We start from the raw sequence: 55,596 nt of genomic DNA on the forward strand, positions 1-55,596 counted from the left end.
GTTCCTTTTTCGAACAGGTAACAGGTATAAGACCCCTCCTGAGGATTTTCCTTGCGGTTTTCGATGACCTCGTAAAGGCCCTTTATCACGTCGCTCATCGTTTGTTCCTCCTACTATGTATTCCAAGCTGCTCCGGCAAAACACCCGGCGCTTTTATTCTGCAAAGTCCTTGATCTTCTTAAAGAAGCAGGAATGGGAACCGGTATGGCAGGCGGGACCCGTCTGCTCCACGATCACAAGCAGGGTGTCGTCGTCGCAGTCCCCGGAAATGGAAACCACCTTTTGCAGATGGCCGGAGGTGGCGCCCTTGTTCCAAAGCTCCTGCCTCGAGCGGCTGTAAAACCAGGTATACCCAGTTTCCAGCGTCTTTTGCAGGGATTCCCGGTTCATATACGCGAGCATCAGAACCTCTTTTGTCCCCTTTTCCTGGACGATTGCCGGGATCAGCTCCCCTTTTACGAAATACTTCTCCAATTGCATCATGCTTTCTCCTTTTACCGGCTCGCCTCAAGAATGGCTTCCTTCAAAGAAAGAGTGCCCTGGTAGATCGACTTGCCGCAAATGGCGCCGTATAGCCCCAGCTCTTTGAGCGCCTTGATGTCGGACAGGTTCGTTACCCCGCCGCTTGCAATCACATCGCAGGACACCGCTTCATTGATGGCAGCGAGCTGCTCGAGATTCGGGCCGGACAGGGTTCCGTCCTTGGAAATATCGGTAAAGATCAGGCAGGTAACGCCGATGGCCTCCATCTGCTTGGCGAGATCCAAAAAGTGCACGTCCGAAGTGGAAAGCCATCCTTCCGCCGCCACCATGCCGTTCTTCGCGTCGATTCCCACCGCGACGCGTTCCCCGTATTCCTTCACTGCTTCCTTGACAAAGGAAGGATTTTTGACCGCAGCCGAACCTAAGATGATCCGGGAAACACCCTGTTCCAAGTAATAAGAAACCGTCTGCATGTCCCGGATGCCGCCGCCCAGCTCCAGTTTAAGGCCGCTTTTCTTGGCTACGGTGACGAAAATCTCCCGGTTTTGGGGGCTGCCGTTCTTCGCCCCATCCAGATCCACCATATGAAGCCACTGGGCACCCGCCTCCCGGAAGGAATTTGCCGTTTCGAGCGGATCCTCCGCCACCTTCTGGGCAGTGGCGAAATCGCCTTTATAAAGCCGCACGCAGGTTTGGTTGTGGATATCAATCGCCGGAAAAATCAGCATCTTGCCGCCTCCTTATCAGTCAAGCGAGCCCTTGGTGGACAGGGCGGTTTTTCCGTCTGTCACCGCACAGGCTACTTTCAGGGCATGGGCGGCCGCTTTAAACGCCGCCTCGATCATATGATGGGAATTTTCTCCGTAGAGCACCTTTACATGCAGGGTAAGCCCGGCGGCAAAGGCGAAAGCGCGGAAAAATTCTTTGCACATGCAGGTGTCGAACCCGCCCACCTGTTCTTCCGGAAAGTTCCCGTCAAACACCAAAAAGGGCCGGCCGCTCACATCCACCGACGCAAAGGCCAACGCCTCGTCCATGGGCACAAAGAAGCTTCCATACCGGGCGATGCCGGACTTGTCCCCCAAAGCTTTGGCAAACGCCTGGCCCAGCACAATGCCGGTATCCTCCACCGTGTGGTGGCAGTCCACCTCCAGGTCGCCCACTGCGTTGACCTTAAGGCCAAAGCTGCCGTGGGTGGCAAGGGCGTTTAACATATGGTCAAAAAATCCGATGCCGGTGACAATAGAGGAATTTCCGCCGTCCAGATTCACCTCCACCGAGATCTGGGTTTCCCTGGTGCGGCGTTTTACTTCTCCGGTTCTCATATAGTTTTGTCCCCTTCCTTTAAGCAGTCGGAAAGTGCCGTGAGCACCGCTTCATTCTCCGCTTCGCTGCCGGCGGAAATCCGCAGGCAGCCGTTTAGCTCCCGAACGGCCACGCCCTTTTTCCCAAGCGCTTCAAAGAGCAAACGGGAGAGCGGCGTTTTTATCAGCACAAAATTCGTGCAGGTGGGGTAAACCCGGGTGTCCGGCTTTCCTGCAAAGAGTTCGGTGAGCTTTTCCTGAAGCCGGTCGCGGGACTGCAGAATCTGGCGGATGCATGCGCGGATATAGTCCGGATATTTGAGGACCGCCGCCGCGATTTCCTGGGTTAAGGCATTGACGTTATAGGGGGACTTGACTGCCCGCAGAGCGTTGGTAATCACGGGATTTGCCACGGCAAAGCCCAGGCGCAGGGCGGCCATGCCAAAAGCCTTCGAGCAGGTGCGCAGGATGATCAGGTTCTCATAATCGCAGACCTCAGACAAAAGGGATTGATCCCAAAAGTCCATATAAGCTTCGTCCAACACCACAAGTGCTTCCACCGAGCGGATAAGCCGGCGAACATCCTCTCGTTTAAGCCCTTGGCCGGTCGGGTTGCAGGGGTTCGAGAAGAAAACGGCCCGCACCCTTTCTTCCTTCGCCTTTCGGATCACCTCGTCCACATCGATGGTCAGGTCCTCTCCCTTCGGCAGGACCAGCACTGGATTTTCACAAATGCGGCTGTAAAAGCCGTACATGGAAAAGTCAGGTGCGATCACCATGACCCGCTCTCCCTTGCCCAAGAGGGCGGACACGATGAGCATAATCAGTTCATCCGAACCGTTGCCCGCGGTCAGAAGGTCCGGATCAATTCCGTAATAGGAGGCGTACCGTTCCCGCACCGTTTTGGCGGTCACATCCGGGTATCGGTGAAAATCAAAGGTACTGATGATCTCATAAAGCTCCATACGAAGCCAGTCGGGAAAGTTCAGATAGGATTCGTTGGCGTCCAGGCGGACCGAAAAGGTCCCGGCCACCGGCTCATAGGGGGTCAGCCCTTTGAGCTTTTCATGCAAGGAATAGGACAACGGACACACCGCCCCTTCTTTTCAGATTTAAAACCGCACCTCAATGGAATTGGCGTGGGCGGTCAGCCCCTCGGCCTGTGCGATGGCGGTAATGTTGTCCTTCGCGTCCCGAAGCGCCTTTTCCGTATAATAGATGAAGCTGGATTTTTTCACAAAGCTGTCCACCGACAAGGGGGAAAAGAACCGGGCCGTACCGGAAGTGGGCAGCACATGGTTGGGACCGGCGTAATAATCGCCCAGCGGCTCAGGGCTGTAATTTCCGAGGAAGACCGAGCCCGCGTTATCCAAACGCCCGATGTACTCCATAGGGTTCTCCACGCAGAATTCCAGATGCTCGGGGGCCAGGTCGTTGGCGAAGTCCACCGCTTCGTCCAAATCGTGGCACACCAAAATAGCGCCGTAGTCGGTCAGGGACTTTTCGATGATTTCTTTCCGCGACAGGGTTTGGATCTGCTTCTCGATTTCCTTCACCGTCTCTTCGGCAATCCGTTTTGAGGTGGTCAGCAGAATGGCCGACGCCATCACGTCGTGTTCCGCCTGGCTCATCAGGTCGGCCGCTACAAATTGGGGATTGGCGGAATCGTCCGCTACCACCAGAATTTCGCTGGGCCCGGCCACCATGTCGATATCCACCACGCCGTATAACAGACGCTTTGCGGTGGCCACAAAGATGTTCCCCGGACCGACGATTTTGTCCACCTTCGGGATTTTCTCGGTTCCATAGGCCAGGGCTGCTACCGCCTGGGCGCCGCCCACCAGGAATACCCGGTCCACCCCCGCGATGGCCGCGGCAGCCAGAATGTCGGGGTTTGGGCGGCCGTCCTTGCCGGGCGGGGTGACCATGATGATCTCCTCCACCCCGGCGATGCGGGCGGGAATGGCGTTCATCAGCACCGAGGAAGGATATGCAGCCGTCCCACCGGGCACATAGATGCCCACTCGGGAAAGGCCGCGGATGCGCTGGCCCAAAATCACGCCGTCCGGCTTTGTCTCTAGCCAGCTTTGCTGCTTTTGACGGGTATGGAAATCCTCGATGTTCTCCGCCGCCCGGTACAAGGCTTCCACAAACTCCCCGTCGCACTCGCCCACCGCGTCCTCCAGGACGGAGTTGGGGATTTCCAGGTGTTCGGGTGCCCGGCCGTCAAACTTGACGGTATATTCCTTCACGGCTTCGTCACCGCGTTCTTTGACTTCCTTGAGGATTTCGTTGACGGTCTCCATGATTTCGGGAACCGTCTCTCGGCTGCGGGTTTTCAGGTCGTCGATGAGCTGCTGCTCCACAACCCCGTCCGCCATGGTAATCTTCAGCATGGGATTCACCGTCCTTTTTCAGAAAGCGCCGCTTCCATCTGGGAAAGAAGCGCCTCGATTTCTTCCTTGCGCAGCTTCATGCTGGCGGTGTTGACAATCAGTCGGGCAGAAATAGGGGTGATCTCTTCGATCACTTGAAGCCCGTTTTCCTTTAAGGTGGACCCGGTCTCCACAATGTCCACAATGGCGTCCGAGAGCCCCAACAGCGGGGCCAGCTCCACCGAACCTTCGATTTTGATCACGTTTACGTCCATCGCCTTGCTTTCAAAGAAGGCGCGGGCCACATTGGGGTATTTGGTAGCGATGGTCTTTTCCCGGTAGCCGGAATAAAAGTCCTTGTCTTTCGGGCCCGCCAGAGCAAACCGGCACCGGCCGAACCCTAAGTCCATCACCTCGTAAAAGCTGCCGGGGTATTCGAGAATGGTGTCCCGGCCGACTACCCCTAGGTCGCACACGCCGTGTTCCACATAGGTAATCACGTCTGCCGCCTTGCAAAGGACGGCCTCCAGGTTCCCATCCCCCACCGGCAGAATCAGACGGCGCCCTTTGTTATGCAGGGCCTCGCAGTCTTTTCCCATCTGCTCAAAAAGCCCAACCGTGTCCTTTTCCAGCCGGCCCTTGGTCAGAGCGATACGAAGCGGTCTCATTTTGCGTCCCCCTCTCCGGTTTTGATGGTGCGGCAGTTCTCTCTAACCACGTCTACCCTTTGGATGCCGTGGGCTTTCGCATACGTGAGCGTATCGGAAAGGGTATCGAACACGCTGCTTTCACAGCGAACGCCCTGTTCCATTAAGCCCCGCATGTGGCACAAGGCTTTCATCTCAAACCCGTCCTCCCCAAAGACCAGCACCTGGGCCGCTTCAGGAGGGGTGACCTCGCCACGCTCGAGCATTGCCCGCACCAGGGAATCCACGTTGACGCCGAAGCCGGTAGCCGGCTGAGGACAGCCGAACTCCGACAGCAACCGGTCATACCGTCCGCCGGAGAGCACCGTGTCCCCATACCCGCGCATGTAGCCGCGGAAGATGACGCCAGTGTAGTAGTTATTTTGATGCACAAGGCCCAAATCAATGCGGATTCTGCCGTTTAAGCCCAGTTTGCATAAATCCCGGTAGACTTTCTTTAAATAGGTAAGCGGCGCTTCCACTTCCTTGCCGCAAAGCTCGGCCGCTTTTTCGAATACCTCTTCCCCGCCGAAAAGCCTCGGGAGCGCTTTGATGGCCCGCACCGCCGGAGAATCCTCCATGGTGTCCAGCAAATCATTTAATGCCGCATAGTTCTTCGCTTCAATGAGGCTTCGCACCTGCTCAACCCCGTCCTCGTCCACCGGAAGGCCCAAAGCAAGGCTTTTGAAAAATCCCGCGTGCCCCAGCTCTACAATGTACTCAGGCGCGCCGCAGGCTTCCAGCGCGTCGATGGCGGTGACGATGACCTCCAGGTCCGCCCGGCGCCCGCAAGCACCGATCAATTCAATCCCCGCCTGGGAGAACTGATCGTTTCTCCCCTTTAAGCTGGGATTGACCCGGTACACGTTTTGCTGATAAAAAAGCCGAAGGGGCAGCGTTTCATCTTTAAGGCGGGTCGCCGCCAGGCGGGCGATAGGCATGGTGCAGTCAGGCCGCAGTACCATCAGCCGTCCCTTCTGATCCGAGAGCTTATACATCCATTCCAGCGGCATGGAAACCGAGTCACAATCGAACACGTCGGAAAACTCCAGGCTGGGGGTTTCCACCTCATTGTATCCCCGCTCCTCGAAGAGCTTTGTCAGCAGCGTCCCCACCCGGCGGTGGGCTTTGCACTCTTCAAACAGCAGGTCCCGGGTTCCTTCCGGGGTAATTTTGGCATAGTTGCGCATGTGGTTCTCTCCATTCACTTTAACATGCTAATATGATAGCATAGCAGCAAATTGCTGTCAAGGGATTTTTTCCATTAAAACAAGGTCATCTGGCTGGTGGCGGGCAGGCCGTCGAGCACGTGCAACGCCGCCAGCGATTCGATCACCGATTTGGACACGCCCGCTCGATTCTGCAGGTCGTCCACCGAGATGTATTTCCCGCCCGAGTCCTTGGCCGCCGCCAACGATTCCGCCGCCGAGCCGCCGATGCCCTTGACCGCGCCGAAGGGAAGCCGGATTTTCCCGTCCTCGATCAGGTACTTATGCGAGTCGGACTTGTATAAATCCACCGGTAGGAAGGTGATGCCCCTGGCCAGCATTTCCATGATGATCTGCAAATTGGAGAACAGGTCCTGGTCTTTGGCAGTAGCTTCCTTGCCCTTTGCTTTAATGGCGTCCATCCGCCGGCGGACCATGGCCGGACCGCTGACCGCCGCCTCGGCGTCAAAATCCCCGCCACGCACGGTAAAGTAAGCCGCGTAATAAGCCACCGGCTTATGTACCTTGTACCAGCCCAGGCGCAGCGCTGCAATGACGTAGGCCGCCGCATGGGCTTTCGGGAACATGTACTTAATCTTCATACAGGAATCAATGTACCATTGGGGGACGTTGTGCTCGCGCATGGCGGCAAAATGCTCCTCGGTGAGAAGCTTTGTGGCCTTGCCCTTTCGCACGATTTCCATGATCTTAAAGGCCATGCTGGGATCGAGCCCCTTGTGCATCAAGTAGGTCATGATGCTGTCGCGGGTACCGATGACTTCGGAAATGGTACAGGTGCCGTTTTTGATAAGCTCCTGGGCGTTTCCCAGCCACACGTCGGTACCGTGGGACAAACCGGAAATCTGCAAAAGGTCCGCAAAGCTTTTGGGCTGAGAGTCAATGAGCATCTGGCGCACGAAATTGGTGCCCATCTCCGGCAAAGAGAGGGTGCCGGTGTTGCAGTCGATTTCCTCCGCCGTCACCCCCAAGGGCTCCGGAGACGTAAAGAGCTTGATGACCTCTTCGTCGCTGGTGGAAACCTCCATAACCGGGATACCGGTGAATTCCTCCAGGTATTTATAGATGGTCGGAACATCGTGCCCGAGAATATCCAGCTTTAAAATGGTATCGTGGATGGCATGGAAGTCGAAGTGGGTGGTGACGATGTCCGAGTCTGCCGCGTCCGCCGGGTGCTGGACCGGAGTAAAGTCCTCCACCACCTTGTTGCGCGGCACGACCACCATGCCGCCGGGGTGCTGGCCAGTGGTGCGCTTGACACCGGTACAGCCGTTGGTAAGCCGGGCGATTTCCGCCTTGTGTACCGTCATTTCCCGTTCATCCAGGTATTTGCGCACATAACCGAAGGCCGTCTTTTCCGCCACTGTGGAGATGGTACCGGCCTTGAACACGTTTTCACTGCCGAACAGCTCTTCGGTATATTTATGGGCATAGGGCTGGTATTCACCGGAGAAGTTCAAGTCGATATCGGGGGATTTATCCCCCTTAAACCCCAGAAAGGTCTCGAAGGGGATTTCGTGCCCGTCCCGATTATACGGCGTGCCGCACTTGGGGCAGGTTTTCGGCGGCAAGTCAAACCCGGAGCCGATGGAGCCGTCGGTGATGAACTCGCTGTGTTTGCAGTTCGGGCAGACATAGTGGGGCGACAGAGGATTTACCTCCGAAATGCCCGCCATGGTGGCGGCAAAGGAAGAGCCCACCGAACCACGGGACCCCACCAAATACCCATGGGCCTCCGAGTCGGCCACCAGCTTTTGGGCGGTGATGTACATCACCGAGAATCCGTGCTTGATGATGGAGTCCAGCTCTCGTTTGAGCCGGTCCTCCACAAGACTTGGCAGCGGGTCTCCGTAGACCTCCTTGGCCTTCGCCCAGCAGATGCGCTGCAGCTCCTCGTCCGATCCTTCGATGGACGGCGGGAAGGTGCCTTCCGGGATGGGGCGCATGGGTTCGCACAGGTCGGCGATCTTGTTTGTATTCTCTACCACGACTTCATAGGCTTTTTTCTCGCCCAGATACTGGAACTCCTTGAGCATCTCATCAGTGGTGCGGAAGTAAAGCGGCGGCTGGTTGTCCGCATCCTGGAAGCCCTGCCCTGCCATCAGAATCCGGCGGAACACCTCGTCCTCCTTGTTTTGAAAATGCACGTCGCAGGTGGCAACCACCGGGATGTGCAGCTTTTCGCCTAAGGAGACGATGGTGCGGTTGTGCTTTCTCAGCTCTTCCTCGTCCGCAGCCTTACCGGTGCGGATCATGAATTCGTTGTTGGCGATGGGCTGGATTTCCAGATAGTCGTAAAACCGGGCAATGTCACAAAGCTCACCCCACTGCCGCCCCAGGCTCACCGCTTCGTACAGCTCGCCCGCCTCGCAGGCGCTGCCGATGATGAGCCCTTCCCGGTACCGGGTCAGCTCGCTTCTGGGAATGCGGGGCTTTTTATAGTAATACTTGAGGTTGGATAACGAGATGAGCTTATAAAGGTTTTTAAGCCCCACGTAATTCTTCGCCAAAATAATCATGTGGTAGGGGCGCAGCTTCTTAATGTCCCCGCCCGCCAGAGCAGAGTTAATCTGGGAAACCGAATGGACCTTCGACTCCTGCTCCATCATCAAAAGGAGCTTTTGAAAGATGGCGGCCAGCATCGCCGCATCGTCGCAGGCACGGTGATGGTTGAACTTTCCCAGCTTCAAATGATCGGCTACCGTGTTGAGCTTATGGTTACGAAGATTCGGCAGCAGCTTGCGGCAGATGGGAACCGTATCGATGGAGGTATTGGCAAAGGAAAGCTTGCACCGCTTGGCTGCCGCTTTGACAAAGGACGTGTCAAAGGGTGCATTGTGGGCCACCAAGGGTGCATCGCCGCAAAAGTCCAGAAACTGCTTTAATGCCTCTTCTTCCAGCGGCGCGTCCTTGACCATGTCGTTGGTGATGCCGGTAAGCTCGGTAATCTTCTGGGGAATGGGAATCTGGGGATTAACGAAGGTGTTAAACTCCGCTGTCTTTTCCCCCTTCCCCATCTTTACCGCGCCGATTTCCGTAATCCGTTCATTCTGGGCGTTGAGGCCGGTGGTCTCCAAGTCAAACACGATGAATTCCCCGTCAAAAGGCGTATCCGCGCTGCCGGACACGGCGGGAACCTCGTCGTTGACGTAGTAAGCTTCCACTCCGTAGAGAACCTTGAAATCATTCCCCACCGCGGCGGCCGCGTTCATTGCCTCCGGAAACGCCTGGGCCACCCCGTGGTCGGTCACCGCCACCGCTTTGTGCCCCAGACTGGCGGCGAACTTGATGAGCTTTTCCGCCGGAGTCATGCCGTCCATGGCGGACATGTTGGTATGCATATGCAGCTCGACCCGCTTTTTCTCCGCCTTGTCCTCTTTTTTGCGCCGCTTGACAATGGAAATGTGTTTCGCGTCAAAGGTATATTCGTGCATGTAAGTGTCATAAGTGTACTGCCCCTTGAGCAGCACGCAGACCCCGTTTTTCAGGTCCTCGAACTCCTGGAACTTCTTCACCCTTCCGATAAACTGCACGATCTTCACGGACGTGGAGGAAGTCAGGTCGGTAATGTTAAAAGACGTGATGCGGGCTTTGCCAGATTTGGTATCCCGCGATTCAAAATCGAAGATTTCACCCCAGACGGTGTATTCCCCCGGTTCAGGCGGCAGGTCTTTGAGGGAGATGGGCGGGTCGTTGATGAGCTTGCCGTATACCACCTGAGCGGTTTCCATGAGAATAGGAAGGTTTTTAGGTAGATTGCTTGACACACGCCGCACGGGTGCCCGGCGCTTTGGCGCTTGCCTCTCAGCAGGAGACGACATATTGGACGGCGCGGCAAAGGGTGCCTCTTTTTCCGGCGGCACGTCCGTGTCCATGGGGAACGGGACCCGTTCCTCCACCCGCGGCGGCGCAGGGATGACCTCGTCGGTCTCGGTCACGCCGGCAAAAGCCACCTTTACCCGTTTGCCGTACTGCTCAAAGAGCAAGGAAGCCAGCGCCTTGTCGCATCCGGTGGACTCCAGGATATTGAGCCCCCCGTGGGTGAGAGTGATGGTGACCGTTTCACCGTCCACCTCCATGGCGGCCCCCTCGAAGGTACCGTTGACCGCGGCGTTCTTGCGCTTTAGGTAGAATACCACACTGTCGAGCGCTTCCGGGCACAAGGCTTCCCCTGGAAAACGAGGCGCAATCTGCACCGCCGCGTCCAATGCTTTTGCAATGTCCGTCTCCGCTTCACGGAGAACGGAATGCGCAACAAAGCATGGAAACGCCGTTTGGATTTCCATGCTTTTGTTCTTTTCCCGGTATTTGATTTTCAGGACCTCTCCAAAACCAAGCAGTTCCCTGCTCTCGTCCTTCGTTATGTAACCGCCGAACACCTCGGCAAACGTATTGCTCAATGTATACCACCCAAATTCTCTTACATCCGTTCGATTTCCTTGACCAGTTCCTCCAAAAGCGCCTCCTCGGGCACCTTGCGGATGATTTCGCCCTTCTGAAAGAGCAGGCCGCACCCGTCTCCGCCGGCAATGCCGATATCCGCGTCCTTGGCTTCTCCCGGCCCGTTGACGGCGCAGCCCATAATGGCCACCTTGATATCCTTATCGCAGCCGCGCAGCCGTTCCTCCGCGGCGCCGGCCAGCGCGATCAAATCGATCTTTGTCCGCCCGCAGGTGGGGCAGGACACAAACCGGATTCCGCCCTTGCGGATTCCAAGACCCTTGAGCAGATCCTTTGCGGCGTATACCTCCCGAACCGGGTCCGCCGTCAAAGACACCCGGATCGTGTCCCCAATCCCGTGAAGCAGCAGAGAACCGATTCCAGCGGAGGACTTGATGAGCCCCATGCGTTCGGTCCCCGCTTCCGTTACCCCTAGGTGAAGGGGATAAGCGCAGGCCTCGGCCGTCAGCTCATAGGCGTCCACCATGGTGGCCACGTCGGAAGACTTGATGGACAAGACGATATCGGTAAAGTCGTTCTTTTCCAGCAAGGAGACGTGGTAAAGGGCGCTGTCGCGCATGCCTTCGGCGGTCACTCCGCCGTACCGGGCCAAAATATCCTTTTCCAGCGACCCGGAATTAACCCCGATGCGGATGGGAACCGACGCGTTCGCGCAGGCCTTCGCCACCGCCCTGACCCGGTCTTTCCCGCCGATGTTGCCGGGATTTAACCGGATTTTGTCCACCCCGGCCGCCACCGCTTCCAGGGCCAGCCGGTAGTCAAAATGAATGTCCGCTACGATCGGGGTGGAAACCGCTTCCTTCAACGCGGCAATCAGCCGGACCGCCTCTTTGTCCGGCACCGCCGCCCGGATGATCTCGCATCCGGCCGCCTCCAGCTCCTTCGCCTGACGCACGCTTCCTTCGATGTCATGGGCGGGCGTATTGAGCATGGACTGGATGGATACCGGCGCGTCGCCGCCAATCGCCAGGTTTCCTACCCGGACTTGTTTCGAATTCCTTCGTTTCATGCTATCCTCCGGTTGCAATGCGCACAATGTCGTTGAAGGTGACCGCCACCATCAGCAAAATCAAAAGCAGGAAGCTGGCCGCGTTGACATAGCCCTCGTACTTGGGGTTTAACGGCTTGCGGCGGATCGCCTCGATGATTAAGAACACCAGCCGTCCCCCGTCCAGAGCCGGGATCGGCAAAAGATTAAATACGCCTAAGTTTACCGTAATAAGCGCCACGACGAACAAAAACTGGTCCCAACCCATGAAGGCCGCCTGGCTGATGACGCCCGCCGTACCCACCGGGCCGGACAACTGCTCGAGCCCCACGTTGCCGGTAATCAAGTCGATAAGGCTGGCCCATACCAGCCGGGCCACCGACAGGGTCTGCAGCGCCCCGTGCTTTAAGACGGAAAAGAAATTCTTCTCTTCCGGATAGACCTTGAAGCTCTCCCCGATGTTTTGAATATAGAGCTTTCCATCCTCTCCCAGCGTAGTGGGAAATTCCACGCCGGTCAGGGTCATAGCCTGGCCGTTTCGGTTGACGCCGATGTCCACCACGCCGTCGTTATCCCGCAAAAGGTTAAAAGAAATGTCGTAATCTACATAAACGGGCGCGCCGTTAATGGAAGTGATTTCATCCCCCACCTCCAGCTTATTTTCCGACGCAAAGGTCACGTCCACCCGTGCGACGGTGGTGGAGGCCAAATACTGCCCGCCGAAACACCCGTTCATTATGCACAGGAGGATGACGCCCAGCAATATATTCATAAACGCGCCGGCAATGCAGATGAGGACCCGGCGCCAAACCGGCTTGCGGTTAAATGCCCGGTCGTCGTCACTTTCCTCGTTCTCCCCTTCCATGGCCACAAAGCCGCCGATGGGGAACGCACGCAGCGCATAGGTGGTTTCTCCGTGCTTTTTTTTGAGCAAAGTCGGTCCCATACCGATGGCAAATTCGTTGACCTTTACCTTCATGGCCTTGGCCACGAGAAAATGCCCCAGCTCATGAAAGAAAATCAGAAAACCGAATACCAAAATAGCGATGACAATGGTGAGTACAACGTTGATAGCAATCCCTCCGTTTGAGTCAGATAGATGAGCGTACCTGTGCGCGGGCAGCCTGGTCGGCGGCGAGAATTTCCTCGAGCGTCGGCTCCTTGACCCAAGACTGGGCTTCCATCGCCTTTTCCACCAGGTCCGCAATCTTTAAAAATCCGATTTTTCCTTCCAAGAAAAGCGCCACCGCCTGTTCGTTAGCACCGTTGGCCGCCGCCGGATACAATCCCCCCCGGCGGATGGCCTCCCGGCAAAGAGGCAGACAGCGAAAGGTATCTTCATCCGGCTTTGAAAAAGTCAAAGCCGGGTAGTAGTCAAAATTCAGTTCCTTTACCGGGCTTTTTACTCGGTCCGGATAGGTCAGCGCGTACTGAATGGGAATGCGCATATCCGGCACCCCCATTTGGGCGATGACCGAATGGTCGTCGTATTCCACCATGGAATGGACCACGCTTTCCCGATGCACCACAATGTGCACCTGTTCAGGTTTGACTCCAAAGAGCCAAACCGCTTCAATTAGCTCGAGTCCTTTGTTCATCAGGGTGGCCGAGTCAATGGTGATCTTCGCGCCCATGTCCCAGTTGGGATGTTTGAGGGCCTGGGCAGGCGTGATGGATTCGAGTTCTTCCCTGGTCTTGCCGAAAAACGGACCGCCCGAGGCGGTTAGCAGAATGCGTTTGAGAGCGCCGTTTGGCGCCTTTCCCTGCAAACACTGGAAAATGGCCGAATGCTCGCTGTCCACCGGTAGAATATCCACCCCGGCCTGTTTCGCGGCGTCCATCACGATGCGCCCGCCCGCCACCAGCGTTTCCTTGTTCGCCAGCGCAAGTCTCCGGTTTCCCGCCTCAATGGCGGCCATGGTGGGCAAAAGCCCCGCGATGCCCACGACGGAATTGAGCACGGTATCCACATCCGCAAGCCTTGCCGCTTCACAGACTCCTTCCTGTCCCGCGCCGATGCGGCAGCCGGTGTCGGCTACCCGCACCTTTAAGTCCCGGGCCGCTTCCTCGTCTGAGAGGGCCGCGTACCGGGGCCGGTACCGGCGAATCTGCTCTTCCAGGCGTCTCACGCTGCGGTTTGCCGTCAACGCAGCTACCTGCGCTCCCGTGCAGTCGGCCACGTCGAGGGCCTGGGTGCCGATGGAGCCGGTCGAACCTAATATGGAAATCCGTCGCATAGCTTCCTCCGATAGTTTAGCATTTCCGGAAAGTCAGGAGATAAACGGGATAAAATACACCGCACAATAAATCAGCGGCGTGACGAACACAAAGCTGTCAAACCGGTCGAGCATGCCGCCGTGTCCCGGCAGGATGTTGCCGTAGTCTTTCACGTGACAGTTGCGCTTGACCAAGGATGCAGCCAGGTCGCCCACCATGCCCACCAAAGAGCAGGGAATGGACAATAGCACCAGCATCCAGATGGAGACGGTAGCCGTGTCGCCTAAAAAGAAATGCTGATAAATCCAGGCGGCCAGCGCAAAACACACAATGCAGCTGACAAAGCCGCCGATGGCTCCCTCCACCGTCTTTTTCGGGCTGATGCGTTCGATGAGCTTGTGCTTTCCCCAGAAGCTGCCGATGAAATAGGCGCCGATGTCGGTGACCCAGGAGCCGATCATGGCCAAAAACAGATAAAAAAGCCCATGCTCGTTAAAATCCCGCAGATATACGGTCGCCGCCATGCCGAAGGGCACGAACACAAGCATAGGAAATACCGTGCCTACCTTCTCGAAATTCAGACTGTTTTTGGTAAAAATCAACACCACAAAAATGAGGGCCATAAAGAAAAAGCTCAAGAAGGAGAAGTAGGTAAAGCTGACAAAGGGAACGCCGGCGGCAAAAAGAATGCATACCGCCAGAAACGCCGGGTTTTTATGAAGCCCCGCCGCCTGCAGCACCTCGAACACCGAGACGGCTGAAATAATGGCGATGACCAAATTGAAAATCAGCGTATTGTAAAAAAACAACACCGGCAAAAGTAGAACCGCGCACAGCGCTCCTGTAATGATACGTTGTTTCATATGACTCTCTCCAACCCAAGGTTGCCCCGTTTATTTTGCAGTCTCTTCTTCCACCACACCGCCGAACCGGCGGTTCCGCCCGGCGAATGCCGCGATCGCCTGGTCGATGTGCTCCGGCTTAAAGTCCGGCCATAATATGTTATCGAACAAAAACTCGGAATATGCCGACTGCCAAAGCAAAAAGTTCGAAATGCGCTGCTCGCCGCTGGGACGGATGATCAAATCCGGGTCCGGCTGGCCGGCAGTGTACAACTGGCGCTCCAAATCCGCTTCAGTGAGAGCCTGCGGGTCCAGGGTTCCGTCGGCGCACTTCCTGGCAAGCTCCTTGGCGGCATGAAGGATTTCCATCCGGCCGCCGTAGTTGATGGCGATGTTGAGCACCATGCCGGGCTTATTTTTGGTCGCTTCCTCCGCTCGGGCCATGAGCTGCTGCAAATCCTGCGAGAGCACCGACCGGTCCCCGATGAAGCGGGTCACGATGGTTTCATCCGCGAAATCCCGCAGCGCTTCCTCCAGATAATCGTGAAACAGCTTCATCAGCGCGTCGATCTCGTCCTGGGGCCGCTTCCAGTTCTCCGTGGAAAAGGCGTATACCGTCAGATAGCCGATGCCGATCTGATTGCAGTACCGGGCAATCTTCCGGAAGGTCTGCCCGCCCGCCTTATGTCCGGCCTTCCTTGGCAGAAACCGCTTCTTTGCCCACCGGCCGTTGCCGTCCATAATGATGGCGATGTGCCTGGGAAGCGGCGTATTCTGCGGCAATCCGCTTTTCTTTTCAAACATGTTTCGACCTCCGTATCCATCGGGTTCGCCGGTATGCGGTATACGATGTGCAAATGCCCCGGAGTTCCGGGGCACCGCGCGCATTTTGTTCTATCTGAGGTTAGATTTCCATGATCTCCTTGTCCTTATCCTGGGCAATCTGATCAATTTCCTTGCAGAATTTGTCCGTCAGATCCTGAATTTTCTTTTCCCCCTGCTTAAGGTCGTCCTCGGTAATTTCCGAAGACTTCTTAAGAGCCTTCAGCTTTTCAATGGCGTCCCGGCGTACCGAACGGATGGCGATCTTCGCGTCTTCGCCCATCTTGCTGATCTCCCTGACGATTTCCTTGCGGCGCTCCTCGGTCAGCGGCGGGAAAATAAGCCGGATGATCTTGCCGTCAGACTGGGGATTGATGCCGATGTCAGAAGCCTGGATGGCCTTTTCAATGGAACGAACCGTCGAAACATCCCAGGGCTGGATGGTCAGGGTACGCGCTTCGGTCACCGATACCGCCGCCATCTGATTGATGGGAGTGGGGGTGCCGTAATAGTCCACCCGCACCTTATCCAGCACAGCAGGATTGGCGCGGCCAGCGCGGATTTCCGCATATTCCTCTTTAAGCACATGGATGGTTTTTTTCATGTGTACTTCTGTTTTCTCGAATACTTCTTTCACAGCTTAGTCCTCCTTCACGATGGTACCGATATTCTCGCCCAGAAGAGCGGATACAATGTTGTCGGGGTTGTCCAGGTTAAAGACCAGGATCGGAATCTTGTTGTCCTTACAAAGGGAAGCGGCGGTGGAATCCATCACCTGCAGCTCTTTGCTGAGTACCTCCAAGAAAGTCAGGGAATCTAGCTTGTTGGCGTCGGGGTTCTTGTTGGGGTCTGCGTCGTACACGCCGTCCACATTGGTAGCTTTCATGATGATATCCGCGTCGATTTCCGCCGCGCGCAGAGCCGCCGCCGTATCCGTGGAAAAGAAGGGATTTCCCGTACCGCAGCCGAAAATGACCACCCGGCCCTTTTCCAGATGCCGCACCGCCCGGTTACGGATATAGGGCTCAGCCACCTGCTGCATGGAAATGGCAGTCTGCACCCGTACCGGCACGCCGAGCTGTTCGAGGGCGTCGGCCAGCGCCAAGGCGTTGATGGCCGTGGCGAGCATTCCCATATGGTCGGCCCGGGTGCGGTCCATCTTGCCGCTGGACCGGCCCCTCCAGAAGTTGCCGCCGCCCACGACGATTCCGATTTCCACCCCCATATCCGCACATTTCTTGATGGAACGGCAGATATTGAGCACTACGTCATAATCCAGGCCGAACTTTTGCTGGCCCGCCAGCGCCTCGCCGCTGAGTTTCAAAAGCATCCGCTTATAAATTGGCTGCATGGAAAACATCCTTTACTTTGTTCTTTTGTTTTGTTTATTTTACTATATTTAACCTTCGGTGTAAAGTCAAAACCGCGTTTTCTCTGCCGGGAAAATCGCAGGCCGCCCATCCATGTAAAACAAAAGGGGCATTTTATGCCCAAAGCACAAAACACCCCTAAAATGATTCGAATTAAGACTTGGACGGATCCGGTTTGCCAATAGGCTCGGATGGGGCCGTCTGCACTTCTTCATCCGTCTCTTCCTCGTCCTCCTCTTCCTCTTCTTCCTGTTCAAGATACCCCCAGGTACGCATGGTATCCGAGATTTGGTCCGGATGCTCGCGGTAATAGGGATCAATGACGTTCTTCTGGAAAAACGGATAGGCAACGAAGTTGATGAAGAAGCTGCCGAAGGCAAAGGTGAAGATCAGCGAAATCGGAAACGCAAAGAACAAAAGCGGCTGATAGTCCACTGCCAGCAGCGCCAGAACGATCACACACGGCACCACAATAATGGAAATCAGGAGATTGCGCGGCACGCCGGCCAGTGCCAAGCGGAACGCGTTTTGGTAGGTTTTCTTGATCGTCAGCTTACAGGATACGATGGACAGGTAAATATAATACTGCATGAAAGTGAAAATCAACAGCGCGATGATGGAGACCACAATAGCAAGATAGAAAATCGCCTGGAAATTGGTATTGTCCTTATTCAGAACATAAAAATACGCCGCGAAGCCGAGAATTCCATAGACCAGGCCGTTGATCACCGAAGCGGCCAGTCCCTGCTTCCAGTTGGCCTTAGTGGCGCCGATGAAATCATGCCAGACGAAAGCATGCTCTTGCCGGGCAAAGTTGCGGGTAACATAGGTAAGGCCGCAGGTAATGGGGCCAGAAATCAGCAGGGTCAGCGCAAGAGAACCAAGGAAAAAAAGCGGCTGCGGCTGCGGAAAAGCATAGAGGGTAAGCAGCAGACCGACGATTGGAATGGGCATCCAGAACAGACAGTATATTAAGTTGAGCAAAACAAGCTTCCAGAACTTACGGAACAAAACCTCAAAGAATACGAAAAACGGTTGTTTCTGGGGTCCCCCCTTCTCCACTCCTTTTCCAGGCTTGTTGTAGTCGAGCAAACCAAAAAATCCTGCCAATGCGTTACAACTCCTTTGTCATTCAAACGTCCGGGTTCGGTATATCCCCTGTCCCTTGCTATGCGTGCTTTGCACGGGGATGGCAGTTTTTGTACACTTCTTTAAACCGCTCCTGCAAAACCTGCGCGTAGATCTGGGTGGAGGAAATATCCGCGTGTCCCAGCATTTCCTGTATATCCTTCAGCTGCGCCCCGTTTTCCAGCAGATGTGCGGCAAACGAATGGCGAAGCGTGTGCGGCGTGATGTCCTTTTCGATATGGGCCTGCGCGGTATACCCCTTGACAATCTTCCAGAAACCCTGGCGGGTCATACGCTGGCCGTTCAAATTGGTAAAAAGCGCCCGTCCGCATTCGTTCGAAGCGATCACCCCGCGAAACCGGCACAAATAGTCGGACACCGCCGTAATCGCCGTGGGGTAGATGGGGATAATCCGGTCGCTTTTTTCGTTGTGGCAGTGCAGCACCCCCACCTGGAGGTTTACGTCCTCCACGTTGAGGCTGATGAGCTCGGATACCCGGATTCCGGTGGCATACAAAAGCTCCAGCATCGCCTTGTCCCGGCAGCCCTTCGCGTCGGAGGGGTCCGGCTGGGACAAAAACAGCTCGATTTCCTTGCCGGTTAGAATCTGCGGAAGCTTTTTTTCCACCTTTTTGAGCTTAATGTCCCGGGCGGGATTGGTATGGGAGTAGCCTGCCGCCGCCAGAAACTGATAAAAGCAGCGCAGGGACGCCACACACCGGGTCACCGTAGCAGCGCTCTTTCCCGACAGTTCAAGAAAACTGACAAACCGCTTCATCACCGGCTCCTCCACGTCGCAGGGCGAAGAAAGCCCCTGCTTTTGCAGAAAGGCCAGATATCGCTGCACATCCCGTTTGTAGGACGACAGGGTATTGGCGGAAACCGATTTGTTGTCTGTCAAGTATCTCTCAAACAGTGCGAGATAGTCCATCTTCTTGTCCCCTCATCTTGCCGGAATTTAAGTCACAAAAAACTGGGAAAAAGCCGCCGAACACACCGTGTCCACAAATGCCGCAAGGAACAACAGGATCAGCAGCGCCAGAAAGCGAACCAGATAAATTTTCAGCTGAGGCCACAGCCCCTCCTGCCCGTCCGCCTTTGGTAAAAACCGGCGGCACAGCAGCATAGAAAAACGGAACGCTTCCTTACAGGATAGAATAATCAGAATGGAAGATACAATGGCGGGCGGGATAATCAGCAGCACCGAAAAGGCGATGCCCTTGAGGCCGTTTACCCCGTACAGATACCCAAGCGCCGTGCCGAGCCCCAGCCCGCGAAACACCAGCACGCAGGGAATCAGCGGTATCCCTACTGCACTCACTCCCAGGAAAAACGGCACCAGCACAAAGGGAAGCACCGACATCAGCGAATTGAGAAATGTGGTCAGCACCGGCTGTGCCGTCCGGTTGAGGGTAAAGCCCCCCAGCAGGCTTACCAGCGTCTGGGCGTTTTCCTCCGAGATGTTTTTGGAAATGAGCACCCCGAAAAAGAGGCCGCACACCAAAAGCGAGGTGAAAAAAAGCAGCATCCGATTCTGAGACAGGGCTTCCCACGCCCGTTTGGGAAAGGTATGTATATTGGTTGTCCAGTTCATATGCAGTCCTCCAGCCGAAAATTCTCCGTCTGAAGGATAGGTATGCTTTTATAAGCGGCAATATTCCTATTTTGCCAGTTCCCCGGCCCTGGTAGTACAGGCCATCATGGCGTTGTCGATTACCTTTTCAAAATCGTCGTCGGAGAAGGAATTGAGCGCTGCCAGGGTGGTACCTCCCGGAGAAGCTACCATCTTAATCAGCTCGTCGGGCTCCATGCCGCTTTCGTCGAGCATTTTCGCGCTCCCCTTGAGGGTCTGGATGATCAGGCGCTTGGCTGCCTTGCGTTCAATCCCTTGGGCTACCGCCGAATCGATCACCGCCTTGGCAAACAGATAAACATAGGCCGGGCTGCTGCCGTTGACCGAGATCACCGCGTTCATAGACTCCTCCGGGAGATTTTCCACAATTCCGGAAGCGGAAAAGAGGCGGGAAACCTCTTCGAATTCACTGTCCGTCACCGAAGGACACCTGGAAAGAGCGGTAGCGCCGCATCCCAGCAGCAGCGGGGTATTGGGCATGGCACGCACCACCTTACAGGGAAAACCGATGGCTTTCTTGACATAATCGGTGGAAATGCCAGCCGCGATGCTCACGAGAATCTTTGTTTCGTCAACCGCGTCCTTAATTCCTTCCAACACCGAGCCGTAAACCTGGGGCTTGACCGCCAGCACCACCACGTCGCAGCGGCGCACCAGCTCCGCCGCGTCTTTGGCGACAAAAACGCCTTTTTGCCGAAAGGTTTCGCATTTTTCCGCCGAAACATCATAAACCATCAGCTGCTCTGGAGCGCAAACGCCGCCCGCCAGCATCCCGCCAAGAATGGCACTGGCCATATTTCCACAGCCGATAAAACCGTACATTCGATCCATTTTTATAACACCGTCCTCATGAATGTTCATTATAGTATATTCGGCGGATTTTATCAAGGAAAATGTCATGGAAGGCAATTTTCGTTCCACTTTCACAATTTATGTGTTCGTTGTTATGGAAACTGCATAAATATTATGGTAACTATATTATGTTAACGAATACAAAATGATGTCAAGCTGGTTATGGAAACTGCCCGGTAAGCCTTTTGCACAGCAAAAAAAGAGGCAAAGCCTCCGCTTCGCCTCTTTTTTATCGTTGCTTATTCGTCCTGGGCCAACGCCGCCTTCATCATGATGGCGCATTCCAGACGCTTCTTTTCCAATTCGCAGGAAAGGGCGTGGGGTTTTAAGATGTCGCCCGCGTACTGCTGGTTGTTGGCGTTGCAGCCGCCTGAACAGTAAAACTTGGCCCAGCAGTCCCGACAGCCTTCCTTGCCGTAGATGTTTGCCTTGGCAAAACGCGCCTTCTCTTCCCGGTCGAAGGTCCCCTCCAGCACGTTTCCCATCTTCCAGCCATCCATCCCCACAAACTGGTGGCAGGGATAGATGTCCCCCTCCGGGGTTACGGCCACGTATTCGTTGCCGCAGCCGCAGCCGCGCAGCCGCTTGATGGCGCAGGGGCCCTGGTCCAGGTCGATCATAAAGTGGAAGAAGTTGAATCCCTCCCCTTTGCGCTTGCTTTCGAGCAGCCGCTTGGCCAGGCGCTCGTATTCCTCAAACACCCGGGGCAGATCCTCTTCTTTGATGGAATAGGGCAGGTTCGGGTCGGACACCACCGGCTCCACCGAAATCTGGTCGAACCCTTCCCCGGCCAGGTGATACACGTCCTCGGAAAAGTCCAGGTTAAACTTTGTAAATGTCCCGCGGACATAATAGTCCTTCCCGCCCCGGGTTTTTACCAGCTTTTGATACCTGGGCAGAATCACATCGTAGCTGCCCTTGCCGTTTGGCGTGACCCGCAGCCGGTCGTTGACCTCTTTGCGCCCGTCAATGGAAAGGACCACGTTGGACATTTCCTTGTTAATGAACGCGATTTTATCGTCGTCGAGCAAAAGACCGTTGGTGGTGATGGTAAAGCGGAAGTTTTTGTTGTACGCTTTCTCCTTGCTTCTGGCGTATTCCACCACCTGCTTGACCACATTGAAGTTCATCAGCGGCTCGCCGCCGAAAAAGTCGAGCTCCAGGTTGCGCCGGGAGCCGGAGTTTTCCAGCAGAAAATCAATGGCCGCCTTCCCCACTTCCAGCGGCATCAGCTTGCGGCCGTGGCCGAAGTCCCCTTTGGCCGCAAAGCAGTATTCGCAGCGCAGGTTGCAGTCGTGGGCAATGTGCAGGCACATGGCCTTAACTGGGGACGACACCATCTTTCCAGAAAACTGCTCATAGTCGTCCTCGGAAAAGAGGGTTCCTTCTTTATAAAGGGTATACAGCTCCCCGTAGGCTTCCCTGAGCTTGTCCGCCCCGTACTTGGGTGCCAGTGCGTCGAGCAGGGCTTTCGGACACTCCTTTGGCATCGGGGCTTTCAAGAGCCCGGTCATTTCATAGGTCATCTCATCGAGTACGTGCACCGCGCCGCTGTGCACGTCGAGTACGATGAAAAAGCCGTTTTGTTCGTATCGGTGAATCATAAGTACCTCCTCCTAGGCCGCCTATGCAGCCGTGCGGACAACGGGATTTTCTCAAAAAGGACATAATTTAAGGGACAGAAACTCTGTCCCTTAAACGGCAAACCCTGATTTTGTCCGGGTTCTTACTTCTCGCACTTCTGGTTGGCAACCGTGCAGGAAGTCTTGCAGGCGGACTGGCAGGAAGCCTGGCATTCGCCGCAACCGCCCTTCGCCGCGCTCTCCTTGAGATTGGCCTTGTTGATGGTCTTGATATGGCTCATTCGTTTGTACCTCCCTTGCCCGTTCATTGGTCGTCCATTTGCCACAAGCAAAGCGGCTGTGCTGCTTTGCTGCGGTACAATGGTTTTCACGGATGAAAGCCCACGGACTCCCATCCGAAGCGGTATGACACCGCTTCGACGGCTTTCAAAAGCCGCCGCTGTAGGGATATTATAGCACAAAAGAAACCCGGTTTCAAATAAAACCTATCTTTTTCGCAGATTGACCCCTAAAATTCCGCCCAGAGCGCCCGCCACCGGCATGGAGATGAGCTTAATGAGCGTAGCCATTCCCAGCGTCTCCCCGGCGGCGGACACGCTGATGATAAACAAAACCGCAAACAGCACAAAACCAGTGATGGCGCCGAACAGCGCCCCTTTTGACCGGATCATCCGCGCCGTCATAAGCCCGCCGAAAAAGGCGCCCACCGAAGCTGCCGTGGTGGCCAGCGGCGTCACCGCCGACTGGGGAATATTGTTCATCGAAATGATTAACGAAAACAAAAGCAGCGCCAGCGCGCAGATCAGCGCACCGCCGGAAATTCCAATCATGATCGGCTTGACTTTCACCGTCATACTGCTGTTCTCCGGACTGACACGATCGGTTCTCATGGAAAAGCCCTCCCCTTATTCGGCCTAGCATTTCGTACCCGGCATTCCACCCGTTTGGATGCCGCCTACCAAATGATATTCCCAGGGGAAGGCAATTATGCGTTGCTTATTTGTCGTGAACGGTGTTGTTGGTCTGGACCGCCCATTTCATAATGCGGACCTTGTCCCGGTCGGCACCCGTCTCGATCAAAAGCGAATCCTCTTTCATGCTGACAACCTTGCCAACAATTCCGCCGATGGTCACGATCTCGTCGCCCACCTGCAAATTGTCGCGCATCTTGGCCTCTTCCTTCTGCTTCTTGCGCTGGGGACGAATCAAAATAAAGTACATGACCACGATCATCAAAGCGATCAGGCCAAACTGCAAAATCATCGTCATCGTGCCGTTGGCGCCGGCCGCCGCGTTTGCGTCTAGGAGCTGAAGTCCTTGTTCTACCATTACACAAAACACCTCCAAAAGTATTCCCGATCATTATAGCGGGTAAATAAGGCACTTGCAAGCTTTTTTAAATGCGTTTGTCCAGCACCGGGGCAAATTTTACATATAGTTCATCAAATTGGGCGTTCTCAATAGCGAACCGGATCTTTTCCAGTAAAGTATTGTAGAAATAGAGATTGTGCATGACGCAAAGCCGCATGGCCAGCATCTCCCCGCATTTGAACAAATGCCGGATATAGGCTCTGGAATGCCGGCGGCAGGCAGGGCAGTCACATTCTTCGTCAATGGGCTTATGGTCGAGCTTATACTTCTCATTGTTTAAATTACGGATTCCTTCCCAAGTAAACACATGGGCATGGCGACCGTTTCGGCTGGGCATGACGCAGTCGAAAAGATCCACTCCGCGGCGCACCGCTTCCAGAATGTTCACCGGCGTACCCACCCCCATGAGATACCGGGGCTTGTCCTTTGGCATAAAGGGAGTGACCGTGTCGATGATGCGGTACATGTCCTCAGCGGGCTCCCCCACCGCCAGACCTCCGATAGCATAGCCGTCTAAGTTTAATTCTGCGATTTCCTGCATGTGCTGCGCCCGCAGGTCATCAAAAGTGCAGCCCTGGTTGATGCCGAAGAGCATCTGCTTTTTATTTAAGGTATCCGGCAAGTGATTCAGCCGCTGCATCTCCGCCTGGCAGCGCTTGAGCCAGCGCACCGTCCTGCGGCAGGAAGCGGCGGCATAGTCGTAGGCCGCAGGGTTTTCCACGCATTCGTCGAAGGCCATGGCGATGGTAGAGCCCAAGTTCGACTGGATGCGCATGCTTTCCTCCGGGCCCATGAAAATTTTCCGCCCGTCCACATGGGAGGAAAAGTGTACCCCCTCCTCCTTGATTTTGCGCAGGGAGGCCAGGGAAAAAACCTGAAATCCGCCCGAATCGGTCAGAATCGGCCCGTCCCAGCCGGTAAAGGCGTGCAGCCCCCCGTATTCCCGGATCAGATCGTCTCCGGGGCGGACATGCAAATGATAGGTATTGCACAGCTGCACCTGGCATTTCAGGTCCTTGAGGTCATAGGCGGACACGGCGCCGCGGATAGCGCCCGCCGTGGCTACATTCATAAAGGCAGGCGTCTGCACCGTGCCGTGAGGGGTGACGAACTCGCCCCGCCGGGCCCGTCCTTGGGTATGGGTAATGGTAAGCATGGGTTTCCTCGTTTCTTTGTGGCATTTTTCGCAATTCCTTGCGTCTAAATTCTTATTATACCAGCCTAAAAGACCGGAAGCAAGCGCCCCGCCTCATCCTACGCTACTTCCTCTTTCAGCCAAATTAGGTCCTTTGCCTTTCTTCCATGTTATTTACAGGCGCTTTTGAGCATCCCTTTCCTTTGGCGGTAAACATCCTTCCGCCACTGTCAGTAAAACGGCACGCCATAGGATATAATATAGATATTTCATTCTATAATTTATCGAATAAAGATGTAAAGGCGATTATCTTGTCAGATAATCGCCTTTCTTATTAGCGAATTTATTTTCTAAAAGGATGAGATGCGAAAAAGAGGAATATGGATAAATATTCTATAGTTTTATAGCATAAATCCGCTTTTCCTCAGAATATTTCCCAATAAAAGGCGCTGTAAGGAGGCAGCTCGCTGCCGCCCCCGAAGTCGTGTACCTTTCCGGTGAGCAAATCCCTGGCCCGGCCGGCACCTGCATCAAAGTGAGCGGTGTAGGGATTGGAATCGGCATTGATGGCCGTAAGCACCCTGTGCCCTTCGAAAGCGCGCTCAAAGATCACCTGCTTATTTTGCAGCAAAACCGAGCGGAAGTCTCCATAGCAGAGGGCTTTGCTTTTCTTATGGGCGGCAGCGCACCTGGCAATCCATTCGGTCAGCTCTGTTTTCTCAGGCGCGTCAAAGCATGGGCGAAGGGCATGATCCCCCTGGGCCTTCTCCCCTCTCGCTCCCCATTCGCTGCCGTAGTACACACAGGGAATCCCCGGCATGGCGAACAAAAGAGCGTAAATAAGCGGAAGATGCGCCGGGTCATGCAGGATGGAAGCCACCCGGGTCACGTCGTGGTTGTCCACGAAGTTAAATAGGTGCTTGCCCTTATACAAGGTCCAGTTCTCCGGGCCGAACTGGCGCAGGAGGGAATGGGTGATCTCAAAGAGGTTGAGGCTGTTAAAGCTGGAGTAAAGTCCCTTGTAGCACTCATAGTTGGTGGCAGAATGAAGCATCGAGCCGCCGAGAATGCGGTTGTAGTCCCCGCCTAAGATTTCGCCTACCAAGAAAAAGTCCGGCTTTAAGGTGTCGGTAAAGAAACGCAGCCGGTGCAAAAACTCCGGGTCCAGGCAATAAGCCACATCCAGACGCAGGCCGTCGATGTCGAACTGCTCCACCCAGCCCCGGATGCATTCGAATAGATGATGGATCACCGCCTCGTTTCGCAGGTTGAGCTTGACAAGCTCATAATGGCCTTCCCAGCCCTCGTACCACAGCCCGTCGTGATAGCCGTTGTCGCCGCCGAAGTGGATCAAAAACCAGTCCTTATAAGGGGAAGCCTCCCGGTTTTTGAGCACGTCCTGAAAGGCCCAGAAGCCCCGGCCCACATGGTTGAACACCCCGTCGAGCACCACCCGGATACCATTTTGGTGCAGGGTATCGCAGACTGCGGCAAAGTCCTCATTGGTGCCCAGGCGGCCGTCTATTTTCCGGTAGTCCCGGGTGTCGTACCCGTGCGCGTCCGACTCGAAGACAGGAGAAAAATAGACGGCGTCTGCGCCCACGCTTTTGATATGCTCCACCCAATCGACCACCTTGCCGATGCGGTTGACGGTCACCCCGTCGTTCTCCCAAGGCGCTCCGCAAAATCCAAGCGGATAGATTTGATAGAATACGCTTTCATATGCCCACATTCGGTACCAGCCCCTTCTTTTTTCAGTGAAAACGGCATTTCTGCCCCATGCCTTATTATAGTCCAAACGCCCCCGATTGTAACCGCGAAAAGAGAAAAAAACAAGCGCCCCGCAAAAAAGGCGAAAAAAACAGGCTTGACAAGGGAATTTTGGCGGATTATACTAGAAAAAACAAAAGAATAAGACGCAAGAACTGGGGAGCCAATGAAATTGGCTGAGAGTGAGGTGTGGTCCTCTTACTCATGGAACCTGTGCGGTTAGTACCGGCGGAGGGAGTTTCGAGCTTAAAAACGGATTTTTGTTCCGAATTGAGTAAGGCCAAACGTACCGAGCGCGGTGCGTTTGGCCTTTTTCTTTTGCAAAAAGGAGGAAATCAAATGAAGCTTAACGGTCAAGCATGTCCCTTGGAGGAACCGGTATCCTTGCTTTCCTATCTAACGGCATTGGGCTGCGATCCTGCTAAGGTGGCGGTAGAGCGAAACGGCCAGATTGTGCCCAAAGCCCAGTTTGCCTGCGTTATTCTAACGGACACCGACGAGCTGGAAGTGGTCAGCTTTGTGGGAGGCGGCTGAGAGATGCTGCGGGTCACGGTAAACGGGAAAGAGGAAAAAGCTTTGGAAGGGGAAACCGTTTCTTCCCTGGCAAAGCGGCTCTCTATTGCCGCGGATGTCTATATCCGCAACGGATTCGCCGTGGAAGGAACGCTTCCTCTTAGAAACGGGGACCAAATTACCCTCATTGAGAAGGGAAAAATGCCGGACAAAGCCCAGCTTGAACGCATGATGGCCGCCCGGCATACCCCATATGTTCATGAACGGGTGAAAAAGGCCACGGTAGGAATCGCGGGCCTGGGAGGCTTGGGGTCGAACATTGCGGTGATGCTGGCCCGCACCGGCGTGGGCCGACTTATCCTCGCGGACTTTGATCTGGTAGAGCCCAGCAACTTAAACCGGCAGAGCTACCTGATGCGTCATCTGGGCAGGCCCAAAACCGAGGCGCTCAAAGAGCAGATTGGGGAAATCAATCCTTATGTCTCGGTAGATACCCATACTGTGCGGGTGGAGGAAGCCAATGCCGCCGCCCTTTTCGGGGACTGCGACGTGGTGTGCGAAGCGTTTGACGACCCTGCATCCAAGGCGGCGCTGGTGAGCGCTTTGCTGGAAGGACGGCCCAAAATCAAACTGGTGGCCGCCTCCGGTATGGCCGGGTTTGAAAGCGCCAATTCGATTAAGACCGTGCGCCGGTTTGAAAACCTTTACCTGTGCGGCGACGGTACGAATGAGGCAAGGGAAGGGAATGGCCTGATGGCACCGCGGGTGACGGTCTGCGCCGCTCATCAGGCTAACATGGCCCTGCGCCTCTTGCTGGGAATCACAGAGGTTTAACCTCGATAAAAGGAGACGACACAAATGCAAAAAGATACGCTCCTCATCGGAGGAAAGGAATTTACCTCCCGGTTCTTTCTGGGGACGGGAAAATTTTCTCTGGAGAAAACGAAAGAAACCATCGAAAGTGGCGGAGTGGAAATGGTAACGCTGGCCCTGCGCCGGGCGAATTTGGGCGGCGGGGGCAATATTCTCGACTATATCCCGAAAACTGTCACCCTCCTGCCCAACACCTCCGGGGCCCGGGATGCAAAGGAAGCGGTGCGCATCGCCCGGCTCGCCCGGGAGCTTGGCTGCGGGGACTTTGTGAAAATCGAGGTCATCAATGACACGAAATACCTGATGCCGGACAATATGGAGACCATCAAGGCCACCGAAATCCTCGCCAAGGAAGGGTTCGTGGTCCTGCCCTACATCAGCCCCGACCTGATCGCGGCCCGAGCCCTCCAAGATGCGGGCGCCGCCGCCATCATGCCTCTGGGCGCCCCCATCGGCAGCAACAAAGGCCTTTTGACCCGTGATTTTGTCCGCATGCTCATTGAGGAAATCGACCTGCCCATCGTGGTGGACGCGGGAATCGGCCGCCCCTCCCAGGCCTGCGAGGCTATGGAGATGGGCGCGGCGGCGGTGCTGGCGAACACGGCGGTGGCTACCGCCAAAGACGTGGTAGCCATGGCCCGCGCTTTTAAGCTGGCGGTAGAGGCGGGCCGGGCCGCTTATCTGGCGGGGCTTGGACGGGTGCTCGAATACACCGGCGAGGCTTCCTCTCCCCTGACCGGCTTTTTGCAGGACTAAACACGCAACTTTGGAAAGGAAGCGAAGACGAAAATGACGGATCTTTTAGACGCGGTGATGGACCGGTATGACCGATATAACTTTGACGCCTTCACCGCCAGAGACGTGGCCGAGGCTCTCGAAAGCGAGAGCTTGAGCGAAGAGCAGTACGCAGCGCTCCTGTCCCCGGCGGCGGCCCCGTTTCTCGAGCAGATGGCCCGCAAGGCACAGCATCTGACCACCCGCCAGTTCGGCAACAGCGTGGGCCTCTACACCCCTCTTTATATCGCGAACTACTGTGTCAACCACTGCGTTTACTGCGGCTTTAATTGCCAAAATCACATCAACCGCGGCAAGCTGACCTTTGAGGAAATTGACCACGAGCTTGCCGCCATTGCGAAAACCGGCCTGCGGGAAATTCTCCTGCTGACCGGGGAATCCCGATACCATTCCGACGTGGAGTACATCGGCAAAGCGGTGGAGATTGCCAAGCAGTATTTTACCACCATCGGCATTGAGGTGTATCCCATGGAAGTGGAGGAATACGCCCATCTGCAGCGGTGCGGGGCGGACTTTGTGAGCGTCTATCAAGAAACCTACGACCGGGAAAAATACGCCCAGGTACATTTAAGCGGCCCCAAACGGGACTTTGCCTACCGCTTCAACGCCCAGGAACGGGCGTTGATGGGCGGCATGCGCGGAGTGGGCGTGGGTGCCCTTTTAGGACTTGGTGATTTCAGGAAGGATGCCTTCGCCGCAGGGCTGCACGCAAGCTACCTGCAGAAGAAGTACCCCAAGGCGGAGGTCAGCTTTTCAGTTCCCCGGCTGCGCCCTTATAAGAACAACGCAGAGAACAGCTCCAATGACGTCCACGAGCCTCAGCTTCTCCAAGTGATGCTCGCCTACCGCCTGCTCCTCCCCTTTGCCGGGATCAACATTTCCACCCGGGAGCGGGCGGGATTCCGGGACCATGTGGTGGGTTTGGCCGCCACCAAGATTTCCGCCGGGGTTAAAACCGGCGTGGGCGGTCATGAGGAAGAGGAAAAGGGAGACGCCCAGTTTCAGATTTCCGACCCGAGAAGCGTCACCGAAATCGAGCAGATGCTTGTCGCCCGCGGAATGCAGCCGGTCTACCGGGACTACATCCGTATGTAAGGAGAAAAGAATGATCGTATCGGTGACCAACCGCCTGCTCTGTTCCGATTCCTTGGAAGACCGGGTTCGGGCGCTGGCCGAGGGCGGGATTGACTGCATCCTTCTGCGGGAAAAGGACCTGCGGGAGGAAGCGTACGAGGACCTGGCCCTTCGCTGCCGAGACATCTGTGACGCTTTCGGAACGAAGCTCATCGTCAACAGCCGGGTCGGCGTCGCCAAGCGGCTGGGGATTAACACGGTTCAGGTACCCTTTCCCATGCTTCTCGAAAACGAAGGGATCTGCCGGGACTTCCCAAAAGCAGGCGTATCGGTGCACAGCGTTTTCGAGGCAAGGAAGGCCCAAGCCCTGGGCGCCGCCTTTCTCATTGCCGGACACATTTTCGAGACTGCCTGCAAGCAGGGCCTGCCCCCAAGAGGGCTTTCCTTTTTAAATGAGGTCTGCAGTGCGGTTTCCATCCCGGTTCTGGCCATCGGCGGCATCCGTCCTAAAAACCTCTCTGCCGTGAAAACGGCGGGGGCGGCCGGCGTGTGCGTCATGTCAGAGCTGATGGCCTGCAGTGAACCCAATGCCAGGATACAGGAATATAAAGCGGCCTTTTCGGCGAATGGATAAAAAGCCCGGCTGGGACTCCCAGCCGGGCTTTTTATTATACCCTTTTATGAATACGAATGAAAGCCGGCCGATGCAGGCAAACGAGTTCCTGGCGTCGGCATAATCCGGTGATCCTTTGCTTGTGCCTCTCTCCAGATTTCCTGTATGATCAAAGTCATTTTACCGAAGCAATTGCCACTTTCTCGGCGATTCGCTTGTGCATTTGGACGATTTGCTTGAAATTTCGACAAAATCATGTATCATTTAAGACAATATCAAATAGGAGGGAACTTTATGGAAGTGGTTGCGGCGCGAGTGCTCAATGAACTCTATATCTATCTGGATATTGGGTTTCTTCTCATTCTGCTTGGAATTTTGCTCTATACCAAACGGTATGCAGCCGCGATTTTCGGCATTCTGGGCGGCCTTCTCTATTTTCTTGTGGACTACGGCGGCTTTTACCTTTTGCTTGGCACCCGGGTGGTCAGCGGCGCGGATCCTTTCTGGTTCTTATTGTGGCTGAGTATGAGCTACGGGTTTACGAATTTCGTGTGGATCTGGCTGTGGCTTGACCGGGATCATCACAGCCTGGAATGGTCGATTCTCATCATTGCCGGGTGGCTTACCTCGGCGCTTTTGAGCCAGAATTTCGGAGGCGAATTCGCAGAGGTCTCCATCTCCCGGGGCACCGGCAGCTATCATGGGATTATGGCTATCCTGCTCTTTGTGGGCTATGCGGCCTTGTGCCTGAAAAACATCCAGACCAAGGAGGAAAAAGACCGGGTGAATCTGAAATGGATTCTTGCCATTGGAATTCTGGTCCAGTTCTCCTGGGAATTTGTTCTGCTCATTACCGGTATCCGTCCCCAGGGCATTTTGCCGCTGGTGGTCAACTCCCTTCTGGAAACCAATCTGGGACTTCCTTATATTTATTTCATACACAAAGCGGTTACCAAGCGGCGGCGGGAGGATTTGACCCGAGTATCCCGTTTATGACCTTTTAAATACAATCAAAATCAATGTCATTTGTTTCGCACCTGTCAAATATCGCCGTACGGTATATTCCTTTTGGGAGACGACACAATAGAATTTACGTATCAAATGGGAAAAGTGTCTTTTTATTCGCCCATTTACCCATATGCTTGGAGGAAATCCCGCCTATGATTGATGATAGGATTCAAAACGAAAACCGAATCAAAAAGCCGGCAGCCATGCCCAAGGCGACCGTTCCTTCCTTCGCCAGGGGGCTTAACTTCTATAAGCTGTTCTGGGTCTTTTTCATCGGCTGTTTTCTGGGCGTAGTGGTGGAGACAGTCTTTTACCTGGTAACTGAGCTTCGCTTTACCAACCGTACGGGGCTTCTTTACGGCCCTTTCAACCTGGTCTATGGGTTCGGCGCTCTTTTGATGACCATCGGCCTTCACTGGCTGACGAAAAAACATGCCGTCTGGATTTTTCTCGGCGGCTCCGTCCTGGGCGGCGGGTTTGAATATCTGTGCAGCTGGGTGCAGGAGACGCTATTCGGTACCGTTTCCTGGCAGTACCGTCATCTGCCTTTTAACCTGAACGGACGGGTCAGCCTGCTGTTTTGTATGTTCTGGGGAGCCCTTGCCCTTTTGTGGCTTCGTTGGTTTTATCCGAAGCTATCGAACTTCATTGAAAAGATCCCCAACAAAGCTGGGATTCCCCTGACCTGGGTGCTGGTGGCGTTTATGCTCTTTAACATCACCGTCTCCGCCCTGGCAGTATCGCGCCAGTCCCAACGGCATAACGGCATTGCGGCTTCCAACGCCGTGGACGAATATTTCGACGAGCACTATCCGGACGATTATCTCAAACGGGTATATCCCAGCATGCAGTTTGTAAATTGATACACCAAAAGTTTCCTTCTTTCATAAACTGGGAAGAGTACCGTGAAAGCGAGGGATACCCGATGCAACCATCCTCTTCTTCACCCATCTCTCCGGAGGCATCAAAGGCGTTGGCCGAATTCATTCAAACGGTTGCCGCGGACGAAGCCGCTCTGACCCAGACCCTCAGCCAGGAAAGCGAAAAGCTGCAAGGCGCGCTTTCTATCGGCGGTCTTACGGAAGAAAAGGCCGACCAGCTGAGCAATTCTCTGAAATCGGTAGCGGCTACGGCTCAAAAGCTGCAGCTGGATTTGCAGGAAGCTTTCCGGCTTTTGTCCAGTGTAACCGAGACACGTTCTCCCAAGGCATAGCAAAAAAAGAAAAGGGTAGGCGGCGTGACTTCGCACCGCCTGCCCTTTTCTTTTTTTGATGCCTGTTCAATGGAAGCATACCCTCAAAAATGAAATCCTATGCCAATGAAGCTGCGTCCCACGCTTTCAGAAGAGTAATTCCTGCAGCAAGCTTAATCAGCCGGAAGAGACGCTTCTTCCTGTTCGGAGGCGGACTCCTGCGGCTTGCCCGCGTTCTGCCATCCCCAGGGCTGGCTGGGCTGAATCAAAAAGAAATTGGAAAGGAACCGCTTGCGCCAAGTCCCCGTCTGGTACAGGCCGCTTGGAACCACCTCCAGCGCCAGCTCCCCCTTTCCCATGCTGCCGTATACCTGAAGCTGGGCCTTTTCCGAAGAAAAGCCCTCGCTGGAATACACCCAGTCATCCACCATATCCAGTCCCAGATAGGAGATAAAGCTGCGCATTATTCCCATTTTCTGCGACTCGGTGTGTCCCGTTAGCCTTTCGTCCCGCAGATAAATGGACAGCAGTTTGTTCGTCTTCCCCTCCATCTGGTAATAAAACTGAAAGGTATCGGCAATCTGCACCGTATACTTGGCGAGTTTCACCGTTTCGTCCCCATCCCGCCAGGTGATTCCAATCTGGGAAAAGGACTGGGTCTTCGCAATGTCCTCCGCTATGGTTTCAGACAGCAAACCCGCTGCAATCACGTCTCCAAGCTGTGCATTGAGGTACATCCGCATCATGGAATCGTCCACATTGGTAAAGGACACCAAATTCGAAGCAGCTTCGTCGTAAATGCGATGGATGGCACGCACCAGATAAATCTCCTTCGCCTCCGGGTCGATGGTAGCCGTTACCTGCTGCCGGGGGTGGGCGGTATGCAGCAGCTCGTTGTCCTGCTGGCGGAAATATTCCAGCGGCGCAAAGGCAGCCAGGCAAACCAAAACCAACGTCAGCAGCACCGCTGCAACACTTTTAAGCCTGCGTCGCATCTCCCTCTTCCTCTCCTTTCCAGCATCTGAGCAGGAATCGCACCGAAGTCCCCTCTCCCAGTACGCTTTCAAATTCCAGCTTGGTGCCGTGCAGCTCGGCGATTTTCTGGCAGATGGCGAGGCCCAGCCCCGCGCCGCCGCAGGCTCTGGCTCTGGACTTGTCCACCATATAGAAGGGTTCCACGATACGTGACAGCTTCTCCTTTGGAATACCGCACCCTTTGTCGGTGACGCAGACGCCGTAGCGGCTGCCTTCGATCGTTCCCTTGATGTGCACTTGTCCATCCTTGGGGTCCGCTTTTTTCGCGTTGACTACCAGATTTCGGATGAGGCAGTTTAAAAGCGTCTCTTCCGCTAAAACAGTCGCGTCCTCCGCCTCAATTTCCAGCGTAATTTCGCCCAGGGCCGGTTCCAGCTGCTTTTTGAGCCGATAAAAAAGCATCCCGGTATCCACTGGTTCCAGCACCGCCGGCTCCTCCGACAGGGCCATCAGGTCCATCAGCTTTCTGGACAGCTCCTCAAGCCGTTTGCTCTCGGAATAGATATAATTGGCATATTTGAGCTGGGTGTCTTTTTCACAGGGGGTCAGGCGCATCATGTCCGCATAGCCGATGATGGCGGTCATAGGCGTTTTAATTTCATGGGAAAAGCTGGAAATAAAATCTTCCCTTTGTTTCAACGCGGCGTTTAAGGCCTCGATCTTGTCCTCCACCGCCTGGGCCATCTGGTCAAAACTGCGGCTGAGTTCGCCGATTTCGTCTTGCGAATGGATATGGGTACGTTCGCTGTACGCGCCCTTGGCAATTTTTCGGCTGGCTGTATTGAGCTTTTTGATGGGCGCGGTTAGCAGCATGGAAAGAAGGAAAATGGCGAACAGGGAGATGGCGATGATGATGCCGTTTAAGATTAAAAACGTACGCAACTGCCGGTCCCGTTCGGTAAAAACGCTGGTCATGTCGTAGGCGCTGGCTACGTAAACGGGATGGTTTTCAATATTCAAATAAGAAGCCAAAAGCATGTAGATTTCCTGCCCGGCCTTTTCCAGCTGATAATCGTCTCCATTGGTACCCAGAACTCCGGCCACCGCTTCTCTGGTTAAGCCCTCGGGAAGGTTCGAAAAAATTTCCTGCCGGTCTTCGGTATAGATGGCGATGCGCTGGGACTTGGTTCCGGCGTAGCCGGACAGACGGTACCCATATTCGGCCAGCTTTTCATCGGTGAATTCTTCACCGCTGAGTATGTACCCGAGCATGTTTGACTCCAGCGCATACCGCTCCAGTGTATGCTGGTTGACGTTCTGCTTAACCGCCAGCTCCAGAGAACGGTCAAAGTTTTCCTTGACCATCAGGGTTCCGCAGACGGAAAAAAGCAGCGCGGTAATGACGGTAGTGCACAGCACCAGCTTGAGTGAAAACCTCATGACTCGACCTCAAGCTTATAGCCGATGCGGTAAACGGTCTTGATTTTGTCCTGCCAGGAAAGCTTTTTGCGCAGCCGTTGAATGTGCAGATCCAGCGTCCTGGTGTTGCCCATAAACTCTTCGCCCCATACCCGTTCAAAGAGCGTTTCCCGGTACAGAGCGGTGTTTTTATTGCGGGCGAGCATCAAAAGCAGGTCAAATTCCTTGGGGGTCAACTCTATGACTGCCCCGTTCTTGACTACGCTTCTCGCCTCAATGTCGATGGTGACATCCTCGAGCACAATCTGCGTCTGGCTCTTGTTATAGCGGCGCAGCACCGTCTCGATCCGGGCAAGCAGCTCGTCTACCTCAAAGGGCTTGACGATGTAGTCGTCCGCCCCCATGCGAAGGCCTTTGACCTTATCGCTGGTGGCGGCGCGGGCGGTGATGAAAATGACGGGGATACGCTGCGGCTCAATGTATTCCATCAATTCATATCCGTCCAGCTTTGGGAGCATAATGTCCAGCAAAATGAGGTCGTACTCCCTGTGCTCGATTAAGTCCGCCGCTGCCGCTCCGTCCAGCGCATATTCACAGGCATAGCCAGCCTTTGCAAGACCGGCCTGAATCAGTTCCACTATGGCGATTTCGTCTTCTACAATTAATATCCGGTTCATTTGTGCAATCCCTCGCGCAATCGAAAATTTGAGATGAATCCCTTTTTTTATTATACCGAATTTGTTGACATAAATCTACTATCCTTTTTCATTTTCATAATTTTGAAATATCTTATTGCTCTTTTCCGTGGCCCGGCCGTTCTTTACGGGACGGACAATCCTCTGACGATTTGCGGCCGCTTTTCAAAATCCAGCGGATTTCTTCGTCAAAATTTGCGGTATGGGGATGTATATTGCCAGGTAAATCAAACAAAATAAAAAGGAAACCAAAACACAGGAGGCATGATATCCATGACGACAAAAGAACTTTTGTATGTGGAAGACGCACTGGGCCACGAGAAATATTTCCAGACCAAGTGCAACGAGACGGCAAACCAGATTCAGGACGCAGACTTGAAAGCCTGTGTCCAGCAAATGGCGCAGAAGCATCAGCAGATCTTCCAGAGTTTTTACGGCTTGCTTTGATGACGAAAGGAGAAAAGAAACATGGATGACAAAAACCTGATGGAAAACCTTCTCCATTTAGAGAAAGGGGTCTGCGACCTCTTTATGCACGGAACCATCGAATCTCCCACAGCAAACGTGCATCAGGCGTTCAGTACCGCCCTCAACGACGCGCTGTGCATGCAAGATACCATTTATGACAAGATGGCGGCAAAGGGCTGGTATCCCACCGAGCAGGCGGAGCAGAACAAAGTGGATTCCGTTAAGCAGAAGTTCAGCGCCCAGTAAACAAAACGGTTAAAAAAGCACATGCCCGAAGATATTTGGGCCTGTGCTTTTTATTGTTATGCATGCTCAGACGCAGCAAAGCAGCCGTTTGTATCGGAGCATCCATACGCTTTTTTAAATGGGAATGAGTGTAACTATGCTTCACTCCCCAAGCAGATTGGTTAAACACGGGTAGCAAGGTTCGGTTTAATAAGGCAGAAGAATACGAAAATGACGGTACATTACGCACGTTTCCCCTTCTGTTCTGACGGATGACCGCATTAATTAAATGCCTCTCAAACACGATGGATAAATCAGAAGAAATACAAAAGAACCGCTTAAACATTGGGTTTTCCTGCATTTAAGCGGTTCTTTCTTGCCTTTATGGTGTAAAAAAGATTTCTCTATACTTGTTCCCATTTTGAATGCGTATATCGTATTTTGCAGCTGTTTATCTTCTTTAGACTATTCTGTTTTCTGACAGCTTCGATTGGTTACTCTGTTTCATTTAAGGAATGGTCGTAAGCACTGTAACGGCCACGCCTCTGGTTAGAACCCTACACCCTGACTTGTCGTCAACCGCACGGATAACAGAGAGTCTTGTGTTACCCCAACACTTCCGGTTCCGATTGCAAGGTAATTTGGCGTTTCAGCATTACTTGATCCTGTGATTGTAGCCGTTATACCTGTGCCGACAGGATCAGTGAAGCCGCATGGACTTGTAAAAATCTCTGCGGTCAAGTTTGTTTCGGCCGGAAGCGTATTATCTCTGACGTTTAATATAAGACCGACAATTGTAACATGGGCCGATAGCGTCACTGTACTGGACGTAAATAGAGAAGGGGATGAAGATGTTCCCAATCCACCCCATCCTCCGTCACTAACAAGCTGGTCAGTTGCTAAATATATAGGCTGTACTGCCCGGTCCACCAGTAGGTCCCGTCGGTCCTATAACAGGGCAGAGACAGGGCGGACACGGTGGTGGACAAGGAAAGGGTGGGCACGGACGGCAGCATTCAAAATCGCCGCGGCCGTCGTGGTGATAAACGTGCATCAAAAGACCTCCATATCGTGATGAGGCGCAGAATTTTCCTCAAAGGATACAACCCATTCTATATTGGAGTATCCTTTGAGCTTCTGAGCGCAAGAGAGGACGTCCATATAGATCTTTTACCGTGCTCCTCGCACTCCGCGAAAACTAAAAGGTTTTCCCAAACACTGCTATAGAATAACAACAGACCTGCCCTTTATCTTTCAATAAAAGGCAGGTCTGTATTGTTGGTCCGAGTGACAGGAGTCGAACCTGCGGCCTCTTGAACCCCATTCAAGCGCGCTACCAATCTGCGCTACACCCGGATACTTGCTTTACCAAAGCAACAGTAGCTATTATAGCGTATCCATCTATATTTTGTCAAGAGGCTTTCTGCATTATTTTACTTTTCCCGATTGGACGCTTCCTGTGCAAGCCGCAGCATCTCACTGGCATTTTGCAGCGTCAGCTGTGTAATCGTCTCGCCGCCGATGATGCGGGCAATTTCTCGTTTCTGTCCATCCTCATTGAGCGCACGCACATCCGTAAAGGTACGCTCCCCCCGCACATGCTTTTCAATAAGCAGATGCAGGTCGGCAAAGGCGGCAATTTGAGCGGAATGGGTAACACAGAGAATCTGCCGGCCCTTGGAAACTTGTTTAAGCTTAAGCCCCACCTTCTGAGAGGCCCGGCCGCTGATGCCGGTATCCACCTCGTCGAAGATCAAAGTTCCGATCTCATCCTGGTCGGCCAGAACGTTCTGAATGGAGAGCATAATGCGCGAGAGTTCGCCCCCTGACGCAATTTTCGAAATAGGCTTGGGCGGCTCACCGGGATTCACCGACAGCAGAAACTCCACCGTCTGTGCGCCGTTTGCATAAAGCGGGCAGGGCGTAAAGGCCGTTTGCAGCCGTACACCCGGCATATCAAGGAAGGCAAGCTCGCGCCGTACCCGTTCCTCGAACTTTTTCGCCGCCTCCATCCGCTTAACCGTCAGTTCCCCCGCAAGCTCCACCGCCTGCGCCTGTACCTGTTCGAATTCCTTCGAGAGTTTGGCCGCACGCTCGTCGGACAGCTCAATTTGTGAAAGCTCCCGGCTGGCGTTATCCAAAAACCGGAGCATTTCTTCCTCGGTATCTCCATATTTTCGGGCAAGGCGGTGCAGGCAGTCAATCCTGCTTTCGATGGCGTCAAGCTGCCTGGGGTCGTACTCCAGCTGCTCCCCTACCTCGCGCAGCTCTTCGTTTGCGTCGTCCAGGTCATACACCATTGCCTGCATCCGTTCCGCCAGAGGATGCAGATGAGGATAATACCGGGCGGCATCCTGCAAAGCAGCGGCGGCGTCCGAAATGCGCTGGGAAGCCCCTTCATTTTCTTCGTCTCCGCCGATTGCCGCGCGGGCAGACAAAACCGAGGTAGCGATGCGTTCGGAATTGAGGTACACAGTTCGCTGCTCTTCCAGCTCTTTGAGCTCGCCGGGGCGCAAACCGGCTTCCTCGAGCTCCTGAATCTGATACCGAAGCAGGTCAATCCGGCGGGCTTTAAGCGCCTCATCCATATCGGTGGCGGCAAGCTCTTTTTTGATCCGGCAAAGCCGGTCATAGACAGAATGGTACTTGGCAAGCAGGTCCGGATAACCTCCGAGACTGTCCAGGTAATAAATATGCTTTTGAGGGGAAAGAAGAGCCTGGTTTTCATGCTGGCCGTGAATGTTCAACAGAGTACGGCCCACCTCCCGCAGAATGGACACCGTGGTAAGGCGGCCTCCAATGCGGCAGACCGTTTTTCCCTCAGCGCTGATTTCCCGTTGCAAGAGAAGCGTACCGTCCTCTTCACAGGAAAAACCGTTTTCCTCCAGGATCCGGGCGGCAGCGGGGCCGACCGAATCGAACAGTGCACTGACCCGAGCGGTCTTCGCCCCGGTGCGCACCACGTCCCGCGACACCCTTTCCCCCATCACGGCGTTGATGGAGTCGATCACGATGGATTTTCCCGCGCCGGTTTCGCCGGTCAGGATGTTAAGCCCCGGACCAAAGGAAATGTCCGCATATTCGATGACTGCAATGTTTTCGATATGAAGCGTTACCAGCATCGTTCTATCCCCTAGCGGTGAAAGGATTTTAAATCCTGCATCAGTGTCTGGGCGTTTTCACTCGTACGGCAGACTACCAGAATGGTATCGTCTCCCGCCAGAGTCCCGGCCACTCCTTCCCAATGCATGGAATCAAGCGCCGCGCAGGCGGCATTGGCCATGCCTGAATAGCATTTGATGATGATGAGGTTCTGGGCGGAATCCATGGAAAGGACAGCGTCGGCAAAAATAGTGCGAAACTTTGATGAAATCCCGGCATGCTCGGTTTTTGCGGCTACATAGCGGTATTTTCCATCGCTGTCAAGCGACTTTACCAAACGCAGCTCCTTGATATCCCGGGACACGGTAGCCTGGGTAATGTTATAGCCGTGCTCCTTGAGGCACCGCAGCAACTCCTCCTGGGTATCAATGGAGTATTGCTCGATCAGCTCGAGAATTTTCGCATGGCGTTTTGTTTTCATGTTGTTCCTCCAAAGTTGACAAGGTAAAATCAGCCCAAGCAGGGCTTTATCCTCTGCGGTGCATGAGTTTCTGAGTTAAGGTTTCGTAAAACGTGCCTTCCTTGAGACGGATCAGCTTGGCGGAAATGGCCGCCTTTCGTATGGTAACGGTATCCTTGGGTTTAAGCGCCCGGCCCAGACGGCCGTCCACCGTCAGGTAAGCCCCTTCTCCGTAGCGGGTACTGGCGGTAATGGATACCACCGAATCGTCCTTAAACAGAATGCTGCGGTCAAAAAGAGAGTGCGGGCAGATGGGCGTGACCAGCATACCGTCCATCTCCGGGTCCAGAACTGGGCCTCCGGCCGACAGCGAATAGGCCGTCGAGCCGGTTGGGGTGGACAGGATCACTCCATCCGCCCGGTAAGAAGCGATCTCACGGCTGTTTAAGGTCACGGTCAAATCGAGAATCCGAGAAACGGTGCCTTTGGAGATGACCGCATCGTTTAAGGCGTAATAAACCGCGTCTTCCCCTTCAATGCGTACGTTCAGAAGCATGCGCCGGTCCAGGGTGTATTCCCCGGTAAAGAGCCGGGGCAGCTTATAGAGCTCGTTGGTTTCCAGGCCCGCCATAAACCCAAGCGTCCCGGCGTTTATCCCCAACACCGGCTTTCCAAGGGGAGCCGCATAGGTCACCGTGTGCAAGATGGTACCGTCGCCCCCCAAGGCGAGAACTAGGTCGCACTCCCGGTAAAGCTCTTCCCTTTGCAGATAACAAGCGCCTGCATAGGGAAACTTTTCCCGGTCCTTATCCTCCAATAACAGTTCAGCGCCCAGAGAAGCGAGACGGGAGGCAATCTCCGGAAAATACGCCTGAGCCCCCTGTTTGCCGGGGTTTGCGACAATGGCAATCTTCATGTGGCTTTTCCCCCTTGCAGCGCCTTGTGGGATTCCTCCACCAAGGCCTTGGCATCACAGCCGTCAAAGCACTCGCCCAGCCCGTTCTTTTTCAGGTGCATCAGATATTCAATGTTTCCTTCCGGGCCGCGCACCGGGGAAAAATCCAGGTGCAGCAGGGAAAAGCCTAAGCTTCTGGCGAAGGCGGTGACCGCTTCGATCACCTCCAGGTGGATTTCCGGTTCCCTCACCACGCCCTTCTTTCCCACCTTACCCTTGCCGGCCTCAAACTGGGGCTTAATAAGGCAGACCGCTTCGCCCTCCTCTTTCAGCAGCTCTTTGAGCACCGGCAGCACCAGCTTCAGAGAAATAAAGGAAACGTCTACACTGGCAAAGTCCAGCGGTTCGCCCAGCTGGTCAGGGGTGACATAACGGATGTTGGTGCGCTCCAGGTTCACCACCCGGTCGTCGGTGCGAAGCTTCCAGGCCAGCTGGCCGTATCCCACGTCTACCGCATATACCTTTTTCGCGCCGTTTTGCAGCATACAGTCGGTAAATCCACCGGTGGAGGCGCCGATATCCATGGCGGTGGTGCCTGTAAGGTTTAGGCCGAATCGCTTTACCGCCTTGTCCAGCTTCAAGCCTCCCCGGCTGACAAAAGGAATGTCCGCCCCTCGCAGTTCCACCTTTGCGTCGGCCGGCACCTGGGTGCCGGGCTTATCGGATTTTTGTTCGTTTACATAGACGCTGCCCGCCATAATCAAGCGCTGGGCCCGTTCCCGGCTGGGAGCCAGCCCCTTCTCAAAAAGCAGGACATCCAGTCTTTTCTTTTCCGTCACAGCTCACACTCCTGCTCGACTATCTGCGCCATGGAATCGGCGTCCAGATGGTATTTTTTCATGGCGCTTGCCACGGTTGCCTGAGCGATAAAGCCGTCCGGCAGGGTATGAGCCGAATAGGTTCCATTAAATTCGCCCGAAAGCAGGGAAAAACCGAAATGCTCCGCTACCCCGCCGGTACGGATGCCTTCTTCGAAGAAAAAAACCTTCTGATATCCCCGGGCAATGTACAGCGCCTGGGGATCCATGGGCTTGATGCGGTTTAGTTTGAGAATATCCATCTCGATTCCCTTTTGCGCAAGGCTTTCCCGGGCCTTGCAGGCGTTTGCGAAGATCCGCCCGTAGGTGATGAGAAGTACCTTTGCCCCACCGCCCAGTAGAGAATAGGATGCAGGGGCAGGTGTGTAGCCCTGAGGCGGGACCGGTTCCCCGCCGCGCGGATAACGCACCGCCACCACCCCTTTATACTGGTAAACAGCTTCCTTAAGCATCCAGTGGAGCTCCGCGTAAAAGCTGGGAGCGAAAACGGTGACGTTGGGAATGGTATTTAAAAACGCTGCGTCGAACACGCCTTGGTGGGTTTCCCCGTCCTCTCCCACCAGACCCGCCCGGTCGATGCACAGCACGATCTTGGCATTTTGCAGAGCCGCGTCGTGGATGAGTTCGTCATACCCGCGCTGCAGGAAGGTGGAATAGACGGCGAAAACCGGAAGCATCCCATTCTTGGCAAGGCCCGAGCAGAAGGTGATGGCGTGCTCCTCGGCAATGCCTACGTCGAAAAACCGGCTGCGGTAGGTATGGGAAAACTCCGTCAGCCCCGTGCTCTCGGTCATGGCGGCGGTCACCGCGCAGACACGGGGATCGCCGGAGGCAAGGTCGCAAATCTCCCGGCCGAAGACACTGGAAAAATTCTCCCGGCTGGCGGGAGCGTCGCCAGTTTCAATGTCAAACCCGGAGGTACCGTGAAAGTCCTTGGGTCGCTCTTCGGCAAAGGTGTAGCCCTTACCCTTGACGGTACATACGTGCAAAAGCACCGGCTGATGGATGGATTTGCAGCTTTCGAGCACTGCGCAGAGCTTTCCCAGATCATGCCCGTCCACCGGGCCCATATAGGTAAAGCCCATGTTCTCAAACAGGGTGTTGCCGTAAAGCATACTTTTGACGCCGGATTTCACCTTGACGATGGCCCGGTCCAGCGGCTGCCCCACAAGGGGAACCTTCTGCAAAAAACGCTCCACCCCTTTTTTAAAACGTAAATAACGCGGACTGGAACGCAGCACGGCCAAATGGCGCGCCACAGAGCCCACGTTTCTGGATATGGACATTTTGTTGTCGTTTAAAATCACGATAAGCCGGTCCTTGCTACGTCCGGCGTTGTTGAGCCCCTCGTAGGCGAGGCCGCCGGTCAATGCCCCATCTCCGATCACGGCGATGGTATGACCGTCGTCCCCTTGCAGGCTCTTTGCCTTGGCGAGGCCGAAGGCCGCCGAAATCGACGTGCTCGAATGGCCGGACACAAACGGATCGTGCTCGCTTTCCTCCGGCCGGCAAAAACCCGAAAGGCCGTTTTCCCGGCGAAGGGTAGAAAACTGGTCGTAGCGGCCGGTCAGCAATTTATGCGGATAGCATTGATGCCCGACGTCCCATACGATCTGGTCCTTCGGTGAGGAAAACACCCGGTGCAGCGCCAAAGTCAGCTCCACCACGCCCAGATTGGAGGCTAGATGCCCCCCGTTTTGGGAAATCGTCTGAATCAATGCTTCCCGGATTTCACCGCACAGGCCGCCAAGCGCTTCAAACGGCAGCGCCTTTACGTCCGCGGGCGAATGGATGGTCGGCAATATTCGTTCAGACGCCATTGCGAAACGATCTCCTTTGCTCAAATTCCCCATGGCTGTTGGGCGTGGTCCTGATACTCAAACTCCGGACACATCCCAATTGAATAATTATACCACAAGATGCAAGTAAATTCAAAGCGATTATTGGGGAACAATCATCGCAACCAAAATTCCCAGCAGGGCGCCAGCCAGCACTTCCAGCGGCGTATGACCCAGGTATTCCTTCAGTTCCTTCTCTTCCTCGTCCATCGGCTCGGTTAAATTTCCTTCATTTTCCCCTTCTTCCTGGTTGAAGGGAGGCATACGGCGCATCTCGTTGATGGCCTTGGCGTGTTCGCCCGCCGCCCGGCGCACCCCCATGGCATCGTACATGACGATGATGGCGAACAAAAAGGCAATGGCAAACAAGGGCGAGCTGACGCCTTCCGCCCGGGAAATGGCGATGGTAAGCGCGCATACGGTAGCCGAATGGGCGCTGGGCATCCCCCCGGCGCCCACCAGCCGTTCCGGCTCGAAACGCTTGAGTTTGATAAACGTGACCGTCGTCTTCATTACCTGGGCAATCAGCCAGGCGATGACTGCCGACATGAGCACGTAGTTATGGAAGGCTGCGTTAATGGTATTCATTGTTTCTCCACCCGTCAGTTTTTCCGGTCGGCTAAGTAGAAAGCCAGTTCTCGAAGAGAGTCCGCTCTTTGCCCGAAGGGAGCCAGCGCGTCCACCGCTTCCTTGGTAAAGGCGCCGGCCATCCGTTTGGCTTCTTCCAAACCGTAGAGGGTCACATAGGTCGATTTCTTGTCCCGGCTGTCCTTCCCAGTGCTTTTGCCCAGAGTGACCGCGTCGCTGACCACGTCGAGAATGTCGTCGGTCACCTGGAAGGCCATGCCGATGTTCTTCGCGTAGGCGGTACAGGCCGCCAGCGACTCTTCCTTCGCGCCGCAGGCATAGCAGCCCATGCGGGCGGCGGCCAGAATCATCGCGCCGGTTTTCGCCGCGTGCATGGCTTTAAGAGTCTCGTAATCAATCTGCTTGTCCTCGGAGTCTAGGTCAATGACCTGGCCGCCCACCATCCCCAGATACCCCGAAGCGGCGGCAAGCTCCTTGGCGGCAAGCAGCACACGGGCGGGTTCGGCCGGGCTTTTCAAAAGCGTTTCGAACGCGAGGCTCAAAAGCGCATCCCCCGCCAGCAGGGCGAGTGCCTCTCCGAACCGCTTATGGGTGGAGGGCTTTCCCCGGCGCATGTCGTCGTCGTCCATACAGGGAAGGTCGTCGTGGATGAGGGAATAGCTATGCACCATCTCCACCGCGCAGGCAAAGGGCATCACGTCCTCTTCCCTTCCCCCGCACACCTTGCAAAATTCCAGCGCCAAGGCTGGACGGATCCGTTTGCCGCCGCCCAAAAGGCTATAGCGCATGGCTTCGATCAAATCAGCCTGCCGGCAATCCTGCCTGGGCAGAAAATCTTCCAGTGCTTTCTCTACCTTCTGGGAATTAAAACGCAGCATTTCTTCGATGGGCATGACAGTTCCTCCGTTCTTTTGACTTCCCGGTATCTTATTCCTGTGCCGGCGGACCGGCTGGCTCCCCGTCCGCCTCCTCGCTGAGCTCTTCAATGCGAAGCTGGGCGTTTTTCAGTGTTTCGTCACAAAACTGAGCAAGCTCGGTGCCCTCTTCAAACAGCTTTAAGGACTTTTCCAGCGGAGCTTCTCCCTGCTCCAATAGCGCCACAATCTCGTCAAGCCGCTTCATTGCGGCCTCAAAGGTTCGTTTCGGCATGGTCTTCTCCATTTCTATCGGTGGTTTTGAAAGGGACAGAGTCTGTGATTTCCCGGGAAATCACCCGGCAGGAAAGACTGCCGTCCATGAATTTCAGATTCAGATTCTCACCAGGCTTGGCCTGTGCCGCCTTGGTAACCAGCCCCTGCTCGTTCGACGCGATGGCATAGCCCCTCGCCAGCACCTTTAAGGGGCTTAACGCGTCGAGCTTGCCCGCCAAGACGCCAAAGGCCTGGCGATGGGCCCGAACGGTATGCAAAAAGGTGGATTTGAGCTGCTCCGCCCGGTAGTCGAGCTTCATCCGGCGAAGCTCCACCGCGTAAAGCGGGGACGCCATGCTGCGGCTTTGGCGAATGGCCAGAAGGCGGCGGCGGTTTTCCTCCACACGCCGCTGCAAGGCGCGTTTCATAGCCGCCTGGCGCTCAAAAAGCTGGATGTGAAGATCCCCTCGGTCGGGGGCGGCCAGCTCCGCGGCAGCGGAAGGGGTGGGGGCGCGCAGGTCGGCGGCAAAGTCACACAACGTAAAGTCCGTCTCATGGCCCACGGCGGAAATGATCGGGATCTGCGAAGCCGCTACCGCACGGACCACGATTTCCTCGTTAAAGGCCCACAGGTCCTCCATAGATCCGCCGCCCCGTCCAACAATGAGAACGTCGGCGGCCCCGCAATCGTGAAAGCGGCGGATGGCGGCGGCAATCTGCCCTGCCGCTTCTGTGCCCTGCACCAAAACCGGGCAGAGAACCAAAGTCGCCAGCGGGTAGCGCCGGGTGAGCACGTTGCGGATATCCTGAAGCACCGCGCCGGTAGGCGAGGTTACCACGCCGATGCGCGCCGGGTACTTGGGAATCGGGCGCTTGCGATCTGCGTCAAAAAGCCCTTCCTTCGCAAGCTTTTCCTTGCGCTGCTCAAAGGCCAGCTGCAAAGAGCCCACGCCGTCGGGCTGCATATCGTCGATATAAATCTGGTACTGGCCGCTGCGTTCAAACAGGGATACCCGCCCGCGCACCAGCACCTTCATCCCGTTTTGAGGGGTAAACTTGATACGGGAAGCGGCGCTTCGGAACATCACCGCCTGAATGACGGCGTTGTCGTCCTTGAGAGACAGGTAGAAATGGCCGGAACGGTAGTGGTTAACAAAGTTGGAAATTTCCCCACAGACATAGACCGATTGGAGATGGGGATCCCCGTCCAAAAGGGATTTGATGTAGGTATTGAGTTGAGAAACAGTCAAAAGCAAGCTGCTCACAGATACCTCCGATTCATGATGGGTTTTTCGCCAAAAAAGCGCGGGCCGCCAGAAGGGCGACGCCCGCCGCGTTGTCGGAAGAAAAGGCCGGGTCTGCAAACCGGGCGCCAAAGCGCTTGGTAAACCGGGCGCGGATGTAGGAGTTGGACATGACGCCGCCGGCGTATAAAAGGGGCAAAGGTCCGTACTGCTGCAAAAGGCCAGCCGTCATCTCTTCCAGCGCGGCGGCCACGTAGCAAAGGCAATACTTCGCCACCGCCCGCCGTTCCTCTCCCTGGGAAAACCGCGTTTCACACTGGTTTTGCAGGCCGGAAAGGCAACAGTCGAGCCCTTTCATGGCGGGCCTTACCCGAAATTCCTGTTCACACTCGCCGGCAAGGGCGTCCAAACCCCGGCCCGCTGGGAAGGCCAGGCCCAGCATGACCCCCACCCGGTCAATGACCTGGCCCGCGTTTAAATCCAGCGTTTTGGCTACGCACTCGCAGCCAAAACCGTCCCCCTGTGGAGTAACTAACAGCGCCTCCGTGGTACCGCCGGACACATGAAAAGCCAGAAACCGGCCGTCAAGCAGCTCCATAGAGCCGGAGGAATAGAGGGCCGCCATCACATGCCCGTCCTGATGGGAAAACCGAAAAAGTGGGGCATGGAGCGCCGCCGCCAGAGAACGGGCGGTTCCTTCCCCCACGAGAAAACAAGGCATGTAAGACCCTTCCACCGATCTCGGGCGGGTGGATACGCCGATGGCATCTACAGGCCCGTCCAACGCCAGGGCCTCCATCAGCCCGGGAAGCTGCACGGTATGGTGAAACACCGCGTCGCTTTGCTTTAGGCCGATGGCCTGTTCCTTTACCGGCAACAGCTTCTTTTCCTGGCGGATTTCTTCCCGGACCATATCATAAAGACACACCGAGGTGGTATAATTGCTCGTGTCAATTCCAAGGACGCGGGCCATCAGAGCGCCGCCTCCTCCTGACGGGCCACCGAGCCGAGCACGCCGTTTACAAAGGAGGATTCCTCGTCCCCGGCGTATTTTTTCGCAAGCTCCACCGCCTCGTTGATGGAAACGCTCACCGGCACATCGGAAATGAACTTCATTTCATACACCGCCATGCGCAAAAGCGACAGCGCCACCCGGGAGATCCGTTTTTTCTCCCAGTTGATGAGGTTTTTTTCAATGAGAGCGTCCAGCTCCCCTCTCTTTTCGCATACGCCGCAAGCTACCGCCGTGGAAAACGCATCCTCCCGGATGGCTCTCGCTTCCACCGCCGCCTCTATGATTTCTTCCATGCTCTCCTCACGGAAGCTCTTTTCAAATATCAGCAAAAATGCCTGTTCTCTGGCTTCTCGCCTTGTCATCCTGGTTCCTCCCGACGGAAAAGGGGAAGCCTTTTCCTAGTAATTACGGCTGTACTGCCGCAGGATCTTGAAAACAAATATCCATTACATGCACGTTGACACGGTTGACCGGGCGCCCCGTCATACTTTCCACGCAGGATTTCACATTCTGCTGCACACGCCCCGCAGTTTCGGGAATCCGCGCGGTGCTTTTGAGATTCACGAAAACGTCGATGACGATCCCCTCGTTCTCGCGTTCGATGCGCACCGACCGGGCGCTGTGCTTTTTGTCCATCAGGCGCTTAAAATCGGTCCGGTTCGCCAAGGACGCCACCCCGTCGATTTCCGAAGCGGCCGTACCGGCGATAGACACCAACACCTCCTGGGAAATGATGCAGGTTCCTTCGCTGCCCTCGCTTAGACGGTTCTCCATCATAAAAAGCCTCCTATCCACTCAAAAACAGCGCGACGCGGTCCCCACGACTCTAAAGGATTCCCGAAATCGCAAGGGGACGACGCCAAGCCGCCGCCCTTTTCCGGGTTTTCCCGCCGCAAAAGGCCGTGGAAACGATTCGTCATTTATTATACCACATTCTGTGAATGAAACAACCGTTTTTTCGAGATTGCGGCCTTGCGGTTGCAAATGCGCGTGGGGATTGCTATAATAACGGCATGTAAAATTTTTCTGGTTTCTTCTTTGCTGAAATTTCTTTGGAAAGGGAAAGCCGGATTGCTCGGAGAAAGGGCCCTGAGGTCCGTCCGAGGCGGAAAGAGGCGAAACGCAGATGAACTTTACCACTCCATTGGGAAGCGTGGCAAACGGAACCTTTCTTTATGTGTCCGAAGCGGACGCGATGATCGTAGGGTTTGCAGCATATCTGATTTGCTATTTTGTATGTTTCAGGCGAAAGCGCCTCTTTGAAAATGTTTGTCTTGCCCTGCTTTTTGTTTACACAAGTCTGGTCCTCTCTATGACGCAGACCATTCTGTTCCCCTGGGCCATCCAGGTGTCGGCCCAGGCGACGGCCGAGCATCTGCAGAACATCCAGTGGGTACCCTTTGCGTCGGTGTCCCGGGTGCTTCACTACTGCTTCGTCCACAACGACTACTATTCCTTTTTCAAGCTGGTGGTGGGAAACTTTGTAGCGCTGATGCCCCTTGGCATTCTGGTGCCGTTGCTTCGAAAGCAGCTGCGCCTGCCGTCGGTTTCGCTGATGGCGCTGCTTGCCAGCGTGGCGCTGGAAGGATTGCAGCTTCTCACCAATATACTGGGCGGCCGGGTAAGAGCGGTGGAGCTTGACGATGTGATTTTAAACGCCGCAGGCTGTATCGTCGCCTATTTGGTGCTGGCGGGCTGCCGCAGGCTTTTTGTAATCGAACCGGTCAAGCGCGCTTCTGCAAAGCGGCGCAAGCGCCGCCGGAGCAAAGCACGCCGGTAGAACGAAGGATATATGCAAAAAGGGATCTCTCCGTTTACTTGGAAGAGATCCCTTTTTGCATATGGTGAGAAAACTCGGAATCAGGGGTTCTGTGGCTGGCTACTGAACCGGCACGATGTTGATGCCGTCACCCTTGACCTCGGAATTGGCGGTGATGATATCCTTAATCTGCATGACTTCGCTGGCCACCAGTTCCGGAGACTGGACTACCACGGTGGCCTTCTCCCCGTCCAGGTATACCATACAATCGGCAAAGCCCTTGGCTTTGATGAGATTTTCAATCTTCCCTTCCGTCTCGATGTTGGACGCAATCTGGGCGGACTGGGCCATGGCCTGGGTCTGGGTGGCCGCGTCGGCGTCTACGTTATTGAGTACATCCTTGATGGTATCGAGGGCTTCGTCCCGGGTGCGTTCCCGGTTGAGGCGGGCTTCCACAAAGTACTGGCTGGCCTGGGCGTTGGTCTGGGTGGTAGAGGCGTCGGAAGGAAGGCTCTCGGAACCCGAGCCGGAGACGGTGGCATCACCGGAGGTGTTGACGAAGGCCGCGTCTCCATATTGCTTGGACGAGGTGAGCGCCCCCGTCGCCGTCAGGTCGTCTCCCGCCACGGAAAACTGCCAGTTGAGATAGACCGCCAGGCCCAGCGCCACAACCAGTGCGGCAATGACGATTTGTCTTTTTCCTAAAATCGCGTTCATACTGCTCTCTCCTCATCATTTCGATAATTTGGTAACGCATACGCGTTTCGATGATATATCCAAGGCGGTGGTTACCGCCTGAGTTACCCGCTGCTGTACCACGGCGTCGTCTCCGCCGGCGCACACGATGATGACCCCCTTGACGGTGGGTTCCTTCTGGGTTCGCACCAGCGCCTCCTTCCCGTCCGACCCGTCGACGACGGTGACCGACCTTTGGGTATCGTCCTTTTCGGTAATGCGCTTGGTGTCGTCGCCGGAAATGTCTTGGGATTTGTCGGTATTCTTGCGCTCCTCGCTTTCGTAGACATACTCCACGCCGTTTTCCAGGGTCACCATGATCTGGGTTTCCCCCACTCCTTGGATGCTGCACACCACCCCCATCAATCGGTTCTCCAGTTCCTTGGTATATGCTTCCACGGAAAAGGTCTGGGTGGTCTTTGCTTCCTCCTTTGGCGTGGAGGAGGGCAGGATGCTGGAAAGGAAGATTAAGAGGATGGCGACGGCTCCCACAATCAGCAAAAGCTTGCGCCCTTTGTCTCCCTTGAGGTATTCGGTGAGCTTTGCAAGCGAAAAAGATGCGCTGCCTGTTTTGTTCATGGCTCTTCACCTCCTATTCCCCGGCCACCGTTACCACGGGATTAAGGCCGAGTGCACTTTGCAGGGCCGTTCCCACGGCCTCCTTTTTGGAAGCGTCCTTTTCGGTCAGCAAAACCGTAACCTGTTTCATGGATATGCCGCCGTCTTCGGCAATATCCATATCCACGGCGATTTTTTTCGGACGAACCTGTAAGGCGTCAAGACGTTCCTGGGCCAGGGCGGAAATGCGCTTCTCGATCTGGCTGCGGATCTGAGCATTGACCTGGTCGGCCAGCCGCCCGCCTACCTGGGCCGACTCCTCCTGAAAAGAGGATACATCCAGGTTGAGAGACAGGCCTTTCATAGAAAGAAAAGGGGAAATCAGGCAGCATAAAAAGAACACGCCCAGCACCATCTGAAACATTTTTTCCATCTTTCCCGACGGAATGAGCATCTTTGCCAGCGCCGCCACCACTGCGCCCGCGCACAGGGTAACGGCCCAGGCTTTGAGCATCTCGATCATACATTTCCCCCCAGCATCATCATAATGGCGGTGGAGACGACGATCACCAGCGCGCAGCAGATCATCACCGCGCTCAGAAGAGCCAGCACCTTGGCCGCCGCCCGGATGACGGCAGTGAGCTGCCCTAAGCCGAACACGTCCCCGATGGCCGCCGTCAAGTTCAAAGCCAGCTGCCACACCAGCGTTTCCAGCAGAGCGGGCAGGAAGATGAGAATCACGGCGAAAATGCCGAAGGCGCCCACGGTGGACTTTAGAAGCTTTAAGCAGGTATAGACCGAGCCTAACGCGTCCCCCACGGCGCTGCCCACCACGGGGATGAAGCTGCCGGCCATGAACTTGGCGGTTTTTAGCGTCACCGTGTCGGCCGACGAACCCACTACCCCCTGCACCGTCATCAGTCCTACGAATACCGTCATCAAAATGCCCAGCACCCAGGAAGCGGTCTTGTGAAGCATATTGGCTAAGGAGGTCAGGTTTAAGTCAGGCGCTAAGGAAGCCACGATGGAAAAAGCCAGGAAGATGGTCATTAGGGGAACTAAGAAGGTGGAGGCGCCCCAGTTTAAAAGCTCCGCCAGCCCCAAAAGCAGCACCTGGTATGCTCCCGCGCTCATCGCCTGGCCGGAGGTCATCAAAATCCCGGCAAACACCGGGATAAAGGAGAGCATGAAGGCGGCTCCCGATTGGATGGCGGCTCCCGCTCGTTCGATGACGCCCACCAAGGGGACTAAAATCACCGTACAGATCGCTAAAGTGGACACTACGCTGAATACGCCGGTCAAAGGGCGTTCTCCCATGGTAGAGCGAAAGCCTCCCAGCAGCGCGCACAGGAGGATAACCCCGATGATGGCGGCCCCAGCCTTGATGGGAGCGCCGGCACTGCTCAAAAGAGCCTGCAGCCCGGTATTGAGAATACTTTCAGGCGTCAGGCCGATGAGGGAATCCGCGTCGATATCCGAAAGCCCCAGCTGATTGAGAAGATCCCTGGTTTCCTTGGGAAGGCTTTGTGCCAGGTCATTCGCGCCGCTGTCTTCTAGGAGAGCATCATAGTCGGCACCGTCCTCTACGGCGCTTTGAGCTGTGACCGGTATGGTCACCAGCAAAAGAAAGAGCACAATCAGGACGATTCGTCTGCCCATGCCTGCCCCTCCCTTCTCTTTTACTTCCATGTGCCGCTTTTCTCATCCGCGGATAAGGGAAAGCGCCACCTCGATCACCTTTTCAAACAGCGGCAGCGATAAAATGAGAATTCCTGCCTTGCCCGCGATCTCAATTTTGGAGGCAAGGGCGGTTTCTCCCGCGTCTCGGCAGGAGTCGCAGGAAAGCTGCGTGATGTAACAAATGCCCAGGGACTTGATGAGGATCATGCCGTATTCCACCGGCATCCCAGACAGGTTTACTAAGTCTCCCAGCTGAGTGAGCGCGGGCCTGATCTGAAAAAGAATCATCAGCAGAATGACCGCGCCGGCACACAGACTGATGGCGATGGAATATTCCGGGTTATACTTGCGGATGAGAACCGAGATGACCGCCGCCACGATACCAACCCCTGCGATGGCGATGACGTTCATAACCCGAACACCGACTTTACCATGCGGAACAGGTCGCTGATCTCCTGAATGATCATGGTCAGCACCACGATGAGCCCGGCAAGGGTGGTAAGCATGGCCTGTTCTTCTCTTCCCGAGCGGATGAGCACCTGGTTGAGTACCGCGACGATGATGCCGATGGCGGCGATTTTAAAGATAAGGTCGATGTCCATTTTCACCCTCCGTTGTCTTTGGACCGGTCCGTCTTTTTTACAGCAGAACAATGGAGATGCCGATGCCGGACAGCAGTCCCAATTTCAAATAGAGCTTTCCGTGTTTGTTCTTCTCTTCCCGGGCCGACTGGAGCGACTGCCCGAATAGTTCCCTATGCAGCGAACAGTTCGCCAGTTGGCCGTCTACGTCGGTGGTGCCTATTCCGCAGCCGAAGGATAAGAGAAGCTTCAAGTCCCGTTCGCTCAAATCCATGGCCTTAGCCTTATCCCGCACCGCCTTTGCCCAAGCAATGGGAAACTCGGTTCCTTCCCGGCAGAGCCGCTCGCATTCCCGAAGGAAGGGCAGGCATTTGTATTCCTCCCGGCCCGCCGCGTCGGCTAAGATTTTCGCAATGGGTGCGGCCCGGTATTCCATTTCACTGGCCAGGGTTTGCAGAAAGGAGAGGATGGCTTCCAGATACCGCACCCGGGCGGTATACTGCATGGATTTCATCATCCCCATCCCGCCGCACACCAGCACAATCAACAGCAGTCCCGCGTATTTCATCTTTGTCCTCCATCGTATAGATGTGTTTGAGCTGTCCGGGCTGGTCCCGGCCCGCCAGCATGGCGACACAGGAAAAGGCCCCGGTTTTTAGGAGCTTGACGGCCTGGGTACGCTTTGAGAGCTCCCCGATGGAGCCCAAATGGATGGAGGTGACAAAGCGCACGCCGGAATGGACTCCGGCTTCCACCGCCCGGATCTCCTCCTCCTCCCCGATCTCGTCGCACAAAATGACGTCCGGCGACAGGCAGCGCAGGGCGTGCAGGATGCCCTGGGCCTTGGGGTAACCGTCCAGGCAGTCGCAGCAGGGGCCTAAGTCGTTTTGCGGCTGGCCCCGGTAAACACCCGCGATTTCGCCCCGTTCGTCCACCACGCAGACCTTTAAGATCCGCCCGGTCCCGCCGCAGGAAAGCTGGCGGGCCAGGTCACGGAGAAGGGTGGTCTTTCCGCAGGCAGGGGGCCCCGCCACCAGGACGCCGCCGCCCTTGGCGAACTCCCTGGAATGAAGAAGCCGGTCGGCGGCGCCGAAATGCTGCCGGGCGATGCGCAGGTTTAGAGAGGAAATGTCCTTAATGTTGTGGATGACCCCCTCCTGGAGTACCGCCGTGCCGCAAAACCCCGCCCGGTGGCCTCCTCGGATGGTAATGAAGCCGTGATTGATCTCATGCTGAAAGCTATGTACCGAGTATTCACACAGACAGGCGAAAGCCTGCTCCATCTGTCCGGACGTGACCTTGGGAAGCCCGTCGTGACAGCATCGGGAGGTGCGGCCGTTCTGGTCGAGGAAGAGCTCCCCGTCTGCGCTGCTTAATGCCACCGGCTGCCCGATACGGATGCGGATTTCCTGGGTTTTCGCTTTTATGGAAGAGGGCAGCTGGGACAGCATCCCGCTCAATCGGCATCCGAGCTGCGCTGCCGCCTCGTCAAACCGCTTGGCAAAGCGATCGTCGATCATCCTTACCACTCCTTTCCAACATCCTGAAAGCCAATACTGGTTTCGGCTTATGGTAAAGAATATGGAGCCTGTCCGCGGTTTAGAACCAAACTGACGGGCAACCACGGGCAGAATTTTCCGCAAACGTTCCCGCTTTTCTCGAAAGGTAGGGAATCCGCATGCTGTTTTTCAATAGAAATACTAAATTATTTATTTGATTGTTGAAACTTCTGTGGAATCTGTTGATAGTGGGACGGGTTTGGATAAAATGTGTTTAGCAAGGGGAATTGGCAAACAAGGAGCTGCAGATTAAAAAAACGCCTGGAAACGCAGAAGTGGTTTACGCGCGTAACAGGAAGAAGCGACGGCAGGATGCGCGTGCTTTATCAAGCGCAAAATAAGCGCCCGGCGAAACTTCGCCGGGCGCTGAAAACGCTGGAACCGAATCCGGTTACAGCGGCTTATTTTCCTATTTTATAAAGGGATATGACCAAAATCAGCGTTGAAAAAGGTTCAGAAATTCTTTCCCGTCCATCATATCGGCCTCTTCCGGTCTTTTCCGCCGTGCTCGTCCTTGGGCACGCTTAGGAAATCGTCGTGCGGCACCGAAAGGTTATCCGCTTCGGATGGAAGCGCAAAGGCGCCGGGAAAATCCGTATGGTATGCTTCTTTTCCATGCAAATGCCCGAGCAGACGCATATAATGGTTCTGGTGCTTTTTCGCAAACCGCTCGAATTTCAGCTTCACCGTGGGGTCGGCCGCCATGGCGGCGTACGTCTTGTACTTTCTGACAAGGATCTCTTCGCATCGGATTTGATCCTCAAGGGCACTGCGCTCTTCACCGGTCAGGTTCGCCACGTTTCCACTTCCTTTTTCTAACCGTCCGCTATGCGTTACATCCAAGCCCATCGCGCCGTTTGTTTCCATGCAAATTGCGCCGGACCCAATTCTTAAGAAGCATCCGCTGTTTCTACGGCTGTGATTTTGTAAGGCTTATGTAGCCTCTTTCCTGCGCGGCTCTCCCAGTTCCAGGCCGAAGCTGACCGACAGCGCGTGGTTGACGAGCTCCATGGAGGTTTCGTCCAACCGGCCCATACGTTCCTTGAGCCGCTTTTTGTCCAGGGTGCGCACCTGCTCGAGCAATACGATGGAATTCTTGCTTAAGCCCGTATCCTGGGCGTCCAGCTGGATGTGGGTGGGCAGCTTGGTTTTGTCCTTCTGGCTGGTGATCGCCGCGGCGATAACGGTAGGGCTGAATTTGTTTCCGACGTCGTTCTGCACGATCAGCACGGGGCGGATTCCACCCTGCTCCGAGCCGACCACCGGACTTAAGTCGGCATAATAAATGTCTCCCCTTCTGATGTTCACAAATTGTCACACTCCATTATTCAATCGTTCCTCATGAAGTATTTTTACCCATTCGGCGCGTGCTTAAACATGAAAAGAATCCGGGGAACAATTCTTTTCTGCGAGTCTTACTTGGGCAAGCGACAGCTTATCCTTTCTCAGTATATTTGCGGACAAGCCGGCTTGTGACA

Annotated in this window: 62 protein-coding genes, 1 tRNA gene and 1 riboswitch (1 of these 64 only partly in view); of the genes, 11 read left to right on the plus strand and 52 right to left on the minus strand. The window is 55.1% G+C overall.

Annotated features, from left to right (window positions below; translation table 11 throughout):
* The 26 genes from hisE to WMO26_RS01425 all read right to left on the minus strand — a co-directional run.
* Positions 1–98, minus strand: the start of a protein-coding gene (gene hisE, locus WMO26_RS01300) for a phosphoribosyl-ATP diphosphatase (RefSeq protein ID WP_349217718.1). It extends 229 nt beyond the left edge of the window; 98 of the gene's 327 nt are visible here — the first part of the coding sequence; its start codon is at positions 96–98; its stop codon lies off the left edge, out of view.
* Positions 99–153: 55 nt separating this feature from the next.
* The gene (gene hisI, locus WMO26_RS01305; protein WP_349217887.1) at positions 154–480 is read right to left on the minus strand and encodes a phosphoribosyl-AMP cyclohydrolase; all 327 of its coding nucleotides are present in this window, start codon (positions 478–480) and stop codon (positions 154–156) included.
* 14 nt (positions 481–494) lie between these two features.
* The gene (hisA, locus tag WMO26_RS01310; protein WP_349217719.1) at positions 495–1,211 is read right to left on the minus strand and encodes a 1-(5-phosphoribosyl)-5-[(5-phosphoribosylamino)methylideneamino]imidazole-4-carboxamide isomerase; all 717 of its coding nucleotides are present in this window, start codon (positions 1,209–1,211) and stop codon (positions 495–497) included.
* Between the two features lie 15 nt (positions 1,212–1,226).
* A complete protein-coding gene (hisB, locus tag WMO26_RS01315) occupies positions 1,227–1,808 on the minus strand; it encodes an imidazoleglycerol-phosphate dehydratase HisB (RefSeq protein WP_349217720.1) in 582 nt (193 codons plus the stop codon).
* The gene (hisC, locus tag WMO26_RS01320; RefSeq protein ID WP_349217721.1) at positions 1,805–2,872 is read right to left on the minus strand and encodes a histidinol-phosphate transaminase; all 1,068 of its coding nucleotides are present in this window, start codon (positions 2,870–2,872) and stop codon (positions 1,805–1,807) included. The genes hisB and hisC overlap by 4 nt, the downstream gene beginning before the upstream one ends.
* A 27-nt stretch (positions 2,873–2,899) precedes the next feature.
* Positions 2,900–4,183 carry a histidinol dehydrogenase gene (gene hisD, locus WMO26_RS01325; protein WP_349217722.1) on the minus strand — a complete coding sequence of 428 codons (1,284 nt, stop codon included), beginning with the start codon at positions 4,181–4,183 and terminating at the stop codon, positions 2,900–2,902.
* A gap of 5 nt (positions 4,184–4,188) precedes the next feature.
* A complete protein-coding gene (gene hisG, locus WMO26_RS01330; protein ID WP_349217723.1) occupies positions 4,189–4,830 on the minus strand; it encodes an ATP phosphoribosyltransferase in 642 nt (213 codons plus the stop codon).
* Positions 4,827–6,038, minus strand: a complete 1,212-nt coding sequence (gene hisZ, locus WMO26_RS01335) for an ATP phosphoribosyltransferase regulatory subunit (protein ID WP_349217724.1) — start codon at positions 6,036–6,038, stop codon at positions 4,827–4,829. Before hisZ ends, hisG begins: the two co-directional genes overlap by 4 nt.
* A gap of 74 nt (positions 6,039–6,112) precedes the next feature.
* Positions 6,113–10,474: a PolC-type DNA polymerase III gene (locus WMO26_RS01340; RefSeq protein WP_349217725.1), complete on the minus strand. Its 4,362-nt coding sequence runs from the start codon at positions 10,472–10,474 to the stop codon at positions 6,113–6,115.
* 20 nt (positions 10,475–10,494) lie between these two features.
* Positions 10,495–11,544: a flavodoxin-dependent (E)-4-hydroxy-3-methylbut-2-enyl-diphosphate synthase gene (gene ispG, locus WMO26_RS01345; protein WP_349217726.1), complete on the minus strand. Its 1,050-nt coding sequence runs from the start codon at positions 11,542–11,544 to the stop codon at positions 10,495–10,497.
* 1 nt (position 11,545) lies between these two features.
* Positions 11,546–12,562 carry a M50 family metallopeptidase gene (locus tag WMO26_RS01350; protein WP_349217727.1) on the minus strand — a complete coding sequence of 339 codons (1,017 nt, stop codon included), beginning with the start codon at positions 12,560–12,562 and terminating at the stop codon, positions 11,546–11,548.
* A 52-nt stretch (positions 12,563–12,614) separates the two neighbouring features.
* On the minus strand, positions 12,615–13,760 hold the full coding sequence (gene dxr / locus WMO26_RS01355; RefSeq protein ID WP_349217728.1) for a 1-deoxy-D-xylulose-5-phosphate reductoisomerase: 1,146 nt from the start codon (positions 13,758–13,760) through the stop codon (positions 12,615–12,617).
* Between the two features lie 33 nt (positions 13,761–13,793).
* Positions 13,794–14,603 (minus strand): phosphatidate cytidylyltransferase, encoded by an 810-nt coding sequence (locus WMO26_RS01360; protein ID WP_349217729.1) that lies wholly within the window; start codon positions 14,601–14,603, stop codon positions 13,794–13,796.
* A 30-nt stretch (positions 14,604–14,633) separates the two neighbouring features.
* Positions 14,634–15,386 (minus strand): undecaprenyl pyrophosphate synthase, encoded by a 753-nt coding sequence (uppS, locus tag WMO26_RS01365; RefSeq protein WP_349217730.1) that lies wholly within the window; start codon positions 15,384–15,386, stop codon positions 14,634–14,636.
* 100 nt (positions 15,387–15,486) lie between these two features.
* The gene (frr, locus tag WMO26_RS01370) at positions 15,487–16,008 is read right to left on the minus strand and encodes a ribosome recycling factor (RefSeq protein ID WP_349217888.1); all 522 of its coding nucleotides are present in this window, start codon (positions 16,006–16,008) and stop codon (positions 15,487–15,489) included.
* Between the two features lie 36 nt (positions 16,009–16,044).
* Complete coding sequence (gene pyrH / locus WMO26_RS01375; RefSeq protein WP_349217731.1) at positions 16,045–16,755, minus strand: UMP kinase; 711 nt, start codon at positions 16,753–16,755, stop codon at positions 16,045–16,047.
* Positions 16,756–16,927: 172 nt separating this feature from the next.
* Positions 16,928–17,884 (minus strand): YesL family protein, encoded by a 957-nt coding sequence (locus WMO26_RS01380; RefSeq protein WP_349217732.1) that lies wholly within the window; start codon positions 17,882–17,884, stop codon positions 16,928–16,930.
* 58 nt (positions 17,885–17,942) lie between these two features.
* Entirely contained in the window at positions 17,943–18,833 is an 891-nt protein-coding gene (locus WMO26_RS01385; RefSeq protein WP_349217733.1) for a site-specific tyrosine recombinase, read from the minus strand.
* A gap of 27 nt (positions 18,834–18,860) precedes the next feature.
* Positions 18,861–19,496, minus strand: a complete 636-nt coding sequence (locus WMO26_RS01390) for a stage II sporulation protein M (protein ID WP_349217734.1) — start codon at positions 19,494–19,496, stop codon at positions 18,861–18,863.
* Positions 19,497–19,562: 66 nt separating this feature from the next.
* The gene (gene proC, locus WMO26_RS01395) at positions 19,563–20,366 is read right to left on the minus strand and encodes a pyrroline-5-carboxylate reductase (protein WP_349217735.1); all 804 of its coding nucleotides are present in this window, start codon (positions 20,364–20,366) and stop codon (positions 19,563–19,565) included.
* Positions 20,367–20,626: 260 nt separating this feature from the next.
* Positions 20,627–21,991 (minus strand): thioether cross-link-forming SCIFF peptide maturase, encoded by a 1,365-nt coding sequence (gene scfB, locus WMO26_RS01400; protein ID WP_349217736.1) that lies wholly within the window; start codon positions 21,989–21,991, stop codon positions 20,627–20,629.
* Between the two features lie 122 nt (positions 21,992–22,113).
* Positions 22,114–22,251 carry a six-cysteine ranthipeptide SCIFF gene (gene scfA / locus WMO26_RS01405; RefSeq protein ID WP_349217737.1) on the minus strand — a complete coding sequence of 46 codons (138 nt, stop codon included), beginning with the start codon at positions 22,249–22,251 and terminating at the stop codon, positions 22,114–22,116.
* A gap of 204 nt (positions 22,252–22,455) precedes the next feature.
* Complete coding sequence (locus WMO26_RS01410) at positions 22,456–22,860, minus strand: TIGR04086 family membrane protein (RefSeq protein WP_349217738.1); 405 nt, start codon at positions 22,858–22,860, stop codon at positions 22,456–22,458.
* Between the two features lie 106 nt (positions 22,861–22,966).
* A complete protein-coding gene (yajC, locus tag WMO26_RS01415; RefSeq protein WP_349217739.1) occupies positions 22,967–23,299 on the minus strand; it encodes a preprotein translocase subunit YajC in 333 nt (110 codons plus the stop codon).
* Positions 23,300–23,366: 67 nt separating this feature from the next.
* On the minus strand, positions 23,367–24,497 hold the full coding sequence (gene tgt, locus WMO26_RS01420) for a tRNA guanosine(34) transglycosylase Tgt (protein ID WP_349217740.1): 1,131 nt from the start codon (positions 24,495–24,497) through the stop codon (positions 23,367–23,369).
* 403 nt (positions 24,498–24,900) lie between these two features.
* Positions 24,901–26,208, minus strand: coding sequence for an alpha-amylase family glycosyl hydrolase (locus WMO26_RS01425; RefSeq protein WP_349217741.1), 1,308 nt, complete (start codon positions 26,206–26,208; stop codon positions 24,901–24,903).
* A gap of 184 nt (positions 26,209–26,392) precedes the next feature.
* Positions 26,393–26,500, plus strand: a riboswitch (TPP riboswitch).
* A gap of 85 nt (positions 26,501–26,585) precedes the next feature.
* Here WMO26_RS01425 and thiS point away from each other — a divergent pair.
* The 8 genes from thiS (at position 26,586) to WMO26_RS01465 (ending at position 32,335) form a co-directional block, all read left to right on the plus strand.
* The gene (gene thiS, locus WMO26_RS01430) at positions 26,586–26,780 is read left to right on the plus strand and encodes a sulfur carrier protein ThiS (protein WP_349217742.1); all 195 of its coding nucleotides are present in this window, start codon (positions 26,586–26,588) and stop codon (positions 26,778–26,780) included.
* Positions 26,781–26,783: 3 nt separating this feature from the next.
* Entirely contained in the window at positions 26,784–27,593 is an 810-nt protein-coding gene (gene thiF, locus WMO26_RS01435) for a sulfur carrier protein ThiS adenylyltransferase ThiF (protein ID WP_349217743.1), read from the plus strand.
* A gap of 24 nt (positions 27,594–27,617) precedes the next feature.
* On the plus strand, positions 27,618–28,388 hold the full coding sequence (locus tag WMO26_RS01440) for a thiazole synthase (RefSeq protein ID WP_349217744.1): 771 nt from the start codon (positions 27,618–27,620) through the stop codon (positions 28,386–28,388).
* Between the two features lie 33 nt (positions 28,389–28,421).
* The gene (gene thiH, locus WMO26_RS01445; protein ID WP_349217745.1) at positions 28,422–29,522 is read left to right on the plus strand and encodes a 2-iminoacetate synthase ThiH; all 1,101 of its coding nucleotides are present in this window, start codon (positions 28,422–28,424) and stop codon (positions 29,520–29,522) included.
* Between the two features lie 10 nt (positions 29,523–29,532).
* On the plus strand, positions 29,533–30,135 hold the full coding sequence (locus WMO26_RS01450) for a thiamine phosphate synthase (RefSeq protein ID WP_349217746.1): 603 nt from the start codon (positions 29,533–29,535) through the stop codon (positions 30,133–30,135).
* Positions 30,136–30,408: 273 nt separating this feature from the next.
* Positions 30,409–31,110, plus strand: coding sequence for a hypothetical protein (locus WMO26_RS01455; RefSeq protein ID WP_349217747.1), 702 nt, complete (start codon positions 30,409–30,411; stop codon positions 31,108–31,110).
* Positions 31,111–31,274: 164 nt separating this feature from the next.
* Positions 31,275–31,985, plus strand: a complete 711-nt coding sequence (locus WMO26_RS01460) for a putative ABC transporter permease (protein WP_349217748.1) — start codon at positions 31,275–31,277, stop codon at positions 31,983–31,985.
* 110 nt (positions 31,986–32,095) lie between these two features.
* A complete protein-coding gene (locus WMO26_RS01465; protein WP_349217749.1) occupies positions 32,096–32,335 on the plus strand; it encodes a hypothetical protein in 240 nt (79 codons plus the stop codon).
* A 152-nt stretch (positions 32,336–32,487) separates the two neighbouring features.
* Here WMO26_RS01465 and WMO26_RS01470 read toward each other — a convergent pair whose 3' ends face one another.
* From WMO26_RS01470 to WMO26_RS01480, 3 genes are read right to left on the minus strand one after another with little or no spacing between them, the layout of a single operon-like run.
* The gene (locus WMO26_RS01470) at positions 32,488–33,309 is read right to left on the minus strand and encodes a hypothetical protein (protein ID WP_349217750.1); all 822 of its coding nucleotides are present in this window, start codon (positions 33,307–33,309) and stop codon (positions 32,488–32,490) included.
* Positions 33,293–34,729, minus strand: a complete 1,437-nt coding sequence (locus WMO26_RS01475; protein ID WP_349217751.1) for a sensor histidine kinase — start codon at positions 34,727–34,729, stop codon at positions 33,293–33,295. Before WMO26_RS01475 ends, WMO26_RS01470 begins: the two co-directional genes overlap by 17 nt.
* On the minus strand, positions 34,726–35,385 hold the full coding sequence (locus WMO26_RS01480) for a response regulator transcription factor (RefSeq protein ID WP_349217752.1): 660 nt from the start codon (positions 35,383–35,385) through the stop codon (positions 34,726–34,728). Before WMO26_RS01480 ends, WMO26_RS01475 begins: the two co-directional genes overlap by 4 nt.
* A gap of 291 nt (positions 35,386–35,676) precedes the next feature.
* On the opposite strand from WMO26_RS01480, the gene WMO26_RS01485 reads away from it, so the two are divergent.
* Both WMO26_RS01485 and WMO26_RS01490 read left to right on the plus strand, forming a co-directional pair.
* Positions 35,677–35,850, plus strand: coding sequence for a hypothetical protein (locus WMO26_RS01485; protein WP_349217753.1), 174 nt, complete (start codon positions 35,677–35,679; stop codon positions 35,848–35,850).
* Positions 35,851–35,871: 21 nt separating this feature from the next.
* Positions 35,872–36,117: a spore coat protein gene (locus tag WMO26_RS01490; protein WP_349217754.1), complete on the plus strand. Its 246-nt coding sequence runs from the start codon at positions 35,872–35,874 to the stop codon at positions 36,115–36,117.
* 1,258 nt (positions 36,118–37,375) lie between these two features.
* Here WMO26_RS01490 and WMO26_RS01495 read toward each other — a convergent pair.
* The 13 genes from WMO26_RS01495 to WMO26_RS01555 all read right to left on the minus strand — a co-directional run bounded on the left by WMO26_RS01495 (position 37,376) and on the right by WMO26_RS01555 (position 48,023).
* Positions 37,376–37,452: transfer RNA gene (locus tag WMO26_RS01495), tRNA-Pro, on the minus strand.
* Between the two features lie 77 nt (positions 37,453–37,529).
* Entirely contained in the window at positions 37,530–39,218 is a 1,689-nt protein-coding gene (gene recN, locus WMO26_RS01500) for a DNA repair protein RecN (protein ID WP_349217755.1), read from the minus strand.
* Positions 39,219–39,229: 11 nt separating this feature from the next.
* Positions 39,230–39,679 (minus strand): arginine repressor, encoded by a 450-nt coding sequence (locus tag WMO26_RS01505; protein ID WP_349217756.1) that lies wholly within the window; start codon positions 39,677–39,679, stop codon positions 39,230–39,232.
* 46 nt (positions 39,680–39,725) lie between these two features.
* Entirely contained in the window at positions 39,726–40,574 is an 849-nt protein-coding gene (locus WMO26_RS01510) for an NAD(+)/NADH kinase (protein WP_349217757.1), read from the minus strand.
* Entirely contained in the window at positions 40,571–41,392 is an 822-nt protein-coding gene (locus WMO26_RS01515; RefSeq protein ID WP_349217758.1) for a TlyA family RNA methyltransferase, read from the minus strand. Before WMO26_RS01515 ends, WMO26_RS01510 begins: the two co-directional genes overlap by 4 nt.
* Positions 41,389–43,251 (minus strand): 1-deoxy-D-xylulose-5-phosphate synthase, encoded by a 1,863-nt coding sequence (dxs, locus tag WMO26_RS01520; protein ID WP_349217759.1) that lies wholly within the window; start codon positions 43,249–43,251, stop codon positions 41,389–41,391. Before dxs ends, WMO26_RS01515 begins: the two co-directional genes overlap by 4 nt.
* 120 nt (positions 43,252–43,371) lie before the next feature.
* On the minus strand, positions 43,372–43,857 hold the full coding sequence (locus WMO26_RS01525; protein WP_349217760.1) for a divergent PAP2 family protein: 486 nt from the start codon (positions 43,855–43,857) through the stop codon (positions 43,372–43,374).
* 14 nt (positions 43,858–43,871) lie between these two features.
* Positions 43,872–44,750, minus strand: a complete 879-nt coding sequence (locus WMO26_RS01530) for a polyprenyl synthetase family protein (RefSeq protein ID WP_349217761.1) — start codon at positions 44,748–44,750, stop codon at positions 43,872–43,874.
* A 34-nt stretch (positions 44,751–44,784) separates the two neighbouring features.
* Positions 44,785–45,006 (minus strand): exodeoxyribonuclease VII small subunit, encoded by a 222-nt coding sequence (gene xseB, locus WMO26_RS01535; protein WP_349217762.1) that lies wholly within the window; start codon positions 45,004–45,006, stop codon positions 44,785–44,787.
* Positions 44,987–46,243, minus strand: coding sequence for an exodeoxyribonuclease VII large subunit (gene xseA, locus WMO26_RS01540; RefSeq protein ID WP_435431541.1), 1,257 nt, complete (start codon positions 46,241–46,243; stop codon positions 44,987–44,989). The genes xseB and xseA overlap by 20 nt, the downstream gene beginning before the upstream one ends.
* A 22-nt stretch (positions 46,244–46,265) precedes the next feature.
* Positions 46,266–47,204: a tRNA (adenosine(37)-N6)-threonylcarbamoyltransferase complex transferase subunit TsaD gene (locus WMO26_RS01545; RefSeq protein WP_349217764.1), complete on the minus strand. Its 939-nt coding sequence runs from the start codon at positions 47,202–47,204 to the stop codon at positions 46,266–46,268.
* Positions 47,204–47,608 (minus strand): transcription antitermination factor NusB, encoded by a 405-nt coding sequence (gene nusB, locus WMO26_RS01550; protein ID WP_349217765.1) that lies wholly within the window; start codon positions 47,606–47,608, stop codon positions 47,204–47,206. Before nusB ends, WMO26_RS01545 begins: the two co-directional genes overlap by 1 nt.
* 43 nt (positions 47,609–47,651) lie before the next feature.
* Positions 47,652–48,023, minus strand: a complete 372-nt coding sequence (locus WMO26_RS01555; protein WP_349217766.1) for an Asp23/Gls24 family envelope stress response protein — start codon at positions 48,021–48,023, stop codon at positions 47,652–47,654.
* 349 nt (positions 48,024–48,372) lie between these two features.
* Between WMO26_RS01555 and WMO26_RS01560 the strand changes: the two genes are divergently transcribed.
* On the plus strand, positions 48,373–49,026 hold the full coding sequence (locus tag WMO26_RS01560; protein ID WP_349217767.1) for a VanZ family protein: 654 nt from the start codon (positions 48,373–48,375) through the stop codon (positions 49,024–49,026).
* 99 nt (positions 49,027–49,125) lie between these two features.
* On the opposite strand, the gene WMO26_RS01565 is transcribed toward WMO26_RS01560, so the two are convergent.
* From WMO26_RS01565 to WMO26_RS01610, 10 genes are all read right to left on the minus strand, one after another.
* A complete protein-coding gene (locus tag WMO26_RS01565; RefSeq protein WP_349217768.1) occupies positions 49,126–49,722 on the minus strand; it encodes a SpoIIIAH-like family protein in 597 nt (198 codons plus the stop codon).
* 15 nt (positions 49,723–49,737) lie between these two features.
* On the minus strand, positions 49,738–50,319 hold the full coding sequence (locus tag WMO26_RS01570) for a SpoIIIAG-related protein (RefSeq protein ID WP_349217769.1): 582 nt from the start codon (positions 50,317–50,319) through the stop codon (positions 49,738–49,740).
* Between the two features lie 13 nt (positions 50,320–50,332).
* The gene (locus tag WMO26_RS01575) at positions 50,333–50,821 is read right to left on the minus strand and encodes a stage III sporulation protein AF (protein ID WP_349217770.1); all 489 of its coding nucleotides are present in this window, start codon (positions 50,819–50,821) and stop codon (positions 50,333–50,335) included.
* The gene (locus WMO26_RS01580) at positions 50,818–51,957 is read right to left on the minus strand and encodes a stage III sporulation protein AE (RefSeq protein WP_349217771.1); all 1,140 of its coding nucleotides are present in this window, start codon (positions 51,955–51,957) and stop codon (positions 50,818–50,820) included. The genes WMO26_RS01575 and WMO26_RS01580 overlap by 4 nt, the downstream gene beginning before the upstream one ends.
* A 42-nt stretch (positions 51,958–51,999) precedes the next feature.
* Positions 52,000–52,389, minus strand: a complete 390-nt coding sequence (locus WMO26_RS01585; RefSeq protein ID WP_349217772.1) for a SpoIIIAC/SpoIIIAD family protein — start codon at positions 52,387–52,389, stop codon at positions 52,000–52,002.
* Positions 52,386–52,580 carry a stage III sporulation protein AC gene (gene spoIIIAC, locus WMO26_RS01590; RefSeq protein ID WP_349217773.1) on the minus strand — a complete coding sequence of 65 codons (195 nt, stop codon included), beginning with the start codon at positions 52,578–52,580 and terminating at the stop codon, positions 52,386–52,388. Before spoIIIAC ends, WMO26_RS01585 begins: the two co-directional genes overlap by 4 nt.
* A 37-nt stretch (positions 52,581–52,617) precedes the next feature.
* Positions 52,618–53,076: a stage III sporulation protein AB gene (locus WMO26_RS01595; RefSeq protein WP_349217774.1), complete on the minus strand. Its 459-nt coding sequence runs from the start codon at positions 53,074–53,076 to the stop codon at positions 52,618–52,620.
* Positions 52,997–54,079 carry a stage III sporulation protein AA gene (locus tag WMO26_RS01600; protein WP_349217775.1) on the minus strand — a complete coding sequence of 361 codons (1,083 nt, stop codon included), beginning with the start codon at positions 54,077–54,079 and terminating at the stop codon, positions 52,997–52,999. The genes WMO26_RS01595 and WMO26_RS01600 overlap by 80 nt, the downstream gene beginning before the upstream one ends.
* A 513-nt stretch (positions 54,080–54,592) precedes the next feature.
* Entirely contained in the window at positions 54,593–54,916 is a 324-nt protein-coding gene (locus WMO26_RS01605) for a ferritin family protein (RefSeq protein ID WP_349217776.1), read from the minus strand.
* A gap of 135 nt (positions 54,917–55,051) precedes the next feature.
* The gene (locus WMO26_RS01610; RefSeq protein ID WP_349217777.1) at positions 55,052–55,426 is read right to left on the minus strand and encodes a type II toxin-antitoxin system PemK/MazF family toxin; all 375 of its coding nucleotides are present in this window, start codon (positions 55,424–55,426) and stop codon (positions 55,052–55,054) included.
* Positions 55,427–55,596 lie beyond the last annotated feature (170 nt).

Source organism: Solibaculum intestinale (assembly GCF_040096205.1).
Classification (GTDB): domain Bacteria; phylum Bacillota; class Clostridia; order Oscillospirales; family Acutalibacteraceae; genus Solibaculum_A; species Solibaculum_A intestinale.

Bases quoted from the DNA above. Each gene is read 5' to 3' on its own strand.
- WMO26_RS01475 (WP_349217751.1), bottom strand. From the start codon at position 34,729: ATGAGGTTTTCACTCAAGCTGGTGCTGTGCACTACCGTCATTACCGCG.
- xseB (WP_349217762.1), bottom strand. From the start codon at position 45,006: ATGCCGAAACGAACCTTTGAGGCCGCAATGAAGCGGCTTGACGAGATT.
- WMO26_RS01440 (WP_349217744.1), top strand. From the start codon at position 27,618: ATGCAAAAAGATACGCTCCTCATCGGAGGAAAGGAATTTACCTCCCGG.
- WMO26_RS01425 (WP_349217741.1), bottom strand. From the start codon at position 26,208: ATGTGGGCATATGAAAGCGTATTCTATCAAATCTATCCGCTTGGATTT.
- WMO26_RS01480 (WP_349217752.1), bottom strand. From the start codon at position 35,385: ATGAACCGGATATTAATTGTAGAAGACGAAATCGCCATAGTGGAACTG.
- WMO26_RS01360 (WP_349217729.1), bottom strand. From the start codon at position 14,603: ATGAAACAACGTATCATTACAGGAGCGCTGTGCGCGGTTCTACTTTTG.
- WMO26_RS01490 (WP_349217754.1), top strand. From the start codon at position 35,872: ATGGATGACAAAAACCTGATGGAAAACCTTCTCCATTTAGAGAAAGGG.
- uppS (WP_349217730.1), bottom strand. From the start codon at position 15,386: ATGTTTGAAAAGAAAAGCGGATTGCCGCAGAATACGCCGCTTCCCAGG.
- WMO26_RS01485 (WP_349217753.1), top strand. From the start codon at position 35,677: ATGACGACAAAAGAACTTTTGTATGTGGAAGACGCACTGGGCCACGAG.
- WMO26_RS01600 (WP_349217775.1), bottom strand. From the start codon at position 54,079: ATGATCGACGATCGCTTTGCCAAGCGGTTTGACGAGGCGGCAGCGCAG.
- hisG (WP_349217723.1), bottom strand. From the start codon at position 4,830: ATGAGACCGCTTCGTATCGCTCTGACCAAGGGCCGGCTGGAAAAGGAC.
- scfB (WP_349217736.1), bottom strand. From the start codon at position 21,991: ATGATTCACCGATACGAACAAAACGGCTTTTTCATCGTACTCGACGTG.
- WMO26_RS01385 (WP_349217733.1), bottom strand. From the start codon at position 18,833: ATGGACTATCTCGCACTGTTTGAGAGATACTTGACAGACAACAAATCG.
- WMO26_RS01390 (WP_349217734.1), bottom strand. From the start codon at position 19,496: ATGAACTGGACAACCAATATACATACCTTTCCCAAACGGGCGTGGGAA.
- hisI (WP_349217887.1), bottom strand. From the start codon at position 480: ATGCAATTGGAGAAGTATTTCGTAAAAGGGGAGCTGATCCCGGCAATC.
- WMO26_RS01505 (WP_349217756.1), bottom strand. From the start codon at position 39,679: ATGAAAACAAAACGCCATGCGAAAATTCTCGAGCTGATCGAGCAATAC.
- WMO26_RS01570 (WP_349217769.1), bottom strand. From the start codon at position 50,319: ATGAACAAAACAGGCAGCGCATCTTTTTCGCTTGCAAAGCTCACCGAA.
- thiH (WP_349217745.1), top strand. From the start codon at position 28,422: ATGACGGATCTTTTAGACGCGGTGATGGACCGGTATGACCGATATAAC.
- pyrH (WP_349217731.1), bottom strand. From the start codon at position 16,755: ATGCAGCCAATTTATAAGCGGATGCTTTTGAAACTCAGCGGCGAGGCG.
- WMO26_RS01580 (WP_349217771.1), bottom strand. From the start codon at position 51,957: ATGGGCAGACGAATCGTCCTGATTGTGCTCTTTCTTTTGCTGGTGACC.
- dxs (WP_349217759.1), bottom strand. From the start codon at position 43,251: ATGGCGTCTGAACGAATATTGCCGACCATCCATTCGCCCGCGGACGTA.
- proC (WP_349217735.1), bottom strand. From the start codon at position 20,366: ATGGATCGAATGTACGGTTTTATCGGCTGTGGAAATATGGCCAGTGCC.
- WMO26_RS01410 (WP_349217738.1), bottom strand. From the start codon at position 22,860: ATGAGAACCGATCGTGTCAGTCCGGAGAACAGCAGTATGACGGTGAAA.
- hisA (WP_349217719.1), bottom strand. From the start codon at position 1,211: ATGCTGATTTTTCCGGCGATTGATATCCACAACCAAACCTGCGTGCGG.
- WMO26_RS01575 (WP_349217770.1), bottom strand. From the start codon at position 50,821: ATGATCGAGATGCTCAAAGCCTGGGCCGTTACCCTGTGCGCGGGCGCA.
- WMO26_RS01595 (WP_349217774.1), bottom strand. From the start codon at position 53,076: ATGATGAAATCCATGCAGTATACCGCCCGGGTGCGGTATCTGGAAGCC.
- WMO26_RS01565 (WP_349217768.1), bottom strand. From the start codon at position 49,722: ATGAACGCGATTTTAGGAAAAAGACAAATCGTCATTGCCGCACTGGTT.
- frr (WP_349217888.1), bottom strand. From the start codon at position 16,008: ATGAAAAAAACCATCCATGTGCTTAAAGAGGAATATGCGGAAATCCGC.
- dxr (WP_349217728.1), bottom strand. From the start codon at position 13,760: ATGCGACGGATTTCCATATTAGGTTCGACCGGCTCCATCGGCACCCAG.
- tgt (WP_349217740.1), bottom strand. From the start codon at position 24,497: ATGCTTACCATTACCCATACCCAAGGACGGGCCCGGCGGGGCGAGTTC.
- recN (WP_349217755.1), bottom strand. From the start codon at position 39,218: ATGCTGGTAACGCTTCATATCGAAAACATTGCAGTCATCGAATATGCG.
- scfA (WP_349217737.1), bottom strand. From the start codon at position 22,251: ATGAGCCATATCAAGACCATCAACAAGGCCAATCTCAAGGAGAGCGCG.
- spoIIIAC (WP_349217773.1), bottom strand. From the start codon at position 52,580: ATGGACATCGACCTTATCTTTAAAATCGCCGCCATCGGCATCATCGTC.
- WMO26_RS01470 (WP_349217750.1), bottom strand. From the start codon at position 33,309: ATGCGACGCAGGCTTAAAAGTGTTGCAGCGGTGCTGCTGACGTTGGTT.
- hisZ (WP_349217724.1), bottom strand. From the start codon at position 6,038: ATGCGCAACTATGCCAAAATTACCCCGGAAGGAACCCGGGACCTGCTG.
- WMO26_RS01545 (WP_349217764.1), bottom strand. From the start codon at position 47,204: ATGGCCCGCGTCCTTGGAATTGACACGAGCAATTATACCACCTCGGTG.
- WMO26_RS01455 (WP_349217747.1), top strand. From the start codon at position 30,409: ATGGAAGTGGTTGCGGCGCGAGTGCTCAATGAACTCTATATCTATCTG.
- WMO26_RS01525 (WP_349217760.1), bottom strand. From the start codon at position 43,857: ATGAATACCATTAACGCAGCCTTCCATAACTACGTGCTCATGTCGGCA.
- thiS (WP_349217742.1), top strand. From the start codon at position 26,586: ATGAAGCTTAACGGTCAAGCATGTCCCTTGGAGGAACCGGTATCCTTG.
- thiF (WP_349217743.1), top strand. From the start codon at position 26,784: ATGCTGCGGGTCACGGTAAACGGGAAAGAGGAAAAAGCTTTGGAAGGG.
- yajC (WP_349217739.1), bottom strand. From the start codon at position 23,299: ATGGTAGAACAAGGACTTCAGCTCCTAGACGCAAACGCGGCGGCCGGC.
- WMO26_RS01460 (WP_349217748.1), top strand. From the start codon at position 31,275: ATGATTGATGATAGGATTCAAAACGAAAACCGAATCAAAAAGCCGGCA.
- hisD (WP_349217722.1), bottom strand. From the start codon at position 4,183: ATGCTGAAGATTACCATGGCGGACGGGGTTGTGGAGCAGCAGCTCATC.
- WMO26_RS01510 (WP_349217757.1), bottom strand. From the start codon at position 40,574: ATGAAGATTGCCATTGTCGCAAACCCCGGCAAACAGGGGGCTCAGGCG.
- WMO26_RS01450 (WP_349217746.1), top strand. From the start codon at position 29,533: ATGATCGTATCGGTGACCAACCGCCTGCTCTGTTCCGATTCCTTGGAA.
- nusB (WP_349217765.1), bottom strand. From the start codon at position 47,608: ATGACAAGGCGAGAAGCCAGAGAACAGGCATTTTTGCTGATATTTGAA.
- WMO26_RS01560 (WP_349217767.1), top strand. From the start codon at position 48,373: ATGAACTTTACCACTCCATTGGGAAGCGTGGCAAACGGAACCTTTCTT.
- WMO26_RS01530 (WP_349217761.1), bottom strand. From the start codon at position 44,750: ATGCCCATCGAAGAAATGCTGCGTTTTAATTCCCAGAAGGTAGAGAAA.
- hisB (WP_349217720.1), bottom strand. From the start codon at position 1,808: ATGAGAACCGGAGAAGTAAAACGCCGCACCAGGGAAACCCAGATCTCG.
- WMO26_RS01555 (WP_349217766.1), bottom strand. From the start codon at position 48,023: ATGATGGAGAACCGTCTAAGCGAGGGCAGCGAAGGAACCTGCATCATT.
- WMO26_RS01585 (WP_349217772.1), bottom strand. From the start codon at position 52,389: ATGAACGTCATCGCCATCGCAGGGGTTGGTATCGTGGCGGCGGTCATC.
- ispG (WP_349217726.1), bottom strand. From the start codon at position 11,544: ATGAAACGAAGGAATTCGAAACAAGTCCGGGTAGGAAACCTGGCGATT.